This window comes from Actinomadura luzonensis, from assembly GCF_022664455.2.
In the GTDB taxonomy this organism is placed as follows: Bacteria; Actinomycetota; Actinomycetes; order Streptosporangiales; family Streptosporangiaceae; genus Nonomuraea; species Nonomuraea luzonensis.
Map to the genome: position 1 here is coordinate 1,242,377 of NZ_JAKRKC020000001.1, position 56,600 is coordinate 1,298,976.

Consider the following 56,600-nt stretch of genomic DNA (forward strand, 5'->3'; position numbering starts at 1 on the left):
CTGACATCGAGGGAGGACAAGCAGCCGGCCTACGTACCATCTGGATCGATCGGGGAACGTGGCCAGGCCACGAGCACCAAGCCGAACACGTAGTCGCCGTCGCCGTCGAGGCAATCGCCATCGTGCGCGAGCTTATGCCACTTCAGTAGGTCGGCACGCGCTGCAGTTGAGCACCCGGTCACGCTTCGGTTCGACCGGTCGGAGGTAGATGCGGTGCGGGCGCCTTGTTCGACCGCCTTGTTGAACTGTGTGACGAGGGCGGTCGCGAGAGCGACACCCAAGAGCACGCCCATAACCTTTGCGGTGTCGACGAGTGTGGCACGCACCCATCGTTTCTCCTCGTCAGGACTCTTCCAGACCCCGAAGCGGATCGCTTCCCAGGCCAGCACGAAAGCGGCTGCGGCGGCGTATTGAAAGCCTGCTCTCCAGTTGCCGCCAGCGATGACTGAGGCTGCGACCAGGATCAACCCGAGGGCAAACGAAGTCAGCGTGAGTCTGGTGGCGCGAACGACCCGCGGCATGCGGTCGGCGACACCCCTCGGGGTTTGATCGGCGGACATCCGCCTCGGAATGAGATCCCTTGGGCGTATCGACCGAAATCGTCGCAGGCCCTCCCTCCAGCTCGTCAGCAGTTCGCGCCTGCGTCTTAATATCATCCTGGGCCGTTTGGCGATGCCTCTATAAAAGAGGAAGGTCTCTCGATTGGAAAGCAGAGAGACGAAACCCACCCCTCTAATGTCGTCCCGATCCGCGAGTTGATCATTGCGCAGCTTTTTTTGCCAGCGGGGAATGTCGACGATGACGTGACCGTCCGACATTTTACGACCGGGCTTCTTGTGATGCCTGCAATACTTCCACTCGCCGGGCACGGGAGTCCTACAAGGCTTATCGGCGCGCGATTGCTGCGTATGGTAATACTTGCAGGTCACCGGCCATACTCGACCTCTCAGCACCCAGAGCCCTACTCGAAGAACCACTACAAAAGGCAGGAAAAGGAGCGCCAAAACAAGAGGCCACGGTATTGGACTGACCGAATCCAACCCTTTGGCGGCGATAGCGAACAGTTGACCCATGAGGTTCAGGAAGTCGCCCACCACATCATGAAGCCACCTCGTTTCGCGCACATGGAGGCAAGAGTGACGTAGATTAGCAGTTAGGATTTACTGTACGTATCGTCACGAGCCCGATCTGACCTGTACGCCTTCGGACGACGGAGGTCTCAACGTGGATCGATCCCACTCGGAGCACTTCACCTTGGGATGATCGATCCTGCTGGTTAACTCGCGACACGCGACTGTAGGTTCGTGACCTGAGTCTTTGGCGTCCGGGATCATGCAGTGCGGCCGGGTTTCCCCTCTTCCGGGTCGTGGATGGAGTGGCTGGTGTCGATGCAACCCCGGTCCTGGCCGGAGCCGGACCCGGTGATCGCGGCGGCGATCCGGTCGATGTATCGCGGCAAGCGGCAGCCGCCGCTCCCCGTCCGGGTCCGGGATGAGCTGGGCGAATTGTTCGCGGACGCGGAATTCGCCGCGGCGTTCGGGAGCGAGGGCAGACCGGGCTGGTCACCGGGCCGGCTGGCGTTGATCACGGTGTTGCAGCGGGTGGACAACCTCACCGACCGGCAGGCCGCCGACACCGTGCGAGCGGACCTGAGCTGGAAGTACGCGCTCGGGCTGGCGTTGGACGATCCCGGCTTCGACGCCAGTGTGCTGAGTGAGTTCCGGACTCGGGTCATCGCTCACGGCCTGGAGGAGAGGGCGCTGGACCTGCTGCTGGCCAGGCTCGTTGAGAAAGGCCTGATCGGAGCGGGTGGCAAGCAGCGTACCGACTCCACCCACGTGATCAGCGCGGTCCGGGACCTGAACCGGCTGGAACTGGCCGGGGAGTGTGTCCGCGCAGCGTTGGAGGCGATCTCGGCCGCCGACCCCGGCTGGACGAGCAGGGTTCTTGAGTTGCCCGGCTGGGCCGGACGCTACCGTGCCCGGGTCGACTCCTGGCGGCTGCCGGCCTCGGAGACGAAACGTGCCGAGCTTGCGCGCGCCTACGGCGCGGACGGCTATGCGCTGGTGGAAGCGGTGTATGCGCCGTTCTCGCCGGCCTGGCTGCGTGATCTGCCCGCGGTGCAGGCGCTGCGGGTCATGTTGATCCAGAACTATGTGCGCGTCACCGATCGTAAGGGGCGGGAGGTGGTCTGTCGGCGGCGGCCCCTCGAAGACGGTGGAGAGGGACTGCCGCCGGGCAGATCGCGGCTGACCTCCCCCTACGATGTCGATGCCCGCTGGGCGGCCAAGGGTGACGACTTGTTCTGGAACGGCTACAAGCTGCACATCAGCGAGACCTGCAACACCACGACCGGCACGACCGGCACGACCGGCACGACCGGCACGAACATCGTGCCGCCCAACTTGATCACGAACGTCGCCACCACGGACGCGACCGTGCCCGACAACCAGATGACCGACAAGATCCACCAGATGCTCGCGGCGCGTGAGTTGCTGCCGGATGAGCACTACCTCGATTCCGGCTACCCGTCCGCGGAACTCCTCGTGAGTGCGCGCAAGAGGTTCGGGATCGCGCTTATCACCCCGGTTCTGCTGGATTATTCATCGCAAGCCCGCGCCGCAGCCGGGTACGACCGTGCGGCGTTCACCATCGACTGGGACGCCGAACAGGCGAGGTGCCCACAAGGGCAGGCGAGTTCCTCCTGGAGCCGGTGCACCCAGCGCGACACCGAGGCGATCGTGGTCAAGTTCAGCGGCGAGGTCTGCCGGCCGTGCCCGGTGCGCTCCTTGTGCACCTCGGCCAGAAGAGGCGGACGCCAGCTCACCATCCGTGCCCGCCCCCTTCAAGAGGCTCTTGACCAAGCCCGTGTCGATCAGGCCAGCAAGGACTGGCGGGACAAGTACAAGCTCCGCGCCGGAGTCGAGGGCACCATGCGCCAGGCGGTCGCGGTCACCGGGGTCCGCCGGGCCCGCTACCGGGGCCTGGCCAAGGTCCACCTCGAACACGTCTTCTCCGCCGTGGCGCTCAACCTCATCCGCCTGGACGCCTGGTGGAACGGACACCCGCTCGACCGGACCCGCACCGGCCACCTCGCCCGCCTCGAACTGGCAGAACTCGCTCTCGCGGCCTGAGACGAATTAACCAGCAGGGTCATGATCGGCAACAAACGCTCACAGATCGGCGATGTGTCAAGCACACGGGCGTCGCCGACCCAGCACATGGCTGTCGCGATAGAAAGTTAGCTAGGGCTGGTGGAGCATGTCGAATCCTGTGCAGCGAATCATCGTCCGACCTGAGGCGCTCTTCATGAACATATTCAGTGCCCGGCAGGCATACGAGGTGTACGCGGCGGTTGGGGTTAGGTAGTGTCCGGGACGTGCGCCCAGTTACCCGCCCACTGTCTGTGGTTGCCTCGGTGCTCGTCTCTCTCGCCGCGCTCGCAGGCTGTTCAGGAGACCCCAACCGCCCCACCTTGGACGAGGCGTCGAAGCAACTCATCGCAGACGGTGACAAGCTTCTGGCCTCTCAAGATCTGGCCACAATGGGCTCCGCCAACGCAACCGAACGAGCCGATCGCGACAGCGAAGTCGGGTGCTTGAAAGGCCAAATACAGCGCCTATTTCGCGCTCAGGGCGATCTCAAGGGGCCGCCAGGTCAGCACTCGCCGACTAACGCGGTAGGCCTGATGGCGAGCGGGTTACGGCTGCAGGGCTATGACACCATCGTGGATCGCTCGGATCTTTCTGACGAGAATCTCGGCACAGCTGTGCTGCGGCATCCAACCTCCGGGATCACGTTCCTGATCACGGTGCGCAACGGACAGAGGCCCAACATCCTGATTGTCGGCAAGACCAGTTGTCACGAACGAAGCAAGTGAGTACACACCTAGCTGGGCATCTGAGCTGCTTCGGACCGTACAAGCTGTGCCTGCTTGCGGAGACGATCGGCCGTGGCCAGGCAACTGTCCCGGAGTATGCCGATCTCGTTGCGCAACTTTCCGGCCTGAGAGGTGAAGCGTCCCGCGGCCGGCCCCTTCCAGAACGCATCGACTACCTGGGGTTGGGCGAGCGTGCCGGCGAAAACCTTGTCCAGCTCTTCGGCGTATCGAGTGAGTGCCGTGGCGAGCAGTTCCTTCTCTGCGGCCTGCTGAAGCATCTGGCCCTGGCTCGGGATGGTCATGCTCAACCTCCCCGCTCTTTCAGCGCCTTGACCAAGGCGTCATAAAGCCGTCCGCGGAACGCCATACGAACCTCGTTCTGCTGAGCATCGGTCAACGGCTTCTGCCCGTGCTGGTCCAGGGACGAGTTCACCCACTCGGCCTGTCGCTGCACAATGCTGTCCGCGACGTCCTCAGCCGTGGCCGGGGTCTTCTTGTCGAAGTAATCCGTAATCACACCCTTAAGGCCGTCCTTGGCTTCGTCCAGCCCGGCGTCTCGGGCGGTGGCCACGTTCGCGTCCTGGATGGGCCAGTACTTGTTGGAGAGCCACGAGACGGGCAGCAGCGCGACTCCCGCGAGCCAGTCGGCGTATTCGTCATCGGTCCACTCGGCGTGCGTCGAGCCGCTCAGCATCAGGTTCGCCGCACCGCCGGCGAGCGCCGCGCGGGATGTGTACTGATCCTGAGTGGCCTCATCTCCGAAGGGTCGGAACCGGCCGATGTCCAAGCCAAGCGTGTAGTCCTGGGACGCTTTCATCAGAGTGTTCGCCGCGTCCTTGTCCTGCATCAAGCCACCCATGAACCGGGAAGCGTCATCGGGGGCAAGGGTGTCCCATGGCGATGTCGGGTAAGCCGACTTCAGCTCGGGAGAGTCCCGCATGGATTGTCCACGGGCGAGTTGGTCGAGGTAGGGCGCCACGTTCTTGGCCAGGGTCTCACTGATCGGCGAGTCCTTGAGCGTGCCCCACTCACCACCGATCCACGGGGTATTTTCGGCGCCCATCCCTCGAATGATGTTGAACCATGCTCGATCACGAACAGCGGCTGTTCCCGCGCCTGGATTCAACGCCTTGTCCAGCACACCGGCAAGTTTCCCTTCGAGGCCGGCGACTCCACTCATCCGGTCGCGCTGAGGATGCAGGAGCCAGCCTGCGGCGTCCTTGTTGTCAGCCAGAAGTGTCTGCAGCGCCTGCGGATCGGCGTCGTACGCCTCCACCAGCGTATTCAGACTCCAGTTGGGACTTGTCGGGAGGTCAGCCGCCAGTGGACGGCCCAGCACGCGCAGCGCCACCTGATTGAGGAGCCTGCTCGACGGCTTGGACATCTCGAGCATCGCGGTCAGCACGCCGGGCTGAGTGGATTCCATGAACTTCCCGCGCCACTCCTCCCCCAGCCGTCCGGCACGTTCGGCATTGGCGTACGCCTCGGCCAGTGGTCCAAGAGTCTCCCGGCCCTGCTGGAGCACACCCGGCGGCAGCCCTTTGTCCATGGCCGGGCCCTTGTCCTTCATCCAGTGCATGAACAGCGCGCGGAACTTGTCCGGCCCCAGGGCTTTCAGCAAGGCGGCGGCGTACGCGGGATCCTTCAACTTCTCCTTCGTCGCCGCCGTGGCCTCGGTCAGCTTCCGCCAGGTCTCTACCGAGTTCTCGATCTCGTGCTGCTTGAGCGCCCCCGCGATGGGCCCCGCGTCCGCCTTGCCCTGTCGAGCAGCCTCAGTTTCGCTGTTGAACGGTAAGAACACGCTCAACAAGCCATTTCCGGAACTCGGGACCAGCTGTTTGAGCGTGTCCATCCGCCATTTGAGATCGCGCTGCGTCTCGTCGAAGAATGCCCACGACCGGTGCATGGCAGCCACGCCCGGGGGGCCGGTCCACGCCGGGCCCGCCTCGGCGATGGCCGCCTCCAACCCGTGCCGCGTGCGGCCCAGGACGTTCTTGCCGCCCTCCATCTCGCGTATGAGCTGTTCCGCCCGGCTGGGGTCGATCCCGACGAACTCCCCCATGGACCCTCCCAGAGGGTGTGGCTACAAGGGAGGAGTCAAGCACAACAGCTAATCCCGGTAAATGCCTCACACATCCCCATAAGCAACCGGAATTACACGCACTATGGCAGAACTTGCCGTATTTCAGGGCGGACGTCGCAGAAGGCTCGTTGCACTCGCCCTTGCCGGTGCTGGCTATCCGAGGAGCGAGCGACAGGCCAAGTTGCGGATTCGGAACTCAGGTTGGGAAGGCGGGAAGAGTTCGTCGCACGCCGCGATATCTTCCAGCACCTCCGGATTCCTGTCTCTGATGCGTGGTTCGTTGTTCGAGCTCCTTTTCGGACGCTCAGCAGGAACCACGGTCTTCATGGACGGGGCCGGCGGTCCAGTTCGATAACGCTGGCGAGGCACGGCCGGCGGCGCTGGTCGGCGGTGGGGCCTCGGCGATTGCGCCTTGCGCTTGGACGTCTTGGGGGTGAGCCTGGGCGTCGTTGAGGACAGGGCTCGGGACGATGGAGACACAGACGGAGTGGACGCGACCGAGCGCCCGGCGACGCTCGGTGTGGGCGTCGGTGTCGAAGCGGCGCTCGATCGTGACGCGGCGCCATGCGTCACCCACGAACCCGCCCAGAAGCTGAAGGCCAGGCAACCCAGGAGACCCGCGACAAGCGCTGGCCGAGCCAGCCGACGCCGATCACGCAGCGGTGGTCGATCTGGCGGGGTCGGGGTCGAGTACCTCCGCCAGCCGAAAGTATCGGGCTCGGCACCACGCCGCGGGCGGTCCCGGAGGGGCAGGCCGTACGGCGGGCGCCGGCGCGGGCGGGGCTCGTTCGGCGACGGGGTGAGGCGGTTCTGGTCTTCTCGCATGATCCTCCCTACGTGCCGTCCATGCCTGCCAGGGTGCCGCAGCGTACCTACATCCAGCGGGAATGACTCGGCAAAGACAGCGGTGAAGGCGAACCGGCCCCGCGATGAGCAGGACCGGAAGCAGGTGAAATGTGGCTACGTGTCCAGGGCGTCGTTGATCTTGCCGTTGATGTGCTCCTGCTGACCGTCCACGCACTTGGCATAGACCCGCAGCAGGACGTCAACGCTGTGTCCGGCCCTCTTGGCAACCTCCGGGGCCGGGACACCGGCGTTCAGCCAGAGCGACACGGCCGCATGGCGAAGGTCGTACGGCCGAGCAGCCAGCGACGAGGCGACCTGCGACGGAGTGAGGGCGAGCTTGCGGGTCTCCTGCCAGACGTAGGAATGCGCCGAGCTGGAGTAGGTGCCGCCGGTGCCGGTGCTGAAGATCCGGCCGTCCTTCGCGGTGCCGTACTCGCCGATGTGCTCGCGGAGCATGGCGACCAGGACGGGCGGGATCGGGATCTCTCTGGTCTCCTTGTTCGCCCGGTGCTTGAGGCTGCGTGACTCGTGGGTCTGGCCGGAGTCGGTCCAGCGCTTGACCCCCTGGGGTCGTGCGTTCTCCAGGACGATCAGGCCCCAGCCCGTCTCAGGCAGCATGCAGTTCCTCAGCCGCAAGTCCGCCGCCTCCTCCGGTCGGAGGGCGGCGTAGTAGATGCAGGCGAACAGGGCTTTGAGCCGGGGACCGCGCTTGCGGCCCACCTTGGGCACGGCATCGAGGAGTGCGCGTGCTTGGGCGGGATTGACGACCGTGCGGGGGTCGATCACCGTGACGGCCTTGGGCGCAATCCACTTGATCTCATCCAGGGGGTTGCTGCCGAACAGCTTCTGCTCGACCGCGTGCTCCAGAAGGTGATGCAGGATGGCCCGCTTACGCCGTACCGTGTTCGCGCCCGCCGGCGAACCGGCGAAAGTGACCGAGATGGCGTCGAGAGCCACCCGAAGGACATGCGGCTCCTTCAGCTCGGACAGCGGAAGGGACGCCCGTTCCAACCAGCCGAGAGCCACCGTTTGTGCCGCGGTCAGGTCCGCCCGCCTCTTCTCCGGGAGAAGCGCATGGATGCGGAGTACCTCCCGCAGGTTCTCATCTGCAGGACGGTGCGGCGCCTTGGCCACCAATGCCGGAATCAGCGAAAGGAGTGCGTAGGCGTCGGTCTCCCGGGTTCGGGCCGCCGAGGAGGTCCAGCGGCGAAGTACGTACGCCTGAGCGAACTCGAAGAACGTCGGTCCGGAGGACGCACGGGCCAGCATCGACACCGGCAGCCCGGTGGCGACGTCGAACTCCTCCCCTGTCTTGGCGGCCTGCCGAAGGTCGGACATGAACGCGTTGGCCAGGCCCCTGGTTCGGAAGCTCTTCGACTTCTGCTTGCCTGCGACACGCCAGCGGGCGATGAACGTGGGCGTGTCCCGGTCGGTGCGGTGCTGGATCTCGCCGAGCTTCACGTCGTACGTGGTGTTCACGCAGCCTCCCGTCGAGAGTCGAGCCAAGCCGTGAGGTCGCTCCGCCAGACGCGGAGTTCGAGGTTGGGCAGCTGAACGCAGACCGGCGCCCGGCCGAGCTCGCGCCAGCGGTAGAAGGTGCGGCGGGAGACCCCGCCCAGCTCGGCGAGAACCTCTGGGACGGTCAGCAGGTCGTCACGACGGCTCATCGAGCACCAGCCCGAGTGTCCGGGACGCCATGTCCGGTTATCGCTGCGGCGATGAGCTGGTCGCCGATGCTGTAGCCCTTGCCCGCGTAGGTCCACTCGCTGATCACGAGGACGGCGTCCTCGTCGAACAGGGGCAGCCGGCCGGTGGTGATCTCGTCGTTCCGGGCGTGCTGTTCACGGTCGGCCCGCAGTTCGCCGAGGGTGGTGGAGTAGCGGCGGGAGCGGGTGGAGAAGTGGCCCCGGAAGCCGAGCATGTGGGCCCAGTTGACGAGGCGGAGGTCAGCCAGTTCGGCGATGGCGCTGAGGCGCAGGCATTCGGCGATCAGGCGTTTTGGGTGGTCGCGGAGGTTGTAGGCGTCGAGGTCGTCCAGCGGGTTGACACGGCGGTCGAGGGTGCCGACGCATTCGGCGGCCTTGGTGGCGTACTTGGCGATGTAGCCGGCGACGGCCTGGTCCGTCAGGTCACCGTCGAGGGTGATGGGCCGGACGTCGAGCTGTTCGCCCCATCGCAGGACTCGTTCCGGCTCGTCGTCGTAGGCCGGGGCTTTGGCGGTGACGGCTGTGGCGGCCTGGCGGACGACGTGTGCGAGGGCGTCGGCGGTCGCCCAGGCCGGCGGCGGTGCGGCCGGACCGTCGGGGCCGTCGAGGCGGATGACGGCGTGGAAGTGGACGACGCCGCGGCGCTGGTATTCGGCGACCTTGGCGAAGGAGAGGGTGAGGTGCTCGCGGAGCTCCTTGAGCGTCAGGCCGCCGAGCTTGGCGAGGCGGCGGCGCAGAGCGTCCCCGAAGCGCTTCCACAGCAGCGGCGCCAGGGCGTTGAACAGGACGGAGCCGGTGTAGTCGTAGCAGTCGGGGCAGAGCGGTTCGCCGAGACGCGGGTCGTCCGGGCCGTGCTTGACCGTGCAGGACATGACGTGGCCGTGCGGGCAGGTCTCCGCGTCGCGGCGGGCGTGGCAGGGCAGGACCTTGCCGTTCTTCTCCCGTCGAGCGTGGACCGTTCCGAAGCTGGGTGCGGTGAGGGTGACGAAGAGCGTGGGGTGCGCGGTCACTGTCTCGGGAACGCCCTTGCCGCCGACCAGGCCGGCGCGGATGAGGTGGTAGGTGTCGGCGCGGTAGACCTCGGCGCAGGCGGGGCAGCGGGAGGCGCGGCGGGTCTTGCAGGGCAGGCGCAGGATGCCGTCGGGCTCCTGTCGCGTCGTGTAGCGGTGGAGCAGCCGGCCGGTGGCGCGGTCGTAGTGCTCGACCTTGGCCGCGGAGGTGGATGGGCTGGCGGCAGCCGCCGGTGGCGCGGATCTGGGCCGCCCAGCGGTCGTAGTCCGGGGCGTTGAGTCGGGCGATCACGCCCGTGAGTACGTGCGGACTGCTGGTGCATGCGGGCAAGATGGAAGCCTCCTTTCGCTCGTTCGGGTGAGGGGATGGCTCCCGACCTGGCAGTCGTCTTGGCGGATGTGCGGCCAGGCCGGGAGCGCTGCGCTCTCAGGCGCCGTGGTTGTCGATGCCGGTGCCGTCGCAGTGGGGACAGCGGTCGCGGTCGTCGTTCAGGCCGGTGCCGTTGCAGGTGCAGCAGCGGTAGTGCAGCAAGGTGATCATGGGCGGCTCACCTCCTTTCGCGGGGTGTCGTGGTGAGGTAGATGCGCCAGTGGGAGGGCCTGCCGCGGTCGGGATAGAGGCGTGAGACGTCGGTGACGATGAAGTGCAGGCGGAGCCGGAACAGGGCGTCGATGACTTCGGCGCGGGTGCCGTCGAGGCGGATGCGCATGGCGGGTCTCTCCTGATCAGAGGTCGGGTGTCGGGTCGGGGTCGATGCAGCCGGTGTAACTCCTCTCGGCGGCGTGCCGGGCGCGGGCGGCGGCCAGCACGGCGACGGCGCGGTATTCCACAGGGCCGAAGCAGACCGAGGTGGCGTAGTGGCCGTACGGGGAGTCGTCGAAGTCGATGCGCGAGCCGACGTAGGTGGCGATCTCGTCGATCTCGGCGCACATGACGTCGTCGCGGTCGTCGTCCGGGAAGTGATGGGCGACCACGTGGGAGGAGACGGGCACCTCGGGGTGAGCCTCCAGGAAGGCGGCCAGGTCGAGCAGTCCCTTGATGAGGTCGGTACGGCGGTCGCGGATCATCAGGTGATCTCCCTTCTGTGTCAGGCGGTGCGCAGGGTGTTGAGCAGGTCTGAGGCGAGTTGGCTGGACACGCCGAGATGGACGCGTAGGGCGTCGAGGGTGATGGGACGGCCGTGCTTGGCCTGGTGTTGGTCGGCGATGCGGCGGGCGTAGTCGAGGAGCGCCGGTGCCGGGCCGTCCTCCTGGTCGTCCCGCTCGTCAGCGAGAACGGGTTCCGGGACGGGCGCAGGTGCGGCTTCCGGAATCTCCGCCCCGGGGTGGGCGGCGCGGCGTTCGAGCATGGAGACGGCGAGCAGGAACGCGCCGGCCGGAGTGGCGGCGGTGATCCAGCCCCAGACGGTCGGAGCGGCTTGGGCGAGGTTGGCCGCCAGGGACAGGGTGATGCCGCCGATCAGAACCAGGACGGGCCAGGAGACCGCTCCGCGCCGGGTCCGGCCGGTCTTGGTGTCGCGCTGTCGTTCGCGGGCGGCCATGACGCAGGTCAGGTCGATGCAGATGGCGACCGCCCAGGACATCCAGCCGGTCTGGCCGTGCTCGGCGGCGGTGTCACGGATGTGGGTGAAGGAGCCAGCTCCGGCGATGAGGGCCAGAACGAGGACCGGACCGGTGTCGAGCAGCCAGCGGGCCAGGCGTCGCATCGGTGCCCTCCCTTCGGAACTCAGGCGTTGACGGTGTCAGGCAGGTGACTGGTGATCTCGTCCCAGGACGGGGTGAGATGGGCGTGGGCGCGGGCCGCGTGTTCGGCGGTCTGCTCGGTGACGTAGAAGGAACGGGCGCGGTACCACTGACCGTCCTGTCCGGCGACGATGGCGACGCCGGGAGTCTCGGCCGGGATGGCGCGGGCGGAGACGAGAGCGGCAGGATCGAGGTCGCCGAGGGTCATGGTGGCGGTCTCGGGATCGTTGACGCGGTGACAGATCCGCCCGGAGCACTGGGCCCGCAGAGCCGTGACACCGGGACCGAGGTCCGAGCCGATGCGCTGGCCGCAGCAGAACAGGTAGATGCCAAACGCGCGCCCGAGCTGCGCGACCCTGAGCAGCGCGGTCGAGGTCTTGGCGATCTCGTCCTTCTCGCTCTTGTCCGCCATCAGGTACAGCTCGGCCAGCTCGTCGACCAGGACCACGATCGGAATGGGGCGGATGCCGGGCGGGAGCTGCCAGATGTTGCGGGCGCCGGCCTGACGGCACAAGCCCATCCGGTCGATCATCAGGCAAACGAGGTCCTCCAGGAGCGTGACCGACTCGGCGCGCGAGGTGGCCAGCGCGGACAGCCGGGACGCATACGGAGTGAACTCGACGCCGCCTTTGAGGTCGAAGCCGACCAGCGCCACGGGTTGCGGCGCGAGGCCGACGATCAGGGCGTTGGCGAGGTTCGATTTGCCGGACTGGGTCGCGCCCGCGTTGAGCCAGTGCGGCACGACGCGGAAGTCGATGGTCCAGGGCCTGCCGTCCTCCAGCCGTCCTACGGTGACCGTGAGCAGGTCGGCAGAGGCAGGCAGGTGTTCGACCTTGACGAGGGGGTCGTAAACGGTGGCCATCAGCACCACCCGCCCCGGACGAGGCGAGGAGGCGCGGATGGCGTGAACGCCCCAGGAATGAGCCAGGGCTTCGGCGGCGTCGGCATAGTCGCCGGGTGTCTGGCCTTCCAGAGTGTGCAGGGTGACGCGCCAGCCGTGGCGGGTCGGCATGGGAAGCCACATGAACGGCTTGGTGTCCACCGCGATGCGCTGGAAGCGGCGCCTCACCCGGACGACTCCGGTGGAGGCGACCAGTCCGGGGACGGTGGTGAACCAGAAGCGTTGCCGCTTCTTGGTCAGCCCGCAGCCGAGCGCGACCCGTCGCCACGAGGCGCGGACGGACACGGCGGCGGCCGGATAGCGGAGCGCCAGCCAGAAGGAGCCGGGATGCCAGCGGCGCCAGGCCCACAGCCCGGCCGCGAGCGCGGCCAGGACTGCGAGCACGACGAGCGCGTCACGCATCGGCGGTCTCCCGGACCGGGAGCAGGGCCGAGGCACGGTAGCTGATCCCCCACCGGCCAGCGATCTCCCAGACGTAGCCGAGCAGGCCGACCGGGTTGATCTGATCGCCGACGCTGATGGGCGGCTCTCCGGTGGTGGCGATCTTGACGAGTTCGATCCGGCCGAACTCGTCCTCCACCGAGACGGTGACCTCGAAGACGGTGTTGCCGTTCTTGTCGGTCTTGATCTCGCCGGTGTCCCTGTTGAGCACCCGCGGGCGCGGGGCCTTGACGCAGGTGATGGCGAGCTTGGTGACGTCCACGGGAATCGGAACGGAACGCATGGGCAGTGACCTCCTTATTCGTCCTGGTCAACATAGTTGGCCTAGTTGGCTCGGTTGTCAACGTCCTCTCGGTTGGCTTGGTTGTCGTTTCGTGGTGTGATGGACTGCGATGGTCAAGAACACCGGGCGCCCCGGCTACCTGCAGATCGCCGACGATCTCCGAGCGCAGATCCGCGGCGGCTCCCTCGCGCCCGGCAGTCCACTGCCGTCCACCGCCCAGCTCTCCGAGCAGTACGACGCTTCGCTGTCGGTCGTGAAGATGGCCGTCGGCATCCTGCGCAACGAAGGGCTCGTGATCGGCCAGCAGGGCAAGGGCGTCTTCGTCCGCGATCTCGACGAGAACCCGGCCGCGGGCGACCTGGCCGGCGAGGTGGCCGAACTGCGGTCCACAGTCCAGGACCTGTCGGCGCGACTGGCCAAGGTCGAGGAGCAGTTGACTACGTCCACGACACGCCGCTCCGGACGTAGCAGCCGGTGACCTTCCGCGCCAGCGACGCCGACGCCCCGTCCGGACGCTGACGCAGGGTCAGCGCCTTGTCCTCGCGGCGGATGCCGACCAGGACCATGGTGTAGCCCACCAGCAGCGCGGTGCCGAGAACCCCGGCGACGATCAGCGGGATCGCGGTCATGACCAGATCACCCCCGACGCGGCCAGGCCGCGAGGAGCGCGCGGCGGACGGCGCGTCCCGCCGTGTCGCTTGTCGCCCTTGCGCTTGGCGGTCTGCTTCCTGAGCCAGCTCCCCCGCGCCCGGCACTTGCAGCAGCGCGTCTCTCCCTTGCCGAGCAACGCACCGCACTCGCAAGCGGGCTCCGGGTGGATGTCGTGGTTCATGGTGATCACCTCTCCTTTCGGTCGTTCCGGTGTTTCCTTGTGACACCAAGATTGCGACGGAGAGTGAGGACGAGATCACTACACGACGGGACATGTTCAAGACGTCCGGCCTACGATGGTCCAGATCCCCGGACGTCCCCCGGAGCAGGTGAAATGGCGAACGAACGGCTGCGTGCCGCCCTTCTGCAGAAGGGCGTGAGCATCACTGACCTGGCCGACGCGATCCAGGTCGATCCCAAAACGGTCGAACGATGGATCACCAAGGGACGCGCGCCGTACCGAAAGCACCGATTCGCGGTGGCTTCTTACCTCGGCGCCGAGGAGACGTACCTCTGGCCGGAGGCCCTGACCCGCGAGCAGGTCGCCTCAGCGTCCGAGTCGGAGATCGTCACGGTCTATCCGCATCGCTGGGCCGTGCCCCGGGACGTGTGGGGACGTCTGTTCGCGAGCGCGTCCGAGGAGATCGGCGTGCTGGTCTACAGCGGCTTGTTCCTCGCGGACGACGCCGGCATGGTGCGCATGTTCGCCGAGAAGGCCGCCGCCGGCGTCCGCGTCCGCATCCTGCTCGGCGACCCGGACTGCGACGAGGTGGCCCAGCGCGGCGAGGACGAGGGCATCGGCGACGGCATGGCCTCCAAGATCCGCAACGTCATGGTCCTCTACCGGCCTCTACTGGGACGCCCGAACGTCGAGTTCCGGCTGCACGCCACCGTCCTGTACAACTCGATCTACCGCGCGGACGACCAGTTCCTCGTCAACACGCACGTCTACGGCGTCCCGGCCGGCAACGCCCCGGTCCTCCACCTCCGCAGGGTCATCGGCGGGGACATGGTCGCCACCTACGCCGAGAGCTTCGAACGCGTCTGGGACGGCGCCCGACCGATAGGTTCCTGAGCCATGGCCAAGCGGATCGACTACTACGACGACCCCGACGCGCCGCCGCCCAACAGTCTGGTCCCGTCCGTGAACGTCATCGTCACCAACGCCGCCGGCGAGATCCTGATGATCCGCCGCACCGACAACGGCAACTGGGCCGTCCCCGGCGGCGCGATCGATCTCGGCGAGTCGATCCCGGCGGCAGCCGTACGGGAGACTGAGGAGGAGACAGGCGTCCTCTGCGAGATCACCGGCCTGGTCGGCACCTACAGCGACCCGAAGCACGTCATCCTCTACACGTCGGACGGCGAGGTTCGCCAGGAGTTCTCTCTCGTCCTCACCGCCCGCCCGGTGAGCGGCGAGCCGAGGCCGAGCAGCGAGTCCCGCGAAGTCCGCTGGATCTCCCGCGACCGGGTCGCCGCGTTGCGGATGGACCGGTCGATGAGGATGCGGATCGAACACTTCCTAGCCGGGACCGGCCTGCCCTACATCGGCTGAGTCGAGGAACCGCCGCCTCTTCGGCAGCCATTGATCGAGGCCGCCGCTCATACAGCTGTCGGCGAATCCGCAGATCAGCCGCAGGTACTCCTTCCGCCCTATCGGGTCCGCGCTGGCCACGGCCGAACGCTCCCAGAGACCGCCGGGTCCGAGGAAACGAGCCGCGCGTTCGGTCGAGTGCAGTTCATCCAGGTACAGGAGTGCCCCCATCGCATCGTCCTGGTCGTACAGGCACGACGTCTCCGGCAGCCACCGATCCAGGTACGCGGCGAGGATCTCCGCGTCACGCTCGTTCCCGAAGCGGGCAAGCGCGAAGCAGTACCCCTGGCCGGCGTAAACGAGTTCGCTCTCCAGCAGCAACGCGCCGAGCCGCTCGCGGAACTGGGCGCGCCGGTCCATGCCGATCAGCCACGCCGCTGTGAGCCGAGCCCGCCACTCGCTGTCCAACAGGACCCGTAGATCGTCATCCGTGATCTTCCGTGCGTCCCTGACCAGCGAGCCGGCGAACGAGCGGAACACCCGCTCCGGCAGCGCCAGGAAGTTCCCGCCCAGCAGCTCGAGATAGCGGCGAACGTCGCTCTTGCCGGGATGCACATAGCGCCGAGCCAGCGCCATCATCTGTGGATCCGACGGACCCGGGAGACGCATCCCACCATCATGCCCGAGCGCGCAATGCCGCCTCTACAGAGCGAACCGCAGCCAGGATGCACGGCGTTGACGCGGTGATCGAACGGGAGACGAGGTGCTCCGGCCCGTAGCGCGAGTGAATCTCGGCCAGGCGCTCCGTGACGTCGAGATGCCGCCCGTCCGGCCCGGTGGTCATGTCGCAGTAGGTGAGCGCCTGGATCAGTTCCGGCCCTTCCTCGCCGAACTCGTGCGTCAGTTCAATGTGCAGGGACCGTTCAAGGGCCTCGTTCACCGCGCAGGAGTGGTGCGCGACGAGGCGGCAGACCCTGTCGTCGGCCTGGTGAACGTCGCGCAGGTAGCGCGCGCCGTCGAGCGGGTGGAAGCCGGTCGCCACCAGATCAGGGGCGTATCCGATGTCGTGCAGGTAGGCGGCGGCGGTCAGGGTGTCGGCCTCGTCGCCAAGGATCGGCGCCAGTGACGCGGCGCGGGCGGCTACCCCTTGGGTGTGCGCCCAGCGCCGCGGCAACGTCGTGTCCAGCAGGTCTTTGGCGAGGTCATGAGCCCACTCAGCTTGTCCCACACTGCCCACGATAGGCACAGGCTGCCGGATTCGATCCAGGTGAACCGCCGGGACGTCCCAGGACGTCTCACCGGCGAACGTACCGCCCCCGCCCATGCTCCGACACAATCAGACCTTCCTGCTCCAGCACGTCGAGCGCCTGCCGGACCGTGCTGCGCGAAACACCGTGCCGCCGCCGCAAGCACGACTCGCTGGGCAGCGCGGCGCCCGGCTCCAGCTCTCTGCGCTCGATCTGACCGCGCAGCTCGTGCGCGATCGCCTGGTACAGATACGGTTCGTCCTTCGCCTTGTCACCGCCGACGACCAGCCGGCCCTTGGACGGGATCGTCAGAATCAGCCCTTCGGCCTCCAGCACGGCCAGCGCCCGCCGCACCGTGTTGCGCGCGACCCCGAACTCCGCGCACAGCGCCGCCTCTGACGGCAGCATCGAACCCACCGGGTACATGTCGACCTCGATTCGCTCTCGGAGCCGGTCAACGATCTGCGTGAAGACCCGCCAACCGGTCAGCCACCTGTTCACCGTCGATGTGCCTCAGAGCCGGTAAGCCTCGGCGATCTGGTGCAGGTTGAAGCACAGCTCGCCCTGCTCCCCGTCGTGCCAGCCGTCCTGCGCGGCCTGCGCGATCCGCTCGACGGCCGCGGCGAGCCGCAGGCAGGTGACCCGCTCGTCGCCCTGGTCACCCCAGTAGAACCAGCAGAACCCCGCGTGAACGAAGACGCGGCGAACCCGGGAATTGACGTCGGCCACCTCCAGGCACGGCCGACCGTCCTCGGCCACGACGAAGGCCACAGGAACATCCCGGTTCTTGAGCTCGTCCCCGAGCGCGATGAGCGCGCGCTGCGCGTAGGCGTACTGTCGTTCCTCGACGCTGCTCGCCATACTCGAGCCATCCTTCCCTCGTCACGGACTGTGTATGACGAGGTTCGTCCGCGGACTGGAACCTCTACACCGCAACTCAGGGACGTCTAGGGACGTCTCATGTTAGCTTCCAGGTAGAACCCCTGGTCACGCGAGAGGTGCGCATGAACGACAACCTTCGCCACGCCCTCATCAACGCCCGTCTCCAGCCCGTGGACGTCGCCGCGCATCTCGCCGTTGACCCCAAGACCGTCCACCGCTGGCTGAAGGGCCGCATCCCCTACCCCCGCCACCGCTGGGCCATCGCCGGCCTTCTCGAAGTCGAGGAATCCGAGCTCTGGCCCGACCTCACCCACCAGCAACACGCCCTCAGCGACGAGGTCCAGGCCATCTACCCGCACCGCTGGGCAGTTCCCCGAGCCACATGGCGCCACCTCTTCCAGTCAGCCACCCACGAGATCGACATCCTGACGTACAGCGGCCTCTTCCTCGCCGAAGACACCGGCCTCATCCGCCTCCTGATCAGCAAGGCAGAGGCCGGCGTGCGTGTGCGTCTCCTGCTCGGCGATCCCAAGGCACCCGCCGTAGCCGCACGCGGAGTCGACGAGGAAATCGGCCCAGATGTCATGGCGACCCGCATCCGAAGCGCGCTCGCTCTCTTCCAGCCGCTAGCCAGTACCGAGAACGCAGAGCTCCGTCTGCACCAGACAGTGCTCTACAACTCGATCTATCGCTCGGACGCCGAACTACTCGTCAACAGCCACGCGTACGGCACACCCGCTGCTCAAGCCCCTGTGATCCGCCTGCGAGCGATCGAGCAGGAGGCCGCAGCATCTACGTACATGAGTAGCTTCCAGCGTGTATGGGCGAGCGCCATGCCGTACAAGGCAGAGAGATGACCAGCTGCTGAAGCGTCGACTCAGCAGCATCATGATTGCAGCATCATGATTGTCGGGTCATCAGAAAGCTACTTATCTGCACGTCATCAAGGGCGGTCCGCCCTTGGCGGCCCGCCACGCGTGGGGCGGTCGCTGGCCGCGCTGCGGCTCTCCGGCCGGTCACGGCCAGCACCGCCCACGCGCCAGCACTACAGGCAACAGCCAGAAACGCACGAATCTGGCAACCCTCGTTCGTCGAGGCGTGAGTGATGGAGTCCTGAGTTGCAGGAAGGCCACCGGGTCGGTGGCGTTAGCGACGATCAGACCAAGGGAGGTGCTCCTGGCGCTGCTGCGGGAGGAGTCACTGGGGGCTGCGCCGACGAATGCGCCATTCTCAACTGCTTGATGTCATCCGAGGCCGCGTGCCGCAGCACGAAGATCTTCACCAGAGCGAACACGCTCGGCCCTGTGAGCGCGAGCGCTAGCCATGTGTGGCCGTTCACTCCGAGAACCACCGCGGCGGCGAGCATCGCGACGGCGATGACCAACCCTGCACCAACCCCAACAAGATGCAGAACGTACCCTCGGCGGTCCTGAACCTCCCGGGTTCGCGCCGCGAGCACCGCCATCCGGTACTCATGCTCTCGCCTCAGCACAGGTTCGAGAGCCTTGAGGGCGGGAGTGAGATGCTCTGCAGGGAGTTGCGCCCATTGCGTGGCTATTTCCAGCCCGGTGGGTCCCCGATCGAGTGGATCAGCCGTCACCTGTTAGCTCCCCCATCTCCGTGTAGTAGAGGTTCGCGCTCGTCCAGGAGGTGGGGTGGAGGCGGGCCGAGTCGTCTGAAAAGGTAGTCGAGCCCATTGACCAGGCTCAGTGCAGCTTCGGGCGTATGCTCATCGGCACCCACAGACAAGAGGTCGAAAGCATGCGGCTGGCCCTTCCGTTCTGCTTGGTTGGAAAGGAGCGTCTCCACAGTTGAGACGAAGGTCTCAGCCTCGGCATGCAGCTCATCAGCTTCCGCGGCGGCCAAGTCACGGACCATGCCAGCCTCAGCTCCTGCCCGCTTCGCGGCGGTCACCGAGAAATAAGCTGCCCAATCAGCTAGGCCGGGCTCTACAAGAGGGAGCAGTTCCCAAGCGCTGCGCAGTCTGGCGCGATTCTTGGGAGGGCGAGGGCGAGCGGCGAGGATCGCCGCGGCGGCACGCAGGGCAGCCAGGTGAGCGGCGACATAACGGCTGGCCGGAGTGCGGGCCGCGGAGGCCTCAGCCAGTAGGGCACGCGCATCGGAGAGGTGCGCTTGGGCATTGCGGGATGCTGGCAATTTCGGGAGGTCGTCGGGGACCGAGTCAGCCGTATGACTAGCCTCACGGCTATGTGTATCAAGCATTCGATCGCGCCATCGTCTCAGCATGTCCTTGAGCCACAGGCCCATTCGATAAGCTCCTCACGAGCGGACGGCTTATGCGACTTATGCGATGAGAATAGCTGCACAGTAGCGGATAGGCCAGTAGATCGATGACTATGTCACAGATAGTCATACTTGCGGCCAATCCGCACCCATGCGATACGGTGCCTATCGGGCCGACGAATATGCTTCCCACGAGTAGCATCTACGCCTCTGAGGAGGCGCCCGGGCGGAGACCGTGACGATCGCCGACTTCGGTACTCACCGTTCGGGGTCAGGGCGATCGGCTGCCGCGGCCCTCCTCCGTCGGGCCTTGCCACCGACCATCCAGGCTGAGGCTCCGCTACAGTAGCGCTCGGAATAACCAGAGCTCGCGTCTCTACATCCGAGCAGTCGGCTTCTCTGACCAGCGTAGCAAGTACGGCCACTCATGAGACCAAGTCTCCACGGAATGCCTTGGCTAGGGCCGCTTGACTTATGCGATCAAGGAATGATGAGACGGCGTCTATATTCGTAAGAATTTCCTCACTCACCTTGAAGAGCGCTTCCACTCGACGGACAATTTCACGTTGCTCTTCGAGAGGGGGAAGAGCCACCGCCACTTGTGAGAGTATAGCTAGATTGATATTCGCCTGGGCGGTAGCAGGGGCGAAAGCCGCCAAATCACGACGAGCAGTACGCATGAATAGCTCGACGTACTCGGGTAGCGCAATCTTTTCGTCAGCGATCAAACCGACGACACTGTCAGGAAAACATGCAGGATAGGTCAGAAGGGCACTATCTGCAATGTTGGCAGCAATTGTAATACAGACGGTTCGAGCTGGCCAAATTCGGCTTTGAGCTAGGCCTAGGTCATTATAAGTTTGGGAATGCGAAGTAATGCGACCACCGGAACGCGCAACTTCGCCAGTTTGGATGAATGGATAGTCGCCGCCGAACAGACTAGGGTGATTTCTCGGTCGATGCTTTGATTTGCCACGGCCCAGTTCTCCCAGCTCGGGCAGCGCCGCCCAACACCACTCATCCGGGATCGGCGGCAGAGTGTCAGCAGACGGAAGAGTGGGTTCCCGGTACCTACGTCCCAAGCGGTGCTGGTCGGAACTGCGTTTCGCTTGCAGCATGGATATGCAGGGAGCAGGGCGATGGTCGCCGCGCCAGCGCGACGTTAGAGCACCAGAGCAGGCCGCAGCAAGAACTGCTCGGCGGGCGGTCATAATGATGCTGCGCGCGCTGGCGAGACCGGCAGCGACAGCATCGCGCATTTGGTCAATCTGGTCGAGCAGGTCAACGATCCGACGCTGCTCCGCAACAGGAGGCAGTGGAATGCGTTGCGAGCGAACCACTCGGTCGTATGTGGCAGGGTATTGCGTTCCAGTTTGCTTTGGCGTGACCAGATGGATGAATTCGTCCGTTGTCACCCAACGAAATAGGAAGTCCTGCAACACTCTGTTGTTCGGACGCAGTACTGTGAATCCCGTTGATGCCACTGCCGGTTGTTCTACATTGGATACTCGTGCAATGTTGCGGAGATATGTTCTCACGTTTGAAAACAGCACGTCTCCATCTCTCACGGCCCGCCTAGCCCTCGATGGGGCCTCAGCGCCTGCAATCTTTCGTGACTCAGTTATCTCGAAGCGCCGATTATCGATACTTGAGATATCGATATAATTTATAATCGTCTGAGGATGTTTTGTGGGGTCGACACTCGGCACTACATCCGTAACCTCAGAGATATTGACAACTTCCCAGCCCTGCGGCAAATCCCGAAAAGAAATGCTCATTCCGAGCCCTCCCCATTTCCTAGCAGTTGCTGTAGTGCTTCAAGGTGAAGAAGTGCTTGCTGGAGTTCATAAGAAGCCTCAGTGATCAGGTCGGCCGGATCTCCAAGCTCATCGACGTCATCAAGCTCGTCGTCACGCAGCCACCTGAAGTTGTCGATCTTGTAGTCTCGCGCCTTAACCTCATTGATGCCGAATACCCGCCACCGACCCTCATCGGAATCACTCTCCTGCCGAAGAGCTTGGCCATTAGGATCGACTCCATAGCAGGCTTCGAATTCTCTGAAATGAGACGCCGTAAGGGGACGCGACTTCTTAGTCACTGCCGGCACGTTAGCGCGAGCATCGTATATCCACACCTTCGAGGTGGACCGACCCTTTGTCAGGAAGATAACGTTGGTCTTCGTGCCGGGCGTGTAGGGGTTGAAGGTACCGCGCGGGCATCGCAGCACCGTATGGACGTCGGCGTCCTCCATGAGAATCTTGAAAACCTCGCCCGCCTTGTCAGCGAAGAGCACGTTATCCGGAACCACGATAGCCGCTCGGCCTCCCGGCTTCAGGATTGTGAGCACGTGCTGAAGGAAGTTCAACTGCTTGTTGGAGGTTTCAATCGTGAAGTCGTCCCGCACCGGAGCCTGATTTGCTCCACGAGTGCCAAATGGCGGATTGGTCAACACCACGTCGAAGCGCTGACGACCGGGTGCTTCGTATATGGAGTCCCCCAGCAGGATATGCGGCTCGACCTGGTGTAGGTACATGTTCATGAGGGCCAGGCGTCTCGGGCGAGCTACCAGTTCCTGCCCGTAGTACGTCGCGGTCTTGATACGCCTAGCAGTATCGCGGTCGAGCGCGCCGCCCGTGTGCTCCTTGAGCCATTCGTATGCGGCAACTAGGAAGCCGCCTGTACCGCAGGCTGGGTCGCAGATGCTGAACTGGTTGTGGGCACGTGGGTCGGGCTTGATGACCCGAACCATAGACCGGATCAGCGGTCTTGGCGTGAAATACTGGCCAGCACCCTTTTTGCCCTCAGCAGCCGACTTTTCCAGCAATCCCTCGAATGCTGCGGCCTTAACGTCGACGTCGAGGCTGGTCCACTCGGTTTCGTCAATAGCCTTGATCAGGCGGGCAAGCGTTGTTGGGTTGGCGAGCCGGTTTTGTGATCCAGCGAAGATATCCCCGAGCATGCCGTCCTGCTTCCCAAGCTTTCGCAGAGCGACCTCGTACGCCTCGATGAGATCAGTGCCGGACTGCTTGCGCAGGTACGGCCAGTCGGTTTCTTCTGGCAGCTCGATGCCCTGCTCGTCTGCCATCTTAAGGAACAGCAGGTACGTCAGCTGTTCGATGTAGTCTCCGTAGTCGACCCCGTCGTGGCGCAGAGTGTGGGCATAGCCCCAAAGCTTTCCTACAACGTCGGTCATGCGGCAACGAGCTCCTCGTTCAAGCGTTCAATCAGTTCAGGCAGCTGATGATCGAAGACGCGGTTCGCCCGGCCCCATCCGCCACGAGCGGACAGGATTGGGATGAGGTTAAAGTCCTCACGGTCGATGGACAGGTTCTCGATCAAGTGCTGTTCAATGTAGTTCATCCACCGCTGCTGCTCATCGGTAAGCTGACGGCCGGCAGTGACGTTGGCGATGGCGGCCGACACACGCTCGTGAGCCGTCAACAACGGCGCAGTGTCCAGTGCGGCGTGCTTCACCATGGAGATGATGTCCACCAGAGCTTTGCCGTACTTCGCCCGGAAGGCGCGCTCCAAGTTGGCCTCGGTGAAGTGCTCGGGGGCCCGGCTGAGAGCGTCTCGTAGGTTGGTCAGGGTCTCTGGGTTCCAGCTCTTCGGGCGCTTGAGGAGTACTGAGATCGCGTCGAGCTTCTCACCCTCGTCGCGTACGAACTCAGTGAAGGCCATCAGGTAGTCCTCGGGTCTGTACTCGCGTCCTGTGGCACCGCGAATCAGCCAACCCGAGCTGACTTCATCGACGGCGCTGCTCGCCACAACGAACGTTCTGCCGCCACGAGGGTAGTGCTCCAGCAGGTCTTGGAAAACCGGATCACGCAGGATCTTCATGACGGGCATGAAGGAGGTGCGCAGCAGAGTCTGCAGCTTCGAAGCCCAATCGCCTAGATCACCATCCGGGATGAAGGCCGCGAAGAGCTGGTATGCCTCTCCGTTCATCGACTTAGCAATGCGCTGCAGGCGCTTGACTAGGCGGCGGACATTGTAATCGCGGTCCTTATTTTGCCAAATCTCCTCGATGATCTGAGCGTTCGACTTGTTGTCGCTCTCGGCAGGCTCGGCAGTGATGCCCGTCGTGTTCTTGAAGTAGGCCATCAAGCTGCCGTCGAAGCAGTCGAAGACCACGAACCGGTCTTTGTCACGTGCCTGGTCGCCGCCAAGGCGCGTGCCGCGGCCCAGCATCTGCTCGAACAGGATCCGTGACTTCACCGGGCGGAGGAAGACTAGGAACTCCAGGTCGGGGATGTCTACACCGGTGGTCAGCAGGTCGACGGTCACCACAATCCGAGGCTTTGGCCGGTTACGGAACTCACGGATGTGCTGGAGCGGTCGGTCGACTCGGCCTGTGATCTTGGCGACAAAGTCCTCACCGCGCCCGAAGATCTCTCGAGCCATGGCCACAAGCTGGTCGGCGTGCGAGATGTGCGGTAGGTCGTTCACCGCGAAGATTAGGGTCTTGGGGAAACGACCGTGTTGGGTCTCGAACTCGTCGGCGTAGCGCTTGAGCTCGTGCAAGATCTTCCGGTTGGAGTCGGGTGCAGTGACCTTGCGCTCGACCTCGCTGGCATCAAAGCTCCGTTCGTCCTCAAGCAGATCAAGTTGCTTAGTGCCAGTCTCGGGGTCAACCTGATCGACCTGCTCCCCCTCCCGGAGAAAGACACCGTTGATGCGAATGTCGGAGCTAATCTTCACCACGTCGTAGTCGACGAGATAGCCCTCACGCACGGCCCTCTCGTACTCGTAGCGGTAGACCAGATTCTCGAAGTAGGCCACGGTGTGTGCCGCAGGAGTGGCCGTGAGGCCTACCTTGATGGCGTCGAAATGGTCGAGGGTGTCACGCCAGATGGCACGGTCCTTGGCCGAGTACCCACGATGGCACTCGTCGGCGACGATGAGGTCGAATGCATGGATGGGGATATCGAGCTGCTCGACGGCGGCGTCGATCTCCTCATCGGCGATCTTGAGTGCCCGCTCGCCGCCGAAGAGGTTCATCGACATGCGCTGGATCGTGGTGACGTATACAAAGGCATCGCCGAGCTGGGGGCTTGTTAGCAGAGAGGCTGGCATCACATTGGCGTCGAACGGAGCGTCATCTCCGAGATCCTCACGCCTGAAGGCTTGCGAGTAGACGGGGTAGATCTTGTCGAATTTCAGGCCCGGCTCCGCCTCAAACGACGCAAACTCCCGCACGGTCTGGGCAGCCAGGACCCGCCGATCGACGAGGAACAGTACCCGGCGGGCGACACCCGACTTCATCAGCCGGTGCACCTGGTTGACCGTGGTCAGCGTCTTGCCAGTTCCCGTGGCCATCGTGACAAGCATCTTCCGCTTACCCTCAGCGATAGCCCGCTCGACTGCTTGGTTCGCCTCTATCTGGTAGTCACGGAGGCGCTGGTTCACGCGGGCGTTGGCAAGCGCCGCCAGCTCGGCATCGGAGTCTCTGCTGAGCATCTCGGTAAGCGCTGCGGGCGTGTGGAAGGCGGAAACGAGCCGGGAACGGTTCTGCTCCCGTCTTACGTCGTGGAAGTAGATCTGCTCGCCGTTCGTCGAGTACAGGAACGGCACCCCGAACTCTCCTCTGATTAGCGAGCCGCTCGTGATGCCGCGCGCATAGCGCTCTGCCTGCGTTAATACCCCTTGCGGACCGATCGTGACCTTCTTGGCCTCTACAACGCCCCGTAGTCCGCCCTGATCCGCCAGGGCGTAGTCGGCAGGCCCTGCGGCCGTCGGCCACTCTTCTACGGCTGTCGCTGTCGGAGGCGAGGACGATTGCGCGGGCTGGTACGGCGCCACGGTCCAGCCAGCCGCTACCAGCTTCGGGTCGATCCGACGCTTGCGAGTTATAGCTTCAGCCTCCATGCCATCCTCCCTGAGTCGCCTTCCAGTCCCCGACCTGCGGCATCGCCAGCTCCGCACCTACTGCGATCAACTCTAGCGGTGACGACTGACAAACCCTCCAGAGAACGCAATCCGGATGTCACAACAAGACAGGAGTTCTTGGCGCCGTTCGGGCTGGACTTGCCGGCTGAGACAGCGCCTTGTGGCCTGCGAGGTAAATGGTTCTGTAGCGGACCGGATACCGCGTTCCGCGTAATTCGATGGATCTAGGGGGCGGACAGGGATGAACACGCAGGTCAAGAGGTTAGAACATGAGTGACGACGAAGAAGCGCCTAGAGACGCGATTTTGAGGATTTGTGGCCTCCACAGCGGCCACGGACCTGGAGTTCACCTCCTCAGCCACGTTCGGCGGCGCCCACGTGCTCGACCGTCTGTGGCGCAGACTGCGGATCGATCAGATCGTCGCCCGGGTAGGACAGCCCAAGCGAGGCCGCCGGCGAGACATGACCGCCACAGAGCGCGTGCTGTTCGCCCTGGTCACCAACCGGCGCTGGCCCCGTCCTCCAAACTCGCCGCGGCCGAGTGGATCAGCCAGGACGTCCATCCGTCGAGATAGAGCGACATCGGCGGCGTCCGCTTCCTCGGCCTATTCCGATTCTCCAAGAGGCGGCGGTTGGTGGGTGATCGACGCCGCAGAGGCCTGCAGCAGGCCACGTCCAAGATCGTGGTGTATGAGATTCGACCACTCTGCGATCTGGGTCCTATTTAAGCAGCAATAGCATTGTTCGTCACATTTACTTCAGCGGCGTCTTCTTGTGTCTTTCTCTCGGTGGCCTTACGGCAATCGGCCAGGATCTCCAGGCCGAGGTAGCGGCGGCCTTCGGTCCATTCGTCGTGCTGCTCGGCCAGGACGGCGCCGACGAGCCGGATGATCGCGTCACGGTTGGGGAAGATGCCGACCACGTCGGTGCGGCGGCGGATCTCCTTGTTCAGCCGCTCTTGCGGGTTGTTGGACCAGATCTGCCGCCACACGGTCTTGGGGTAGGCGGCGAAGGCGAGGATGTCCTCGCGCGCCTCATCCAGATGCTCGGCGGCCTTGGGATACTTGTCCTCCAGCGCCTGGACGACCTGGCGGTGCTGAGCCCGCACCGAGCCGGCGTCAGGCTGCTCAAAGACGGTGCGCAACATCGTCGAGACCCACGGCTGGGCGCTCTTCGGCACGCAGGTGGCCAAATTTCGGGCGTAGTGCGCGCGACACCGCTGCCAGGACGCGCCGGGCAGCGTGGAGCCGATCGCGTCGCGCAGCCCGGCGTGACAGTCGGAGATCACCAGGCTGACGCCGGACAGGCCGCGGGCGACCAGGCCGCGCAGGAACGCCAGCCAGCCCGCCCCGTCCTCAGAAGAGACCACGTCAATGCCGAGGATCTCCCGGTGCCCGTCGGCGTTGACGCCGGTCGCCACCAGGGCGTGCACGTTGACCGTGCGGCCGCCCTCGCGCACCTTCTGCGTCAGCGCGTCGATCCAGACGAAGGTGTAGGGGCCGGCGTCCAGCGGCCGGTTGCGAAAGTCGGCCACCATCTCATCCAGCTCCCGTGCCATCACGCTGACCTGGGACTTCGACAGTCTGGTGACGCCGAGCTGCTCGGCCAGCTTCTCCACCCGCCGGGTCGACACCCCCAGCAGGTAGGAGGTGGCCACCACCGAGGCCAGCGCCCGCTCGGCCCGCCGCTGCCGTTCCAGCAGCCACTCGGGGTAATACGTCCCGGTCCGCAGCTTCGGAATCGCCAGCTCGACCGTCCCCGCCCGGGTGTCCCACTCGCGGTGCCGGTAACCATTGCGTGAGTTCGTCCGCGCGTCCGACACCTCGCCGTAGCCGGCGCCGCAGCGCTGCTCGACCTCGGCATCCATCATCATCTGCGCCATCCGCACGACCATCTCGCGCAGCACATCGGGCGACGCCGCGGCGAGGGTCTCGTCGAACCACTCACCCTGAGCAGGCAGAATGTCTTTAGCGGCCACTTCTCGTCCTCCTTCGTATGCCTTCGACAGCTGTGAAGGATCGCGGAGTGGCCGCCCTCATGTCACATCGATCTTCCTGAACAGGCACCAAGGTGACGAACGGGTTCAAACCCGTACACCACTCCCGTGGACGCTAACCTGCAGAGCAGGCGCGTGATGACCGACCCAGCGAGCGCGAGACATACGCGGGATGATCAGCCCATCAGCGGAATCATGACGGAGCGTTTGCGCAGGTCAGACCATAGAAGAAGGCGGCTTCGCCAACGCTCTCCTAAAGCGGGTGCCGCAGGTTCGAATCCTGCCGGGGGCACTAGGTTTGACCAGCAGCAAAGCGCCCTTGACCAGCGGAAACGTTGGTTGGGGGCTTCTTCATGTGTCCGGTGCTGTACGGCTGTCACTGATCGTTTGCGACTGATCGTTCCCAATGCCTTCCCAGGCATCTTGCAACCCGCTCGAACCGTAGATGCTCTGGGGCGCCACCTGCTCCTTCTGCCCTCGCCGTCTGTCCAGCCCAATAGTTCGCCTGGCTGCCTGTGAGCGCCGCGCTCCTGCACGACGCTCACGAGGCAGTCTCCTCAGCGCCGCCATGGCTCCAGTGGCTCCAGATCAGGGACGCACCCTTGATGCCCGGGCCGGATCACTGCTGATCTTCGCAACTCTGTGGACAAGCATGCGCGCAACAAGGCTGATCCCGTACTCCACGTCCTCCGCAGCCGGCAGATCGCTTCTTCGCCCGTGAACGACATCATTCCGTAATTGCCTAAGCTTCCACAGCAAATCCAACTCCTCGCTGGTGATCGGAACGCTGTCATCATCCATCACACGCGCTAAGCGCAAGCGTAGTGGCGGGCTGTTTAGATCGCCCATGAGCTGTTCAATTCGCTTCCTTTGCATATTTGACAGAGAGTCGGGAAGCACTCTTCTCAACTTCCGTCTGTCTGCCTTCGAGAACAGCTCAGGCACAGTAGCGCCAGAAGCGTAGAACTCTATGGACTCAAAGATCGCCTGCACCTGAGCAAGAGGATGCCGCGGGACTGTAAAACTAACGGCGGATCTGATGATCAAGGAAGAGACGCTTGATGTCCGAGACCGCCGTGGAGTCGCCGTCCATGAACGAACTGCCTGTCGAGCCGGACCGCTCGATGACCGACGAGCAGCTGATTTCGATGCTCGTGACCCGGGCCCGTAGCGAGGGGCTGCAGCTGACCGGTGAGGGCGGCCTGCTGCAGCAGCTGACCAAGCGGGTGCTGGAGTCGGCCCTGGAAGGCGAGATCACCGATCACCTGGGCTATGACAGGCACGATCCGGCCGGGAAGAACAGCGGCAACAGCCGCAACGGCAGCCGCACCAAGACCGTGGTGACCGACGTCGGCCCGGTCCAGGTGCGGGTGCCGCGCGATGTGGCGGGCACCTTCGAGCCCCAGCTGGTGCGCAAGCGGCAGCGCCGGCTGTCCGGCGTGGACGAGATGGTCTTGTCCCTGTCGGCCAAGGGGTTGACCCATGGGGAGATCTCCGCCCACCTGGCCGAGGTCTACGGGGCGAACGTGTCCAAGCAGACCATCTCCACCATCACCGACAAGGTCATGGACGGCATGGCCGAATGGCAGAACCGGCCGCTCGATCGCGTGTACCCGGTCCTGTTCGTGGACGCGATCAACGTCAAGATCCGGGACGGTCACGTCGCCAACCGGCCGATCTACCTGGTCATGGCCGTCACGGTCGAGGGGCACCGCGACATCCTGGGTATCTGGGCCGGCGACGGCGGTGAGGGCGCCAAGCACTGGCTGGCGGTGCTGACCGAGCTGAAGAATCGCGGCGTTGACGATGTGCTCATGCTGGTCTGCGACGGGCTCAAGGGCCTGCCGCAGGCGGTGGAGACGGTCTGGCCCCGCACGATCGTGCAGACCTGCGTGATTCACCTGCTGCGCAACTCGTTCCGCTACGCATCCCGGCAGGACTGGGACAAGATCGCACGTGCGCTCAAGCCCGTCTATACCGCCCCGACCGAAGAGGCGGCGCTGGAGCGGTTCTATGAGTTCTGTGAGACCTGGGGGAAGAAGTACCCGGCGATCGTGCGGCTGTGGGAGACCAGCTGGGCCGAGTTCGTGCCCTTCCTGGCCTACGACGTCGAGATCCGCAAGGTGATCTGCTCCACCAACGCCATCGAAAGCGTCAACGCCCGCATCCGCAAGGCCGTTCGGGCCCGCGGCCACTTCCCCAACGAGACCGCCGCCCTGAAATGCGTGTTCATGGCCCTGATGAGCCTCGATCCCACCGGGCAGGGCCGCAAGAGATGGACCATGCGCTGGAAAGCACCGTTGAACGCCTTCCAGATCGCCTTCGAAGGCCGCCTTACCCCTGCCAACCTCTGACCACTTCAACAACCAAGATCAGCCGTTAAGTTGACACTCCCTTCGAAGCTGCCAGGTGACGCTGTAGCGCTCGGCTGTACTGACGGCCGAGGGGATGGGGTGAGTCTTTTGATCGACTTCTGCTCAAGATCATCCCCTGCATATCCCCACAATGCTGTCCTACGGCGGCATACGGCTGCTCCCGGCTGCCTTGAAAGCTTCGGGAAAGCAAAAGACCTGCGGCTAAGAAACCGCAGGTCAGAGGCTAAATTACCTGGTCGAGATGAGTGCCCTTGGAGTTGCCCCGGTTCGATAGACACATCAGGGCTTGCGACTACGCGGCAGCATAGTCGAGGTCTTGGGCGTTATTGAGCGCGTGTCGGCGTTCGTATTCGGCGGGGCTGAGCTGGCCGTTGGCGGAGTGGCGGCGGCGCGGGTTATAGAAGCCCTCGATGTAGCTGAACAGGGCTCGTTGGGCTTGTGACCTGGTGTGGAAGGTACGCCGGTCGATCAGTTCGCACTCCAGCGAGGCGAAGAAGCTCTCGGTGATCGCATTGTCGAAGCAGGTTCCGGTGCGGCCTGTCGATGGGCGGACGCCGGCCTGCTCACAGCGCCGGCCGAAGGCGATCGAGGTGTACTGGCTGCCCTTGTCGCTGTGGTGAATCACCCCGGCCGCAGGGCGGCGCTGGTGCAGGGCCATCGCCAGCGCGTCGGTCACCAGCTCGGTGCGCATGTGTTCGGCCATCGCCCAGCCGACGATCCGGCGGGAGAACACGTCCAGCACCACCGCCAGATAGACGAAGCCCTGCCAGGTCGGCACGTACGTGATGTCGGCCGTCCAGACCCGGTTCGGCTCGGCCGTGGTGAACTTCCGCTTCACCAGGTCGGACGCGGCGATCGCTTGCCGGTCGGTGATGGTGGTGCGACAGCCCCTGCGCCGGCTCACCCCGGCCAGCCCGGCGGTGCGCATCAGCCGGGCCACTGGCTTGCGACCGACCCGGATCCCGTCGAGCTCGCGCAGGTCGGCGTGGATGCGCGGCGCCCCGTAGATCTCATCGGATGCCCGGTGGTGCCGGCGGATCTGTTCGGTCAGCTCGGCGTCGCGGCGGGCTCGTGCGGACGGGCCGCGCTGCTGCCGGGCGGCCCAGGCGTAGTAGCCCTGGCGCGACACACCCAGCACCCGGGCCAGCAGGGAGACCTCGTGGTGGTCCTTCTCCGCATGGATCAGCCGGAACTTCATCTCGGCAGATCCGTCTCCCGCGCGAAGAAAGCCGCGGCCTTGCGCAAGATCTCCTTCTCCTCGCGGAGGATCTTGTTCTCCCGGCGCAGCCGGGCCAGCTCGTCCTTCTCGGCGCTGGTCAGGCCGTCTTGGCGGCGGCCGTCATCCAGATCGGCCTGGCGCACCCAGGTACGGATCGACTGCGCGGAGGGCTGGAACTCCTTGGCCAGCTCTTCCGGTGTCCGTCCCGCGCGCACCAGCTCCACCATCTGCCGGCGAAACTCCGGCGGATGGTGTTCGGCACAGCAGACTCCTTCTTCCGGAAACCAGGGTTCCCCAGAGATCAGGTGTCCACCAAACCGGGCCAACTCCCAAGGCCAGGTAGTTAAGGGGATTCGGTTCTTGTCAACCGGCTGAGACGTGCAACGGGACTCCTGTAGATCAGATTGAATCGCCCCGGGTTCGGTGGAGACTTGATCTCTTGAGAGGATCAAGTCCATGCCTGGTAAGTCTCCCTATCCCGCCGAGCTGCGCCGCCGGGCGGTGCGGATGGTCGCCGAGGTGCGGCCGGATTACCCGACCGAGTGGGCCACGATCAACGCGGTGGCGACCAAGCTCGGCATCGGCACCGCGGAGACACTGCGTACCTGGGTCCGCCAGGCGCAGATCGATGAGGGCAGCCGGCCCGGCCGCACGACGGACGAGTCGGCCGAGCTGAAGCGGTTGCGCCGGGAGAACGCCGAACTGCGGCGGGCGAACGAGATCCTGAAGGCCGCATCGGCTTTCTTCGCGGCCGAGCTCGACCGGCCGCACACGCACTCGTGACCTTCATCGACCAGCACGCCGGCGTGTTCGGTGTCGAGCCGATCTGCCGTGTCCTGACCGAGCACGGCTGCCCCATCTCCACCAGCACCTACTACGCCGCCAAGAGGCGCCCGCCCTCGACGCGGGCGGTGCGCGACGCCGAACTGGACGCCCACATCCAGCGCATCCACACCGCCAACTACGGCGTCTACGGCGCCCGCAAAGTCTGGCAGCAACTGCTGCGCGAGGGGCATCGGGTGGCCCGCTGCACCGTCGAGCGCCGGATGCGCGCACTCGGCCTGCACGGCGCCCGGCGGGGCAAGAAGATCCGCACCACCACGCCCGATCCCGGGCACGAGCGGGCGGCCGACCGGCTGCAGCGCGACTTCACCGCCCAGCAGCCGAACGCCACCTGGGTGGCCGACTTCACCCACGTGACGGCCTGGTGCGGGGTGGTCTACGTCGCGTTCGTCGTCGACATCTACTCCCGGGCGATCGTCGGCTGGGCCGCCTCGCTGACCAAGCACACCACGCTCGTGCTGGACGCCCTGGACATGGCCCTGTGGCGGCGTGAGCGCACCGGCCACCCGGCCGGGCCGGGACTGGTTCATCACTCGGACGCGGGCAGTCAATACACCTCTTTCCGGTTCACCACCCATCTGCTGGCGGCCGGCATCGACGCCTCCATCGGCACGGTCGGCGACGCGCTCGACAACGCCCTGATGGAATCGCATATCGGCCTCTACAAGACCGAGCTGATCAAGCCCCGGGGCCCGTGGCGCAGCCTGGCTGAGGTGGAACTGGCCACCGCTGAATGGGTGGCCTGGTTCAACACGACCCGCCTGCACTCAGCCATCGGACACCTCCCGCCCGAGGAGTTCGAGGCGATCTACTACGCTCAGCACCACCCCAACGAAGCCCTAGCAATCAACCGCTGAGGTCTCCATCAAAGCCGGGGCGGTTCAGATGTCGGCGAAGATCATCTGAAGAGTGGAGTCCCGTTGCGGGATCAGTTTGTCATCTCCCGGGTGGTGCGGGTGGCCGCGGGAGTGTTCGCGCCGGGCCACCTGGGAGAGCTCACCCAGGTGGTGCCGTTTGAGCTGGTGGATGCGGTGCTGGCGGAGACGGGCCGGGTGCAGCACCGGCTCCGGGAGCTTCCCTCACGGGTCGGGGTGTATTTCCTGCTGGCGATGTGCCTGTTTCCGGAGGTCGGCTACCGGCTGGTGTGGGACAAAATGACCAGTGCGCTGGCCGGGCTGCCCGCGGTCGCTTCGCCGACCGCCAAGGCGTTACGCGACCTGCGCCGCCGGGTGGGCGCTGCGCCGATGCGAGCGCTGTTCGAGGTGGTGTGCGGCCCGCTGGCCCAGCCGGTGACGCCCGGGGTGCGGTTCGGCCGCTATCGGACGGTCTCCTTCGACGGCTGCAGCTCACTGAAGGTGCCCGATACCGGCCGGAACCGGGCCTGGCTCGATCGGCTCGCCCACGGCGGCTACACAGGTTGAATGCGTAGTGTCTTAGCCTCGTGACGGATCGCTTCGGGCGAGGTACGACCGGAGCATGCGGTACGGGCAAAGGGGTGGGTACACGCCCGCAGAGCAGGAACGGCGGGAGCGTGTACGGCTGCAGGCGGCCGAGTGGTTCAAGGCCGGGGAGTCGACCAGGGCGATCGCGGTGCGGTTACGGGTGCACGAGCGGTCGGTGACACGCTGGCGCAAGGCCTGGCGCGAAGGCGGTGGTGCGGAGGCGCTGCTGTCGAAGGGGCCGGTCTCGAGGGAGAAGCTGTCGGCCGCTCAGTGGGCACGGCTGGATGCCGAGCTCAAGCGCGGGCCCCTGGCCTGGGGCCATGTCGAGGATCAGTGCTGGACCTTGGGCCGGGTCAAGACGCTGATCGGGCGGTTGTTCCACATCGGCTACACCATCGAGGGGGTGGGCAAGCTGCTGCATCGGCACGGCTGGTCGGTGCAGGTGCCGGCCCGGCGCGCCATGGAGCGGGACGAGGAAGCCGTTGCGCTGTGGAAAGCCGAGGTGTGGCCGGCGGCAAAACCACCGCGGCGGACCTGGGTGCCTACCTCTGCTTCGAAGACGAGGCCGGGCAGGGACTGAGGCCGCCGAAGGGACGTACCTGGGCACCGGTCGGCGCCCGTCCGGTGGTGACAGTACGCGGCAGAGGCTCCGGCCGCATCAACATGGCCGGCGTCGTGGCCTTCCGCGACGGCGAACGGCCGCACCTGTTCTACAAGCTGCACGTCTACCACGGCCGCAAGGGCGAGCCGAAGACGTTCTCCTGGAGCGATTACCGGGACCTGATCGTGGCCACCCACCAGCAGCTCGGCGCACCGCTGGTCTGGTGCTGGGACAATCTCAACGTGCACCTGGACGGCCGGCTCGCCGCGTTCGCGGCCGAGCACGCCGACTGGCTGCGCCTCGTCCAGCTGCCCGCCTACGCGCCCGAGCTGAACCCGGCCGAGGGCGTGTGGTCGCTGTTGCGCCGTTGCCTGGCCAACTTCGCCGTCACCGACCCAGGGCCGAAGCGTTCTCGTCTGACGAGACATGCACGGGCTCGATGAAGCCGGGCGGTTGAGGGCACCCCGGCAGGCAGACGGCAAACGCGACCCCTGAAGATCGTTGGGTGTCTACGCCAGTCGATCAAGAACAGGGGCCGCGTTCGCGTGCCATCATCCCCGATCGACGTGCTCACCCGCCACCTGGAGCACGTCACCATCACCGACCCACCGGCTGACCTGCCCACACTCGCCGAGCTCCTGGACGCCATCCCGGACCCGCGCAGCCGACGAGGCCGCCGCTACCGGCTCGGCCCGCTGCTGGCGATATCCCTGCTCGCCGTGCTCGGCGGCGCAACCTCCCTGACCAAGATCGCCCGATTCATCACCGGATACGACCCCGACCTGCGCGCCCGGGCCGGCCTGCCCGGCACCGTGCGCCTGGCCGCCAGCACCCTAGGACGGCTGCTCGCCCGGCTGGACGGCGACGCCTTCGACACGGCGACCTGCACCTACCTGGCCACACTCGCCGACTGCGGCCCGCCCACCACCGATATCCAACTCCCGGCCCGGACGGCGCTGTCCGGCCTGGCCGTGGACGGCAAGACCCTGCGTGGCAGCCGTACCCCGGACGGTGTCATCCATCTACTGGCCGCCACCCGCCACGACACCCAGACCGTCGTCGCCCAACGGCAGGTCGAGGCCAAGAGCAACGAGATCCCCGCCTTCACACCCCTGCTGTCCCACCTGGACCTGACCGGCGTGGTGGTCACCGCCGACGCCCTGCACACCCAGCACGACCACGCCCACCACGTCATCGCCGCCGGCGGCCACTACTTGTTCATCGTCAAGGGCAACCAGCCCACGCTCCTGCACCGGCTCAAGGCCCTGCCCTGGCGCGAAGCCATCCTCAACGACCGCACCGACCAGACCGCGCACGGCCGCCGCGAGATTCGCCGCATGAAGATCTGCACCACCCGCCCCCACCTGCCCTTCCCGCACGCCGCCCAGGCGATCCAGATCAAACGCCGCCGCACCGACCACCGCACCGGCAAAACCACCATCGTCACCATCTACGCCATCACCGACCTGCCACCAGGCCGGATCACCCACGCCCAACTCGCCGCACTCATCCGCGGCCACTGGAGCATCGAAGCCCTGCACCACATCCGCGACGTCACCTACCGCGAAGACGCCTCCCGCATCCGCACCGGCACCGCATCGGCCGAGTAGGCTCCTGTGGCGTGAGCCGGCGGATCGACTACTACGACGACCCCAGCGCGCCAGCCGCGAACAGTTTGGTTCCCTCGGTGAACGTCGTGGTCGCCAACGAGGCCGACGAGGTGCTGCTGATCCGCCGCTCCGACAACGGCAACTGGGCACTACCGGGCGGCGCCGTCGATCTCGGCGAGTCCATCCCTCAGGCCGCCATCCGGGAGACTCTCGAGGAGACCGGAATCACCTGCGAGATCACCGGGCTCGTCGGCACTTACAGCGACCCTCGCCACGTCATCCACTACACGAGCAACGGCGAAGTCCGTCAGGAGTTCTCCCTCGTCCTCACAGCCCGAGCCACAGGCGGCCAACCCACACCCAGCACAGAGTCTCGGGAGGTTCGTTGGGTGCCTCGGCAGGAGCTCGCCGCCTACGGGATGTACCCCTCCATGCGGCTGAGAATCGGACACTATCTCCGCGGGAACGGCCCGTACATCGGCTGACATCGAAGCCATAGCGTCAACCGTGACAGCAGGCACGATCACTGCACGAAAAAGGCCAGGTCACAGGTATGATCGTTAACTGATGAGACTTTTCTCTACGTCTATCAAGGCGTGCGCCGCCCGCGGCGGCCCACGCACGTGCTGGGCTCCTCCTGGCCGCGCTGCGGCTCTCCGGCCGGTCGCGGCCAGGGACACCCTGCACGGCTAAAGAACACCTCCGACCATCCCTCACTCTTGCCTAGACCGTCCGGAAGGCACCAGGGGCTCACAGGTAACACATACGCCTCCAGCAAGATAACCCATATCGACGCCAACAAGTTGTATGGTCTGGTCCATGAAAGGTGACCCAGGATGCACCGGGCTCGGACGCACTTCTCCCGCAATACGTCGCGCCCTTCCACCCGGAGCCAGCTAGGGGCCTCCATACCAGGACTGCAGTGAGCCACGAACCAACTGGCAGCATTCCGAAAAGCAGTACCAAACTACGCATGCGGGCATGACAGGGTGCATAATGACCGAGAACAGTAGGCGGCTCCACATATCACAAGCTCTCAAGCAGTATTGGGATAGCCAAGGGCCAAAAGAGACCTACCGTGTCCCCCTCCGAGGTCACATGACTCTCGAGGTCATCGACGTGCCTCTCTCCATTCCCGTACTCAACGCGGACAGCTTCCGGATTGCGCCTCAGCTCGATGAGCATCCCCAGCGAGACCTGGTACGTTCTGACCCATACTCTCCAGCTGCCCAACAGCTCGTAAGTGACCTGGTTAAGAGCGTGCACAGACATTCCCAGGATCTCAAAGAGAACCTTGGCGAGGAGGGCCAGAGCCAGCCAGGCGTCATAACTCGCCAAGGCAAGTTGATCAACGCTAACACCCGGTGCGTACTCCTTCGTGAGCTTGCCCGTGAGGGCAGAACAAAAATAACGACTCTACGTGTAGCAGTTCTCCCTGCCGATGTAACCGATCAAGAGCTTCTGGAACTTGAGATGCTGCTTCAGCAGCAGGTAGAACTCAAGGATGAGTATCGCCTCGTAAATCAGCTCACGATGATCAAGAAGCTCCATGACGCCGGTGTGAGCGACGACGCGATTGCAAGGAAGCTCAGAATACGAAGTGCTAGAAGCATGAGCGCCGGAGCACGTGTGCGCGAACTCCGGGAAGTCCTTTTCCTGATGGAGAGAACGAGACGACTAACAGAGCCAAGACTGTCTATCACTACCTTTGCTTCAGACCGTGACAAGGAACAGAATTGGCGAGAGCTGTTGCGGGAAGTGAAGCGCCTCGATAGCACCCAAGGTCGCGAAGCAGCAGATGCACACATTCTCGGCTGGCTCATCGCATATCTCACCGGGATCGATTCCGTTCACAAGCTCCGGCTTGCCAACGGCGACTGGGTCGAACGTGGCGTCATCGACCAGCTCGCGCAACACCACCACGCCCTACATGACGCCATTGCCGGCAAGCAACAAGGAGAGACAACACCTTCAGGCCGTCCCGATAAGGTCGATCAAATCCCCGGTCTCGACTTGCTGGGTTCTCTCGAAGAGACATTGCCGGCCGAATCAGTCAAGCCTCAAGTGCAAACCCTCGCCAACATTGTGGCACAAGCCCATCAGGCGGGAACCGATCACCATGTTACATTGCCCAACGGAACATCAGTATCCGCGCCTGAAGTCCTTGAAAAAGTCGGCAATACTGTCAATAAAGCGATAGCAGCAGAAAAGCGACGCAATAGGGCAGGTACAAGACTAACACGACCCCAGGGCTATCTCGACAGCGCACGCTCATCTCTCAACGACGCAATTAGAGCAATATATGAAGCAAAGCCGGACCCGGCATTCCATGCCCACCAAAGAGCAACCCTCAACGCCATGCTGACCGAGATCGAGGATTTGGTCGATCAAGCCCGTACAGCGCTTGAACAGGACTTGATTGACACAGAAGAGGGCTAGGGACTCAGCAAATGACATACCCAGAATCCGCGCCTGACATTAGAGTAAGCGCCGATGACAATAACCCCTGCATTCGTATCGAGCAAAACGGCATTGATAACGATGCTTGGGATGAGATCGCATTAGCTATAGGCAACGAACTACCAGCGCCCGGCCTCCCGTTGCTTATACTCCCAGAAATACTAATAAGAAATCGCAAGACACTACAAAGCATTTTGGCACGTTACACGATCGGCCTACGTCCTGACGCTAGGGTTCGCGATCTGCTTATACGTTCCATCGAAGATGACCGTGCCATTCGCGCGTCCTTGAATCTATCACAAGCTACAACTAGTCCACCAATCACCAATGATCCTGATCTTAATAATACGGGCCCGAAACTAACACGAGATCTCCGTCCTTTCCAACTACGCGACCTCAACCGCCTTACTCAACTTCGGCACGGGGCTAATTTCTCTGTTCCTGGCGCGGGCAAGACAACCGTAACCTACGCCCTGCATGATCAGGAGCGTCGGCGTGGCCGGGTCAATCGGTTGCTCGTAGTCGCCCCCCTGTCGGCCTTCGATGCATGGGAAGAGGAGGCCCATTCGATCTTCGAACCGAATCTGACCATCGCTCGTTGGAGAGGCGGCGCGGCCCCAGACGCAGATGTGGTCCTCATCAACTATCAGAAACTCACTGGAGCCGTTAACCCACTTTCGGCATGGATGTCCCGCCGTTCCGTTCACTTGGTCGTCGACGAGGCCCACCGGGCCAAGCGCGGCGCGACAGGACAGTGGGGCCGCGCCCTTCTCGCGCTTGCACCCCTTGCCGCACGCCGTGACATTCTCACTGGAACACCAGCACCAAATCACCCAAAAGATCTGGCAGCTCTTCTTCAAATCTTGTGGCCCAATGGCGAGAGAGCAATTGAGCTCCCACGACGGGCGTTACTTACGGACCCTCCCGCTGAAGCTATCGCAGCGGTTAATGACGTGATCCGACCACTCTATGTGCGTACCACTAAGGAAGAGCTCGGCCTGCCCGATGTCTCTTTTAAGGTCGAGCCAGTTGCCCTTCGTCCTATACAGCAGGGCATTTATGATGCGATGCTAGATCTGTACTCAGGCAAGTTCTCTCTGGACCGGCGTGACAGCGCAATGTTCGCTCAGATGGGCGAAGTCACTATGTATCTCCTCCAAGGCGCATCTAGTCCTCGCCTCTTGTCGAATACCGCTGACCCTGCCCGGGCTTACAGGTATCCTTCGCTGGCTATTCCCCCCGGCAGTAGGCTAGCCAAGCTTCTTGAGGATTATCCCGACCACGAAATTCCTGCCAAGTTTCAACGGGCGATTCAGATAATTTCCCAAAACGCGGAGGCCGGCAAGAAGACCCTAGTCTGGTCTAACTTTCCGCACAACCTGATTCATCTTGAGATGCATCTCGGAAGACTACAACCAGCATTGGTTTATGGAGCAATACCGAGCGCTGAAGATGCGCCAGATGGTTTGCGCACCCGTGAACGGGAAATACGGCGCTTCAGGTATGACCCAGACTGCATGGTTCTCTTGGCAAATCCACAGGCGATGTCTGAAGGCGTAAGCTTGCATTACGTTTGCCATGATGCCATATATATAGACCGCACCTTCAATGCGGGCCAATATCTCCAATCTCTAGATCGCATCCACCGTCTCGGACTGGAGGACGGCATCACAACAAACATTACAATTCTGGTGTCGGCAGGCACAATCGACGTCAGTGTAGACAATCGCGTGGCGGAAAAGACCCGACGGCTTGCTCGGATGCTGGCAGATCCCGCGCTGGTGCAAATGGCACTACCGGATGATGAAGAATACGGAGAGCCCCTTGAGGATCTAGGCGACATTGAAGCCATACTCGCACATCTCGGCAGCGCCCCTACATCACCTGCCAATGGCTAAGCTGAGGTTCACCCGGCATGAACTCCGTGCTGCTCTCGTAGTCGCTAACCTTATCGACCAAGACGGAACAGCTCTCGACGATGCCAGACGTGCTTATACTGACGCTATCACTCAAGGTATTTACTCAATAGACGATCTACAGAGCGGGGAATGCCTACTCGTCAAGACTGGCCTGCTCAAGCGCGACAGAGACATGCTTGTCCCTACAGCAGCGCTGCTAGTCCTCAACGCTGTTGACGAACAAGTAGCTTCGCTGATCCTCGTTTCGCTCCTAAAATCGACGCCAGAATATTATGCTGATCCAGCGCTCTTTGATGCACTTAGCGTCAACTTGCCATTCGATCTGCAGTCTCGTCATTTACTGGGAGAAAAGGGTGAGTTGCTCGTATTCAACGAATGCGTTCAGGAGTTGGTGAGTCTTGGCCGAGAAGACCTCGCACCGAGAGTCCAGCGTGTCAGTCTTATCTCACCATCACTCGGATTCGATGTAGTAGCCCCATCCAGGCATGGCAACACTAGGCTACTTGAGGTAAAGACACAATCTGGGCCAGCCACATCATCCTTCCGCCTCTTTCTTACGAGAAATGAGTTTGAGGTAGGAAGGAGGAACAGTAACTGGGCATTGATGGCATGTGTCGCGCCAGAAGGCCCTGGCGGTAGCGCTCAAGTCCTTGGATGGTGCCGAGCTGCCGCATTATTACCGTACTTGCCAGCCGATGCAGCTGGACGTTGGACTGAGGCGCTCGTGCATCTACCTATCGCTAACCTAAACGCAGGTCTGCCTGGTTTCCTTTAGCGCAAAGGCTAGAAAGTGAGAGCTTGCTGCTCAACAACCTGAGCCTGCTCAATGGTGGGGTGGGCTTCGATCCGAAGCACGGACATGGGCATTTGGATACTGAGGAGGGCCCGCGGCTCCAATTTCAGGAGGCGATCTCCATGCCGACGCGCGACGGCCTTCAGTGCTGACTGTCCTTGCACGCCCCTCAACCATTCCGCGAGCCGGCGTCTATTTTCGGGACTATCAAACGCCTCTTCCAGATACAATCCGTACAGCGTGTTAGTCGGCGTAACCCCGAAGGTATTGATTATGACCCTGAAAACGCTCTTGCTCATAGGGCTTATCATTATGTGGGGAGTAGGAATGCGCTCAAGCTCATACCAAACAGGTCGCCGCGTACGACACAGATATGCTTTCTGAATGCCTTCGCTCTCTGCCTGGGTTAGTAGCTCGTTAATGACCGCTTGCTCCCTGTCCTTTTCGGTCAGGTTTAGGATCCAGCAACGCTCGCCTTTCTTGCGCATCTCATTGTGCAATTCCTCAGTAAGATCGTCCTCTTCTACCTCACGAAGTCGGGCTAGTGCAGGACGATAGGTCTCTGGCGGTAGGTCCTGTACTTCTTTGTCCGTCCGCAAGAAAAACGTATTACTGCCGGTAGCGACACCCCTCCTGACCTTTAGGATATCGCCCAACAAAATTGAATCTTGAAAACCTTCGCCCACGACCTCTGACACCTCAAGCCCGCTGGGCATAAAGGTCCTGGGCACTGATCCCTCACGAGCCCTCGATACGAGGAGAGATCCATCAAATCCGCTCTCACCATTTCGCTTCACCTCAAATAGGTGAAGCGGAGACGGGTTAGCGGCTTGTGGCCCTACAAAAAGGACCATAGCCGAGACCTGGGCTGTCGGGAATACCTCTTCGTCGTCAGGAAAAAGATGAATCTCAGTAGGCCTTGTTGAATCCAACCACAAATATCGGCGGACGGAGCGCGCGTAATCTGCCTCGAGCCAATTTATTGGGAGAAGTAGGCAAAGGCTATCCTCCGCCCTGAGCGCGCGAAGCGAAGCTGCCAAAAAATAGGTTGACAACCCCGCTCTTCCAGCCGGAGCAAGAACCCCCGACGCTTTTGCAGCTGCCCGCTTCTCATCCATGCTGAGTAGTTGGTGCCTTGTATAAGGAGGATTGCCGTAGATCAATCGGCGCCCTCCTAATTCCTTCCATTCCTTCGTCAGCCAACTGAGAAAGTCCTGACGCCACAGCGTCAGTCTTTCCGTTAGACCTGCGCCAGCCAAAGCTGGAGAAGCTGCCAGAAGTCCCAGGGTTACAAGGTTGATGTCGACTGCATGAACGTTTGCCTCAGGCCATAGCTTCAGTGCGGATGCGCTAAAAGCGCCGACTCCAGCTCCCGGGTCTGCAATAGCAGCCGGCTCTTCTTCGTGTCTTTTCACGATGTCCTCTATGTAGGACATCACGTCTTTCGGCGTGAAGAATGTTCCCAGTCGTCGACGTTGCGCCCCTGCCACGAGACGTTCATATACTGTACCAAGCACGTCTTCGCCGGCTAGGCTTTGCTCCATAATCAAATCTATTATGGAGCTCTTCACATCTGGCGACGTGCGAATCCAGCTCACTACATCGTCTGGCCAGGATTCTGTCCGTATTTTGGTCTCAGCGGCGAGGGCTTTCGCAACGCCCCCCAAGGCCCTGAGAAGCCTTCGCTCATTTTCCTTGGCCCCGAGTACGGCCTCTTCCGGCAACGGCTCCAAGAAGGAAGAATGTTCTTCACACCAAGTGACTGTCTGTGCAACTGCATCGTCGAACTTGGACTTGGTTGGCCTCTGAGGCTTCTGCGGCAAGGGGGGCCTTATCTTGAGAGCCTGCACCAAACACGGTGAGGCCAAACGTGCGCGGAATCTCATCATTATAGCATGCGTTACACAGCATTAGGTACTCTGCCGGGCGCAAGTAGGAGGCAACTCAACCAGGAGTTGAGACCTGGATCACACGAATACTGAGGTTCCGCTGTGGCCCTGAATATATTTTTTGGCGCTCAATCAGCACTTTGAGGCAATAGTTCTTGGTGAACATGCTCATTGATTCATTATGACGTAACTCCCCCTCCCAAGGGTCATTCGCCGGGAAGTCTCGGTTTGGCTGAGATTGCAACCTTTACCGTCTTTTCGGTTACCCATAGCGTATGTACAATCATCGCTCCTCCGTAGAATACTGCATCGAAGCAGAGGATAGCCAGCAGGCGATTCTGTGCGGTTTCATAGTCTACGAGGAGAGCGAGAAGGGAGAAGAGAGTTGTACAGGCCACCCAGCGCATGCTTCTGGTATAGGATCCAAATAGGTGAGGCCAATGCTTGGTCTGACGCAATATCTCAAACCGTGGTGAGCTCACGTAGGTCATCGCTATCGTGATTGCTGCGATTATAAATCCGAGTAGCGTGCCATGTAAACCTAAGATTGCCGCATACAATTCCTTGCGGCGGCCTGCCAGCATTTCCTGAATAAAGCTATCGAAGACCGGAATGAACGACAGCTTGTATGTGGCAGTGGACGCGACAATAAATACCAGAAACTCTTTGAGGAACAGTGGAACTCGCCCTCGTCGCACTGTCTTTGCCTTTCAGGAGATGAGCTCAGCCCTCAGAGGACAGACTAGCCGACGACGCCGACAAGAGATCTTCATAAATGTCGCGGTAGGCCTCCACGATCGTCCGGTACGCATCCCTACTATCGAGAACCCTTGATCTTGCGGTCAATCGCAGTATTGATCTTTTACTGATCAAGTGATCCGCGAGGAGGTTGATTTCATCAACTTTCCCAGTAGCATCATCGACGATTGCAGCTCTTAATTCTTCTGTTTGTTCATGCAGGTCTTCCCGACCTATGATCTTACGCAGGAACTCGGTCAGCTCTGGCTTGAGGTTTGTTCTTTTGTAAGGCTCGGGTTGCAACACTATGCCCACAGTCGCTGCGCCACTGCCCATGGCTGCAGCTTCGAGGGCCTTTCCTAGGGATTCATTTGCCTCGGATATGGCAGCGATGTAGGACCGACGCACTCGCATCGTGAGTTTGCGAATGGACTTCCTTCCTTGCAGCTGACTGGCCACATTATGGCGAAGAAGCGCTTCCAACGTGAAGGGCGTTACAGATCCAGATAGGGCATACTGGACGTACGATGGCAGCCGTGTTGCCCGGGGTCCGTAGTAGTTGTGTTCTACACCTACGATGCCGCTTGAAAAAAAGCATATATGCGACATCTCGCATATACCTTCATTGTCTTCGAGCGAAAGATTGCGCAGCCTGCCACCGAATTCAGATTGAGGTAACCCATTCTTTCGAATGGACCCCAGGCGTATCCTCGTGACTTCCGACACGTCATCTACCCATACGCAAAGGGTGTTTCCGTCCGCCTGTGTCATGTACCGGGCGCTGTCAGACTCAAATGGCAGGTCCTCGATTGCTTTAAATGCGGCAGCTAGTTCCATGTCGACGTTTCTTGGGACTCCAGACTCATCAGCTCCCGCATCGATCCGGTAGAAGTAGATATTGCGCTCGACGGTCGCAGGGCGCTGGCTTCGTGCGGTAGTCCGCCGAGACTGAGAGCTCATAGGTCTAGAATGCCACCAGAAGAGGCATGCCGACATGCCTCAACCCATTTTGGTGCGAAATGTCCAAGTTGAGTATGGAAGCCATTCTCTGAGATGTCTGAATTGAGGCAATAGCGGCAGGTTTGGTCCTTGGTAGCTACACCGGTTGAATTCGTAGAGTCGGTCATGGTTTTGTCGGGGTGTCGAGGGTGAGGCCGGTCTGGGTCAGACAGCCGGTGAGCAGGTGGGGCCGGTACTGGATCCTTTTCAGCTTGCGTTTGATGATCCGCGCGAGACCGGACAGGTCGGTGACGGCGAAGTTGGCCAGGCAACGGCGCAACAGCGACCACACGCCCTCGGCCGGGTTCAGCTCGGGCGCGTAGGCGGGCAGCTGGACGAGGCGCAGCCAGTCGGCGTGCTCGGCCGCGAACGCGGCGAGCCGGCCGTCCAGGTGCACGTTGAGATTGTCCCAGCACCAGACCAGCGGTGCGCCGAGCTGCTGGTGGGTGGCCACGATCAGGTCCCGGTAATCGCTCCAGGAGAACGTCTTCGGCTCGCCCTTGCGGCCGTGGTAGACGTGCAGCTTGTAGAACAGGTGCGGCCGTTCGCCGTCGCGGAAGGCCACGACGCCGGCCATGTTGATGCGGCCGGAGCCTCTGCCGCGTACTGTCACCACCGGACGGGCGCCGACCGGTGCCCAGGTACGTCCCTTCGGCGGCCTCAGTCCCTGCCCGGCCTCGTCTTCGAAGCAGAGGTAGGCACCCAGGTCCGCCGCGGTGGTTTTGCCGCCGGCCACACCTCGGCTTTCCACAGCGCAACGGCTTCCTCGTCCCGCTCCATGGCGCGCCGGGCCGGCACCTGCACCGACCAGCCGTGCCGATGCAGCAGCTTGCCCACCCCCTCGATGGTGTAGCCGATGTGGAACAACCGCCCGATCAGCGTCTTGACCCGGCCCAAGGTCCAGCACTGATCCTCGACATGGCCCCAGGCCAGGGGCCCGCGCTTGAGCTCGGCATCCAGCCGTGCCCACTGAGCGGCCGACAGCTTCTCCCTCGAGACCGGCCCCTTCGACAGCAGCGCCTCCGCACCACCGCCTTCGCGCCAGGCCTTGCGCCAGCGTGTCACCGACCGCTCGTGCACCCGTAACCGCACCGCGATCGCCCTGGTCGACTCCCCGGCCTTGAACCACTCGGCCGCCTGCAGCCGTACACGCTCCCGCCGTTCCTGCTCTGCGGGCGTGTACCCACCCCTTTGCCCGTACCGCATGCTCCGGTCGTACCTCGCCCGAAGCGATCCGTCACGAGGCTAAGACACTACGCATTCAACCTGTGTATGAACATCCTACTTATCCTGGTGGTCAAGCCTGTCGCAGTCGTCGACGGAACGCGCCTGGCCACGCCGGAGACCAGAGCTCGTTCTCGCCAGGGGAGCAATGACTGGGACGAACTGCCCAGCACGCCACCCGCCGACCCGCGTGATTGCTGGAGCCCCCGGTGGGAGGCCGCGGTCGCGGTGACACTGGCGCACCTGCTGGTGGCCTCGAACGGTAAGCGGGTATCCGTCCCTGACGGGCCCGTCGCAAAGGCGTTCCGTCGGGCGATCGACGGCCTGCTCCCACCGGGACCACCGCAACGGCACCTCACCTTGGCCGGCCCCGGCCTGCCTACCGACGACACCGACATCGCCCTGGTACCACGGCATCCACAAACCGGCCAGGCATGGCCGTGCGAGGCGGGAACGGTGGTGCCGCTGGCCTCTGACGTGTGGACGTATCTGGCCTACCACGATGAGCCTTTTTCATCCTGAGTATCGGCCGTCTTCGACGAGTTGGAGGACGAGGATGGCCTGCATGAGCGCGGTCGCACGATGCGGGCAGCAGCGCAGCTTGGTGAGCACCTTCCATGCGTTCAAGGTCGTGACGGCGTACTCGCCTATGGCGCGGATGCGGGCATGTGAGCGGTTGACGTCCCGCTGTCTGCGTGACAGCCATGGACGGTGGCGATGGCGCTTGGGCGGCGTCCGGATCGTGCCGCCCGCGCCTCGACAGCCCCTGTCCGCAATGGTCTTCACGCCGGCACCGGTCAAGGGGTCGATCAGGCCGATCTTCCGAGCGGCGGTCACGTCATGAACGGCGTCCGGCAGTGCGGGCGGGGCCCACACCAGCCGGCCCACCGGATCGGCCGGCAACTGCACGTTCACCCCGTACTGCTTGTGCTTCCCGCTGTAGTAGGGCCGTTCGTCGGCCAGACGATCCAACGGGATGAGGCTGCCGTCCGCGATGGCATGGGCCGGCCGCGACGATCGCGCCGCGGTGGCGCGCACGTCGTCGGCCAGTGCAGCCAGAGGTCGACGCCTTCCCGGACGTAGCGCCAGGCCGTGGTGGTGCCGAGAACCGGTGTGTCTGCCCCGACCAGATCCCAGCTCAACGGCAGCGTGAATGGATACCCGTCAGGCTGCTGGGAGCTATTACGGCGAGGGTGAGAATTGAGCATGTGAGCCGGCCAGCATACTGAAGGTCCGTCCCGTCATCTCCGTAAAGCTTACGCGGGGAAAGGTTTCTCTGCCGATCACCCGGTAGCTCCGGCGGTTTTCTGTTTCGTACGCTTTTCGACTGTACGGAAGCACACAGCTACCTTATGGCAACCGGTCACTTCCGTACGTCCTCAGAACCTGCTCACTTACCGGGATACCTCATCGGATTCGCCCCATCCCAGACAACCCGCTTTTCCGGCCCGATGTGCCCCCAAAAAAGCCTGAACCACTTAACATCTCCTAGTGCTGAACTGTCAGTCTTGCGGCCGCCCTGCGGAGCCCTGACCTCCCAATACCTGAAGTCGGCGAAGTTGTCGTTCATCCAGTGAACCTTGTAGGCCCGGTTGTCGCTGCGACTGTCACACGCCTTCACCCACAATCGGTCGGCCGCGACTTGGACAGAGCCATCTTCATGGCGGTCCTGGTAGTTGGAGGCGTGCGCCACTGCGGGTAGAGCGGTGATGAACACCAGGCCGAGGGCAGCGCCACGAACGATCGGGAACTCCACGTAGCCATGCGATCTCCGTTTCTCTATGGAACGAGGATGCTAACTTTAAGTTGGATACCGAACACGTCAAGCGAATAGACGCAACCGGTCAGTATCGCCATTGTTGACTGCCGTGCAGTTGCAACATTCGTCTCAGTAATGGCGCACAGAGAGGTTTCGAATGAAACATCCATGGATCGTATACATTCAGGCACAACTAGGCATACATATTCAACTGGCCCGTAACGCCCCCAATCGAGGGGCATCTGCAGTGGAATGGGTCATCATCACCGCCATCGTTGCAGGAGTCGCCCTTGGCCTTGCCCTGCTCATCAAAAGCCTTGTAGGAGAGTGGCAACACCAAATTCAGGAGATGGGGCCGAAATGAGGTGAAAATCGTCCCGCGCACGGAAAGCATACTGGTTCTTCGAAGCCAGGCGTGGCGAGCGGTCTCAATGAGGTGATCTCAGAGAAATATTCGGACGATCAGGGAGCTTGAGACACCTGTGGTGATGTTTCGGGACTTCCAGAGAAGTTGACGAAGGCCGGAAACAGACGTGGAAGCCGCCTGGCTGGAGCGGCCAGCCGTCCATAGACGCTGACCTCGGGTGGAAGGAGCCCCTCGATGACTGACACCCCGAACCCCCGCTTCTACGACTACGTCACCCCCATCACCGTCTCGCGGGACGACTCCTACGACTTCAAGGCAGCAGGACCGGTGCGACGGGCAGCCCTGCATGACCGCGACGGACGACTGCTCGGACATGTGTGGACCGACGACCGCCAAGCCGCGGGCTTCACCCGCGTCGAGGACCCGGAGCCGGACATGGCCTATGCGCGGGGCCGGGTCAACCAGATCCTCACAGACGCCCACAAAGCAGGACTCCCGCCAGTCAGCTCCTGGACCCCGACCTGTACGCACCAGACTTCGAGCTGCGCCTGACACCGTGAGGCGTGCAGGTGGCCCATGAGCGCTTGACATGGATCACCACAACGGCACCCGCCCTCCTCCCGAACTCAGATCATCAGGCATCGCGGGCTCCAGGTCCCAGGTACCACCGCCCCCGGTGACTCCGTCGCCTCGTTCGCGGTGGCGCTGGCGCTGCTCGCCCTGGGCCGTGACCTCGGCCTGAACTGGAGCCTCGGCCCCGTCCCCAGCACCGCGATCATCACCGATGACCGTCCCGCTGGCCGTCCGCACCGAGAGGCAGGGCCTGGCCGGCCTCTCCATCGCCGTCGCGGGCGACGTGGGCGGGCTGGCGTCCGGTCTCCTGGCCCTGGCCATCGTGCCGGTGGTGGTCGTCGCCACGGCGCGCGGCCCGGCCCCCCGTCGTAACGGCGACCCTCCCCATCCGGTCCCGTATGTCCGGCTTATGACGAGGTCATGCCGAGCCGGTGATCACGTCCATGGGCGCCGGACCTGGTGACGAGCAGAGTTGCACGCAGACGACGCGAGGGAGTCATCATGAGTGAGGCTTTTCCAACCTGATCGCGCTGGTCAGCAGGGGCGACGCCGGGACGGGTTGGCATGAGAAGAGGCTCCCGGTAAGACAGCAGTCGACCAAGATCCGATGCCTCTACCGGAGAGCCTCGTTGCTGTCTTACCCTGCCGCGATCCCGCTGTCCAATCACACCCTGATCCGCCTGGCCGAGCTGATCCGCGCCCGGCGTGCCGAGCGCCGTTGCCGATGGCGGCGGCTGGATGCATCCCGGCAAGCCCTGCTGGTCCTGGCCCACCTGCGCGGCGGCGACACCTACGCTCGTCTGGCCGCGGGCTTCGCCATCGGCACCAGCACCGCCTGGCGCTACGTCCGGGAAGCGATCGACCTGCTCGCCAGGCTCGCCGACGACGTCCACGCCGCCGTCTTACGCGCCGGCCGGCTGGCCTACGCGATCCTGGACGGCACCCTCATCCCGATCGACCGGCTGGCCAACGAACGCCCGTACTACTCCGGTAAACACCGCCGCCACGGCATGAACGTGCAGGTCCTGGCCGGTCCGGCCGGCCGGCTGGTCTGGGCCTCCCCCGCGCTGCCCGGTGCCACGCACGATCTGACCGCGGCCCGTGCCACCGGCCTGATCGACGCGCTGAGGGCCGCAGGCGTGAAGACCTTCGCCGACAAGGGCTATCAAGGCGCGGGCGGCAGCATCCGCACCCCGTTCAAAGGCCACCGGCTGCGGCCGCCGCTGTCGCACCACCAGCGCTCGGTCAACCGCGCCCACGCCCGCATCCGCGCCTGCGGGGAACGCGCCGTTGCCACGCTGAAGACCTGGAAGGTCCTGACCCGGCTGCGCTGCTGCCCGCACCGCGCCACCACGATCGTGCAGGCCATCCTCGTCCTGCAGCTCATCGAAGAGGGCCGCTACTCAGGATGAAAAGGGCTCAGTACGCGGCTACTGCAACGAGAAGGTCACCACAAGGCCACCACCAGCCGGCACGGCCCCCTGGCCTACTGCGCGGCGGCGATGGCGGTGCTGGCCACTGTCAGCGCGCTGGGGCTGGTGATCGACGGGCGGACGTTGCTGGGCCAGAGCGTGTGGCTCAAACCGTTCAAGTTCGCGGTCTCCTTCGGCCTGTACGCCGGAACCCTGGCCTGGATGATCAGCCAGGCCAGGCGCTGGCGGCGGACGTTGTGGTGGCTGGGCACCGTGACCGTGGCCGGGTTCCTGGTGCCGGAGATCTCGGCGATCACGTTCCAGGCGGCCCGCGGGGTCCCGAGCCACTTCAACTTCTCCACCGGCCTGGACGAGACCGTGTTCATGGTCATGGGCGGCGCCGCCTACCTGGGCTGGCTGATGACCTTCGCGCTGGGTGTCTTCCTGGTGGCGCAGCGGCGTGTGGACCGGGCGATGGCGTGGGCGATCCCGCTGGGGATGGTCATCTCGCTGGCCGGCATGTCGGTCGGTTACCTGATGACCGCCCCCACCCCGGGCCAGGCCCAGGACCTGGCGAACGGGCTGGAGCTGGCCACGATCGGCGCGCACAGCGTGGGCGCTCCGGACGGCGGCGCCGTCATGCCGGTCACCGGCTGGGAGACCGGCGCCGGCGACCTGCGGGTGGCGCACTTCGTCGGGCTGCACGCCATGCAGGTGATTCCGCTGGTCGCGATCGGGCTGAGGCTGCTGTGCCGCCGCTACCCGGTTCTGGCGGGCGTCCGCACCGCTCTGGTGGTCATCGCCGCGTTCGGCTACGCGGGGATCACGGGGCTGGTGTTGTGGCAGGCGCAACGCGGTCAGGCCCTGGTCCAGCCGGACGCGCTGACCTTCGCAGCGGCGGCGGCCCTGGTCACGCTGGTGTTCGCCGCCGCGACCGCGGTGATCATGTCCTCGCCGGCCTGGCGGGTCCGCTGACGCTACGCCCGGTTGCTCCGCTTCGCTGCGCCGAACACCACGACATCCGTAAGCTATGCCCCTTAAGTATTGGACGTTACTTAAGGGGCATTAGTGACCGGTCTTTCCCGCAGGGCTCTTCTTGCGACAGCGCCGGCCGCGGCGGCGCTGCTCGCCGGACGACCGGCGCAGGCGGCGCCGCCCACCCCCGTCGTACGAACGTCGGGAACCGCGCCCACGCAACTGGCCGGGTACGACAACGTGCTCAAGAAGTTCGTGCTGGACCGCCAGATCAGGGCCGCGCAGCTGGCCATCATGAAGAGCGGCAAGATCCTGCTCGCGCGCGGCTACTGCTACGACGACTACTCCAGGATGCCGGTCACCCCGTCGCCGACGTCGTTGTTCCGGATCGCCAGCCTGAGCAAGAACATCACCTCGGCCGCCGTCATGCGCCTGGTCGAGGACGGCAGGCTGAGCCTGTCGGCCAAGGTCACCCAGCTGCTCGGCCTCACCCCGGCCGACCCGAGGATGGAGCAGGTCACCGTGCTCCGCCTCATGCAGCACCTCGGCGGCTGGGACCGCGACGTCTCCAAGGACCAGCTCTGGATCGACCACACCATCGCAGCCGCGCTCGGCGTCCCGCTGCCGATCGGGCACGACGACATCATCCGGTACGCCACCGCCCGCCCCCTCGACCACGCCCCCGGCACCAAGATGGTCTACAGCAACTACGGCTACCTGCTGCTCGGCCGCATCATCGAGAAGGTCTCAGGACAGCCCTACGAGACGTACGTCCAGACCAGGCTGCTGCAGCCGCTCGGCATCACCCGCATGATGCTCGGCAAGAGTCTCAGGAGCGAGGCCGCGGCCGGCGAGGTCCGCTACGAGTCGCAGTACACGAACAAGACCGTGCTGGACACCTCCGGCACCGTCGTCCCGTACCCCTACGGCGGCTTCAACATGCCCAACCACGACGCCAACGGCGGCTGGCTCGCCTCCGCCGTGGACCTGGTCCGCTGGACCCTCGCCTTCGACCGGCCGGGCACCGTCCTGAGCTCCGCCTCGATCGCCAAGCTGGTGGCCAAGCCGGAGACCGGCGTCAACGAGTACGGCTCCTGGTACGGCGGCGGCTGGTGGTGCCGCCAGGTCACCGGCCACCTCAACACCTGGCACGACGGCTCGATGCCGGGCACGTTCGCCTACCTCGCCCGGCTGCAGAACGGGTTCAGCTACGCGCTGCTGTTCAACCGGCGCGAGGAGAGCGGCTCGCTGGACTACGACGGCATCGACGACGACATGAACAAGGTGAGCGTGTCCTCCTGGCCCACCACCGACCTGACCTCCAAGTACTTCTGACCGGTGCGGGCGTTCTGTCGTTCTCCGCTGCTATAGATAGCGCCATCACTTGATCACGACAACACGAGGATGGCCGATGGCATCGGTGACGTTTCGCGACGAGTCCGCGACCGGCCGCGCGTTGGAGGAGTTCTCCCTGCCCGGCCTGCCCGACCGGATCTCGGCCCGGGAGCTGGTACGGCTGCGCGTACGCGAGGAGGTGGCCCGCCACAACGCCGCCCCGAAATCGCACTTCCGGGGCCTGGTCAAGCCGACCGACGCCGAGGCGGAGCTGAACGGCTACCGCTTACGCACGGCGCGCAGGCTGGACTGGGAGAAGCAGGCCGACGCCGCCGAGGCCGCGTTCGCCCGCAACGGCTTCCTGCTGCTGGTCGGCGACCGGCAGATCGAGGACCTCGACGTTCAGATCGACCTGGCCGCCGACCCCGTCGTGTCGTTCGTCAAGCTCGTTCCGCTGGTCGGTGGCTGACGTGAGCGTTCTCGACGGCGTCCTGTCCCCTCTCGCGCAGCGCCTGCTCCACCTGATCACCGGCACCTCGAACGATCCCACCCACTGGCCCGCGGCCTCCCGCCTGAGCGTCGGCCTCGTGGGCGTGGGCTTCGAAGCGCCCGTCGCCACGCCCGGAGCCCGGTACGCGCTCGACGAGCGCACCAGGCGGCGGCTGGTCGAGCCGGCCCGTGAGCTGGTCGGATTCCTGCTGGAGGAGAACAGGCGGCACGCGTACGGCCGGCTCCCCGTGCTGGTGGCGGCGGGGCTGGCGGGCATGGACGCCGACGTGCGCGCGACGCTCGCGGAAAGCCACGGCCCGATCGCGCTCGCCGAGATGGACGTGCTGCTCGGCTGGGACGTGGAGCTCCGGGCGCTGTTCCTTGAGGCGGAACGATTTCCCGAGCTGGTGCCCGGCCTGCCCGAATGGCTCGGCGGGCTGCCCGGTTACCCGGGCTTCGCGCGTACGGCGCTGGAGATGGCGCGGGCCCGCGTCGCGGCGATCCACGCGGGCGAGATCCCGTACAAGGCGGAGAAAGCGTTCGACGACGGCGAGAAGCGCGCACTCGGCCGGGCCGTGCGGCTGGCGCTCCACCGCGACGAGCCCTGGCTGCCCGAGCTGCTCGACGAGCTGGTACGCGGCATCGCGGTCGCCCCCACCCAGGCCAGGACGCTGCCCTCGCAGGCGCTGCTGTTCGAGATCGCCCGCGCGGTCGAGCAGTGTCCGACGCCTGAGGCGATCTCCGCGCTGCGCACCGCCCGCCGCATCACCCGGCACGGCGGGGTGCCCATGCAGCTCGACCGCAAGTTCAAGCGCATGGAGCCGGCTCTGGCCGAGCGGCTGGAGGTGGCGTTCAGGATCCCGGACGGGCGGGTACGGCAGACGTTCGGCGAGCACACGGCGGTGATCTCGACCGACGGCGGGGTGGAGCTGTCGTGGTGGCACGGGGACAAGAAGCTCAGATCGGTCCCGGCGGCGGTCAAGCGGGAGCACCCCGACGAGGTCAAGCGGCTGCGCGAGCTCGCCAAGCTGACCCAGCAACAGCAGCTGACGTTGGGCAGGGCGCTGGAGGCCGGCTACACCGGCGAGACGTCCCCGCCGTACCGGCAGCTCGAAGGCCATCCGATCGCCGGGCGGCTGATCTGGGAGTTCGAGGTCTCCCCCGGCGTGTGGCGCGCCGAGCTGGGGCTGACCGCGCCGGATCTGCCGGTGCGGCTGTGGCATCCGGCCCGCGCGTCCGTGGAGGAGGTACGCGGCTGGCGGGAGGAGGTGCAGGGCAAGGAGCTGCGCCAGCCGTTCAAGCAGGCGTTCCGCGAGATCTACCTGCTCACCCCGGCGGAGGAGGCGGCCGGTCACTGGTCCAGCAGGTTCGAGGGGCACGTGGTGCACTATCGCCGGCTGCGCGCGCTGTTCAAGGACCGCGGCTGGCAGTCCCGCTTCCAGGGGCACTGGGAGGAGGACGGCGACGCGCACCGCGTCATGTCGGGCGGCGGCTGGCGGGCGACGCTGCAGCACTACCTCTGCGACGACGCCCACGCCGAGCTCGGCCGCACCCGCTTCCAGCGGATGACCGGCGGCGTGTGGCAGGACGTGCCGCTGACGGAGGTGCCGGCGCTGGTGTTCAGCGAGGCCATGCGGGACATCGACCTGTTCGTCGGCGTCGCCTCCATCACCACCGACCCCCAGTGGACCGGACAGGGGCCCGACCGGCTGCGCGACCACTGGCAGAACGGCTCGTTCGCTCCGCTGCACCCCTCCGCCGAGGTGCGGCGGGACGCGCTGTCCCGCCTGATCGGCCGCACGGCCATCGCCGGCAGGTGCACCCTCACCGACCGGTACCTGGTGGTGCGGGGCGACCTGCGCACCTACAAGATCCATCTCGGCTCGGCGAACATCCTCATGGAGCCCAACGACGCCTACCTGTGCATCGTCTCCGCCCGCGGCCCTCAGCCCGGCCTGTTCCTGCCGTTCGAGGAGGACGGCCGGTTGGCGCTGATCATCAGCAAGGCGTTCCTGCTGGCGAACGACACCGCGATCACCGACCCCTCGATCACCCGCCAGCTCCAGGGGTGAGCGCTGGATCCGTTCGCGACCGGGGCGACGGCCTCACTCGCGGGCGTCCGGGCACGATGCCGGTTCTCGGCCCCGCCGCAGCAGGCCGCGTTCCATGGCGGCCACCACCGCGTGGGCGCGGTCACGGGCGGGCGCGCGGAACACCGGGCCGCGGTGTCAGCCGATGTGGTCCTGCTCGACCGCGTCCAGACCTGGCCGAGATGGAGATGGCGTGCTCCGCGGTCAGCCCGAGAACGCCCTTGTCGAGCAGCTTGTGGTGGATCGCGCACAAGCACAGCCCGTTCGCCAGATCTCCGCAAGGGTCTCGAGCGTCTCCAGCTTCTCCAGGTCGAGGCCGGCCGCAGTCCGCGGATGACCGCGACCGATCTGGTGGCTTCGATGCTCACCGCGTCGCCGGGCTCGGCCGATGCGGCGCGCCTGGCGAAGATCGGCTCCGACGGCGGGGAACCGGCCATCATCAAGGTGGGCCGGCCTGGCCCAGGCTAACCCCGCCGGATCCTGCGACATTGAGTGACGTCTCCAGCAACAACGGCACACTCACACAGGCAGGTTCGGCCATGAAGGCAGTACGTTTCCACCAGTTCGGCGGTCCCGAGGTCCTGCGCTACGAGGACGTGGCCCAGCCCACCCCCGGAGCCGGCCAGGTCCGGATCCGCGTCGCCGCGACGTCGTTCAACGGCGTCGACGCCAACATCCGCGCCGGCTACATGCAGGGCCCGATCCCGGTCGAGCTGCCGCACACCCCCGGCATCGACGTCGCCGGCACGGTGGACGCGCTCGGCGCGGACGTGGACGAGGTCGCGGTCGGCGACCGGGTGGTCGGCTTCCTGCCGATGGCCGGACCCGGCGCCGCCGCCGAGTACGTGATCGCCCCGGCGCAGAGCTTGACGGGGGCGCCCAAGAACATCCCGCTGGCCGACGCGGCGGTGTTGCCGCTGGTGGGCCTGACCGCGTGGCAGGCGCTGTTCGACCACGGCAAGCTGACCGCCGGCCGGCGGGTGCTGATCAACGGCGCCGGCGGAGCGGTCGGCGGCTACGCGGTGCAGCTGGCCAAGGAGGTCGGTGCCCACGTGATCGCCACGGCGAGCCCGCGCAGCGCCGAGCGGGTCAAGGCCGCCGGCGCCGACGAGGTGATCGACCACACCAGCACCGACGTGACGGCGGCGGTCAGCGAGCCGGTCGACCTCGTGCTCAACCTCGCGCCGGTCGCCCCGGAACAGCTGGCCGCGCTGGTCACGCTGGTCCGCGACGGCGGCACTCTCGTCAACACCACCGTCTGGATGCCCGCCCCCTCCGACGAGGAACGCGGGGTGCGCGGCATCGACCTGTTCGTCCGCAGCGACGCCGACCAGCTCGCCGACCTCGTCGCCCGGGTCAACACCGGCGAGCTGCGCGTCGAGGTCGCCCAGCGGGTGGCGCTGGCCGACCTGCCCGCACTCCACGCCCGAGCCGGCGCGGGCGAGCTGCCGGGCAAGACCGCCGTCCTCGCGCCCACCGCCTGACCCACCCCGCTCGAAGGAGAAACCGCCATGACGTTGTCCCTGGATCCCGAGATCGCCGCGGCGCTGGCCCCGATGGCCGAGGCGATGGCCGCGGCCACCCCACCGGCCGTGGGCGACATCGAAGGGCGTCGCGCCCTGTGGGAGCCGATCATCGGTGCCGCGAGCGACGCCCAGCCCCTGCCGGCCGAGGTCACGATGACCGACCACACCGTCACCGCCGCCGACGGCGCGCGGATCACGGTGCGCTGGTACGTCAAGGACGGCGCGACGCCTGGCTCGGCCGTGCTCTTCTTCCACGGCGGCGGCTACATCTTCGGCCACATCGACCTGTTCGACGGCCCGGTCGCCCGTTACGTGGCGGCCTCCGGTGTGCCGATGTTGTCGGTGGAGTACCGCCGTGCGCCCGAGTTCCCGTTCCCGACGCCGCTCGAGGACGCCTATGCCGCGCTGCGCTGGCTGTACGAGCGTGCTCCCGAGCTGGGCGTCGACCGCGACCGGATCGCGGTGATGGGCGACAGCGCCGGCGGCGGCCTGGCAGCGGCGCTGGCGATCCTGGCCCGCGAGCGCGGCGGCCCGCAGATCGCCCACCAGATCCTGATCATGCCGATGCTCGACGACCGTCCCGCCACCCCCGACCCCCACATCGAGCCGTACGCGCTGTGGTCCTA

At 64.5% G+C, this 56,600-nt stretch carries 56 protein-coding genes and 4 pseudogenes (2 of these 60 running past the window's edge); 28 read left to right on the forward strand and 32 right to left on the reverse strand.

The genetic code is table 11. The features are described from left to right. Window positions 1-149 carry the 3' portion of an HAD hydrolase-like protein gene (locus MF672_RS51765; protein WP_308210527.1) on the forward strand. The gene continues 115 nt to the left of window position 1, outside the view, so the window shows 149 of its 264 coding nt (coding positions 116-264); its start codon lies beyond the left edge, outside the window; it ends in the stop codon at window positions 147-149. Here the strand turns inward: MF672_RS51765 and MF672_RS51770 are convergent. Continuing rightward, window positions 30-1,094, reverse strand: a complete 1,065-nt coding sequence (locus MF672_RS51770; RefSeq protein WP_308210538.1) for a hypothetical protein — start codon at window positions 1,092-1,094, stop codon at window positions 30-32. The two genes, MF672_RS51765 and MF672_RS51770, sit on opposite strands and share 120 nt — an antisense overlap. A gap of 276 nt (window positions 1,095-1,370) precedes the next feature. On the opposite strand from MF672_RS51770, the gene MF672_RS05885 reads away from it, so the two are divergent. Both MF672_RS05885 and MF672_RS05890 read left to right on the forward strand, forming a co-directional pair. Then, the gene (locus MF672_RS05885; protein WP_242378873.1) at window positions 1,371-3,134 is read left to right on the forward strand and encodes an IS1182 family transposase; all 1,764 of its coding nucleotides are present in this window, start codon (window positions 1,371-1,373) and stop codon (window positions 3,132-3,134) included. 284 nt (window positions 3,135-3,418) lie between these two features. Beyond that, window positions 3,419-3,880: a hypothetical protein gene (locus MF672_RS05890; RefSeq protein WP_242378875.1), complete on the forward strand. Its 462-nt coding sequence runs from the start codon at window positions 3,419-3,421 to the stop codon at window positions 3,878-3,880. A gap of 8 nt (window positions 3,881-3,888) precedes the next feature. Here the strand turns inward: MF672_RS05890 and MF672_RS05895 are convergent, their stop codons facing one another. The 10 genes from MF672_RS05895 to MF672_RS05940 form a co-directional block, all read right to left on the reverse strand. Beyond that, entirely contained in the window at window positions 3,889-4,182 is a 294-nt protein-coding gene (locus MF672_RS05895) for a hypothetical protein (RefSeq protein WP_242378878.1), read from the reverse strand. Between the two features lie 2 nt (window positions 4,183-4,184). Next, on the reverse strand, window positions 4,185-5,942 hold the full coding sequence (locus MF672_RS05900; protein WP_242378882.1) for a hypothetical protein: 1,758 nt from the start codon (window positions 5,940-5,942) through the stop codon (window positions 4,185-4,187). A gap of 981 nt (window positions 5,943-6,923) precedes the next feature. Then, entirely contained in the window at window positions 6,924-8,288 is a 1,365-nt protein-coding gene (locus MF672_RS05905) for a tyrosine-type recombinase/integrase (RefSeq protein WP_242378884.1), read from the reverse strand. Further along, a complete protein-coding gene (locus tag MF672_RS05910; protein WP_242378887.1) occupies window positions 8,285-8,476 on the reverse strand; it encodes a helix-turn-helix transcriptional regulator in 192 nt (63 codons plus the stop codon). The genes MF672_RS05905 and MF672_RS05910 overlap by 4 nt, the downstream gene beginning before the upstream one ends. Beyond that, on the reverse strand, window positions 8,473-9,690 hold the full coding sequence (locus MF672_RS05915; protein WP_308210528.1) for a replication initiator: 1,218 nt from the start codon (window positions 9,688-9,690) through the stop codon (window positions 8,473-8,475). The genes MF672_RS05910 and MF672_RS05915 overlap by 4 nt, the downstream gene beginning before the upstream one ends. A 383-nt stretch (window positions 9,691-10,073) precedes the next feature. Next, a complete protein-coding gene (locus MF672_RS05920) occupies window positions 10,074-10,235 on the reverse strand; it encodes a hypothetical protein (protein WP_242378889.1) in 162 nt (53 codons plus the stop codon). A 16-nt stretch (window positions 10,236-10,251) separates the two neighbouring features. Further along, window positions 10,252-10,593, reverse strand: a complete 342-nt coding sequence (locus tag MF672_RS05925) for a hypothetical protein (RefSeq protein WP_242378891.1) — start codon at window positions 10,591-10,593, stop codon at window positions 10,252-10,254. A gap of 20 nt (window positions 10,594-10,613) precedes the next feature. Continuing rightward, window positions 10,614-11,231 carry a DUF2637 domain-containing protein gene (locus MF672_RS05930; protein ID WP_242378894.1) on the reverse strand — a complete coding sequence of 206 codons (618 nt, stop codon included), beginning with the start codon at window positions 11,229-11,231 and terminating at the stop codon, window positions 10,614-10,616. Window positions 11,232-11,251: 20 nt separating this feature from the next. Then, on the reverse strand, window positions 11,252-12,571 hold the full coding sequence (locus MF672_RS05935; RefSeq protein WP_242378896.1) for an FtsK/SpoIIIE domain-containing protein: 1,320 nt from the start codon (window positions 12,569-12,571) through the stop codon (window positions 11,252-11,254). Then, window positions 12,564-12,893, reverse strand: a complete 330-nt coding sequence (locus MF672_RS05940; protein ID WP_242378899.1) for an SCO3933 family regulatory protein — start codon at window positions 12,891-12,893, stop codon at window positions 12,564-12,566. The genes MF672_RS05935 and MF672_RS05940 overlap by 8 nt, the downstream gene beginning before the upstream one ends. 109 nt (window positions 12,894-13,002) lie before the next feature. Here MF672_RS05940 and MF672_RS05945 point away from each other — a divergent pair, with 109 nt between their 5' ends. After that, entirely contained in the window at window positions 13,003-13,371 is a 369-nt protein-coding gene (locus tag MF672_RS05945) for a GntR family transcriptional regulator (protein ID WP_242378901.1), read from the forward strand. Here MF672_RS05945 and MF672_RS05950 read toward each other — a convergent pair. After that, window positions 13,331-13,522 carry a hypothetical protein gene (locus MF672_RS05950; RefSeq protein ID WP_242378903.1) on the reverse strand — a complete coding sequence of 64 codons (192 nt, stop codon included), beginning with the start codon at window positions 13,520-13,522 and terminating at the stop codon, window positions 13,331-13,333. The two genes, MF672_RS05945 and MF672_RS05950, sit on opposite strands and share 41 nt — an antisense overlap. A 356-nt stretch (window positions 13,523-13,878) precedes the next feature. Between MF672_RS05950 and MF672_RS05955 the strand changes: the two genes are divergently transcribed. Further along, entirely contained in the window at window positions 13,879-14,619 is a 741-nt protein-coding gene (locus MF672_RS05955) for a helix-turn-helix domain-containing protein (protein WP_242378906.1), read from the forward strand. A gap of 3 nt (window positions 14,620-14,622) precedes the next feature. Further along, the gene (locus MF672_RS05960) at window positions 14,623-15,099 is read left to right on the forward strand and encodes an NUDIX hydrolase (protein WP_242378909.1); all 477 of its coding nucleotides are present in this window, start codon (window positions 14,623-14,625) and stop codon (window positions 15,097-15,099) included. Here MF672_RS05960 and MF672_RS05965 read toward each other — a convergent pair. The 4 genes from MF672_RS05965 to MF672_RS05980 form a co-directional block, all read right to left on the reverse strand. Next, window positions 15,067-15,717: a DUF6000 family protein gene (locus MF672_RS05965; protein ID WP_242378911.1), complete on the reverse strand. Its 651-nt coding sequence runs from the start codon at window positions 15,715-15,717 to the stop codon at window positions 15,067-15,069. The two genes, MF672_RS05960 and MF672_RS05965, sit on opposite strands and share 33 nt — an antisense overlap. Window positions 15,718-15,754: 37 nt before the next feature. Then, window positions 15,755-16,306: an HD domain-containing protein gene (locus MF672_RS05970; protein ID WP_242378913.1), complete on the reverse strand. Its 552-nt coding sequence runs from the start codon at window positions 16,304-16,306 to the stop codon at window positions 15,755-15,757. A 67-nt stretch (window positions 16,307-16,373) separates the two neighbouring features. After that, on the reverse strand, window positions 16,374-16,826 hold the full coding sequence (locus MF672_RS05975; RefSeq protein WP_242378915.1) for a GntR family transcriptional regulator: 453 nt from the start codon (window positions 16,824-16,826) through the stop codon (window positions 16,374-16,376). Window positions 16,827-16,838: 12 nt separating this feature from the next. Continuing rightward, a complete protein-coding gene (locus MF672_RS05980; protein WP_242378918.1) occupies window positions 16,839-17,186 on the reverse strand; it encodes a hypothetical protein in 348 nt (115 codons plus the stop codon). 143 nt (window positions 17,187-17,329) lie between these two features. Between MF672_RS05980 and MF672_RS05985 the strand changes: the two genes are divergently transcribed. Beyond that, entirely contained in the window at window positions 17,330-18,064 is a 735-nt protein-coding gene (locus MF672_RS05985) for a phospholipase D-like domain-containing protein (RefSeq protein WP_242378921.1), read from the forward strand. A 299-nt stretch (window positions 18,065-18,363) separates the two neighbouring features. On the opposite strand, the gene MF672_RS05990 is transcribed toward MF672_RS05985, so the two are convergent. From MF672_RS05990 to MF672_RS06010, 5 genes are all read right to left on the reverse strand, one after another. Next, window positions 18,364-18,672 carry a hypothetical protein gene (locus MF672_RS05990; RefSeq protein WP_242378923.1) on the reverse strand — a complete coding sequence of 103 codons (309 nt, stop codon included), beginning with the start codon at window positions 18,670-18,672 and terminating at the stop codon, window positions 18,364-18,366. Window positions 18,673-18,803: 131 nt separating this feature from the next. Beyond that, complete coding sequence (locus MF672_RS05995; protein WP_308210463.1) at window positions 18,804-19,475, reverse strand: SAV_6107 family HEPN domain-containing protein; 672 nt, start codon at window positions 19,473-19,475, stop codon at window positions 18,804-18,806. A gap of 401 nt (window positions 19,476-19,876) precedes the next feature. After that, complete coding sequence (locus tag MF672_RS06000; protein ID WP_242378927.1) at window positions 19,877-21,229, reverse strand: restriction endonuclease subunit S; 1,353 nt, start codon at window positions 21,227-21,229, stop codon at window positions 19,877-19,879. Next, entirely contained in the window at window positions 21,226-22,644 is a 1,419-nt protein-coding gene (locus tag MF672_RS06005) for a type I restriction-modification system subunit M (protein WP_242378930.1), read from the reverse strand. Before MF672_RS06005 ends, MF672_RS06000 begins: the two co-directional genes overlap by 4 nt. Beyond that, window positions 22,641-25,319 (reverse strand): type I restriction endonuclease subunit R, encoded by a 2,679-nt coding sequence (locus MF672_RS06010; RefSeq protein WP_242378935.1) that lies wholly within the window; start codon window positions 25,317-25,319, stop codon window positions 22,641-22,643. Before MF672_RS06010 ends, MF672_RS06005 begins: the two co-directional genes overlap by 4 nt. A 336-nt stretch (window positions 25,320-25,655) precedes the next feature. On the opposite strand from MF672_RS06010, the pseudogene MF672_RS52445 reads away from it, so the two are divergent. Next, window positions 25,656-25,903, forward strand: a pseudogene (locus MF672_RS52445) (IS1634 family transposase); the annotation flags it as partial. A gap of 161 nt (window positions 25,904-26,064) precedes the next feature. On the opposite strand, the gene MF672_RS06015 reads toward MF672_RS52445, so the two are convergent. Beyond that, window positions 26,065-27,303, reverse strand: coding sequence for an IS256 family transposase (locus tag MF672_RS06015; RefSeq protein ID WP_247815482.1), 1,239 nt, complete (start codon window positions 27,301-27,303; stop codon window positions 26,065-26,067). 621 nt (window positions 27,304-27,924) lie between these two features. Next, on the reverse strand, window positions 27,925-28,383 hold the full coding sequence (locus tag MF672_RS06020; RefSeq protein WP_242384197.1) for a HEPN domain-containing protein: 459 nt from the start codon (window positions 28,381-28,383) through the stop codon (window positions 27,925-27,927). 44 nt (window positions 28,384-28,427) lie between these two features. Here MF672_RS06020 and MF672_RS06025 point away from each other — a divergent pair, with 44 nt between their 5' ends. Continuing rightward, window positions 28,428-29,690, forward strand: a complete 1,263-nt coding sequence (locus MF672_RS06025) for an IS256 family transposase (RefSeq protein ID WP_407654758.1) — start codon at window positions 28,428-28,430, stop codon at window positions 29,688-29,690. Between the two features lie 313 nt (window positions 29,691-30,003). On the opposite strand, the gene MF672_RS06030 is transcribed toward MF672_RS06025, so the two are convergent. Beyond that, window positions 30,004-31,157, reverse strand: a protein-coding gene (locus MF672_RS06030) for an IS3 family transposase (protein WP_247815176.1) whose coding sequence is annotated in 2 segments (ribosomal slippage) — window positions 30,004-30,944 and window positions 30,944-31,157 — 1,155 coding nt in all. Because the reading frame shifts where the segments join, the coding sequence is not laid out codon by codon here. A 229-nt stretch (window positions 31,158-31,386) separates the two neighbouring features. On the opposite strand from MF672_RS06030, the gene MF672_RS06035 reads away from it, so the two are divergent. From MF672_RS06035 to MF672_RS52040, 9 genes and pseudogenes are all read left to right on the forward strand, one after another. After that, window positions 31,387-32,630, forward strand: a protein-coding gene (locus MF672_RS06035) for an IS3 family transposase (RefSeq protein WP_247815177.1) whose coding sequence is annotated in 2 segments (ribosomal slippage) — window positions 31,387-31,669 and window positions 31,669-32,630 — 1,245 coding nt in all. Because the reading frame shifts where the segments join, the coding sequence is not laid out codon by codon here. Between the two features lie 63 nt (window positions 32,631-32,693). Further along, window positions 32,694-33,176: pseudogene (locus tag MF672_RS06040) on the forward strand (transposase domain-containing protein); the annotation flags it as partial. A 73-nt stretch (window positions 33,177-33,249) separates the two neighbouring features. Next, window positions 33,250-33,795: a winged helix-turn-helix domain-containing protein gene (locus MF672_RS06045; RefSeq protein WP_247815179.1), complete on the forward strand. Its 546-nt coding sequence runs from the start codon at window positions 33,250-33,252 to the stop codon at window positions 33,793-33,795. Next, window positions 33,720-34,259 carry a transposase gene (locus MF672_RS06050; RefSeq protein WP_247815487.1) on the forward strand — a complete coding sequence of 180 codons (540 nt, stop codon included), beginning with the start codon at window positions 33,720-33,722 and terminating at the stop codon, window positions 34,257-34,259. Before MF672_RS06045 ends, MF672_RS06050 begins: the two co-directional genes overlap by 76 nt. Before the next feature lie 102 nt (window positions 34,260-34,361). Then, window positions 34,362-35,426 carry an ISAs1 family transposase gene (locus MF672_RS06055; protein WP_247815180.1) on the forward strand — a complete coding sequence of 355 codons (1,065 nt, stop codon included), beginning with the start codon at window positions 34,362-34,364 and terminating at the stop codon, window positions 35,424-35,426. 11 nt (window positions 35,427-35,437) lie between these two features. Beyond that, window positions 35,438-35,911, forward strand: coding sequence for an NUDIX hydrolase (locus tag MF672_RS06060; RefSeq protein WP_242383481.1), 474 nt, complete (start codon window positions 35,438-35,440; stop codon window positions 35,909-35,911). A gap of 613 nt (window positions 35,912-36,524) precedes the next feature. Further along, window positions 36,525-37,865 carry a hypothetical protein gene (locus tag MF672_RS06065; protein WP_242383480.1) on the forward strand — a complete coding sequence of 447 codons (1,341 nt, stop codon included), beginning with the start codon at window positions 36,525-36,527 and terminating at the stop codon, window positions 37,863-37,865. 11 nt (window positions 37,866-37,876) lie between these two features. Beyond that, complete coding sequence (locus tag MF672_RS06070) at window positions 37,877-39,784, forward strand: DEAD/DEAH box helicase (protein ID WP_242383479.1); 1,908 nt, start codon at window positions 37,877-37,879, stop codon at window positions 39,782-39,784. A 193-nt stretch (window positions 39,785-39,977) separates the two neighbouring features. Beyond that, window positions 39,978-40,580: a protein NO VEIN domain-containing protein gene (locus MF672_RS52040; protein ID WP_407654759.1), complete on the forward strand. Its 603-nt coding sequence runs from the start codon at window positions 39,978-39,980 to the stop codon at window positions 40,578-40,580. Between the two features lie 8 nt (window positions 40,581-40,588). On the opposite strand, the gene MF672_RS06075 is transcribed toward MF672_RS52040, so the two are convergent. From MF672_RS06075 to MF672_RS06095, 5 genes are all read right to left on the reverse strand, one after another. After that, window positions 40,589-42,448 carry an Eco57I restriction-modification methylase domain-containing protein gene (locus MF672_RS06075; RefSeq protein WP_247815181.1) on the reverse strand — a complete coding sequence of 620 codons (1,860 nt, stop codon included), beginning with the start codon at window positions 42,446-42,448 and terminating at the stop codon, window positions 40,589-40,591. A gap of 245 nt (window positions 42,449-42,693) precedes the next feature. After that, window positions 42,694-43,185 (reverse strand): hypothetical protein, encoded by a 492-nt coding sequence (locus tag MF672_RS06080; RefSeq protein WP_242383476.1) that lies wholly within the window; start codon window positions 43,183-43,185, stop codon window positions 42,694-42,696. Between the two features lie 25 nt (window positions 43,186-43,210). Beyond that, a complete protein-coding gene (locus tag MF672_RS06085; protein ID WP_242383475.1) occupies window positions 43,211-44,185 on the reverse strand; it encodes a hypothetical protein in 975 nt (324 codons plus the stop codon). A gap of 163 nt (window positions 44,186-44,348) precedes the next feature. Beyond that, on the reverse strand, window positions 44,349-44,975 hold the full coding sequence (locus tag MF672_RS06090) for a transposase (protein WP_308210464.1): 627 nt from the start codon (window positions 44,973-44,975) through the stop codon (window positions 44,349-44,351). After that, on the reverse strand, window positions 44,885-45,430 hold the full coding sequence (locus MF672_RS06095; protein ID WP_247815179.1) for a winged helix-turn-helix domain-containing protein: 546 nt from the start codon (window positions 45,428-45,430) through the stop codon (window positions 44,885-44,887). The genes MF672_RS06090 and MF672_RS06095 overlap by 91 nt, the downstream gene beginning before the upstream one ends. 66 nt (window positions 45,431-45,496) lie before the next feature. On the opposite strand from MF672_RS06095, the gene MF672_RS06100 reads away from it, so the two are divergent. Continuing rightward, window positions 45,497-45,970 carry a hypothetical protein gene (locus MF672_RS06100; RefSeq protein WP_247815183.1) on the forward strand — a complete coding sequence of 158 codons (474 nt, stop codon included), beginning with the start codon at window positions 45,497-45,499 and terminating at the stop codon, window positions 45,968-45,970. On the opposite strand, the pseudogene MF672_RS06105 reads toward MF672_RS06100, so the two are convergent. Together MF672_RS06105 and MF672_RS06110 are read right to left on the reverse strand one after the other, a co-directional pair. After that, a pseudogene (locus tag MF672_RS06105) lies at window positions 45,962-46,554 on the reverse strand (transposase family protein); the annotation flags it as partial. The gene MF672_RS06100 and the pseudogene MF672_RS06105 overlap by 9 nt on opposite strands. Window positions 46,555-46,838: 284 nt before the next feature. After that, window positions 46,839-47,204, reverse strand: coding sequence for a hypothetical protein (locus MF672_RS06110; protein ID WP_242381332.1), 366 nt, complete (start codon window positions 47,202-47,204; stop codon window positions 46,839-46,841). A 604-nt stretch (window positions 47,205-47,808) separates the two neighbouring features. Between MF672_RS06110 and MF672_RS06115 the strand changes: the two genes are divergently transcribed. The 6 genes from MF672_RS06115 to MF672_RS06140 all read left to right on the forward strand — a co-directional run bounded on the left by MF672_RS06115 (window position 47,809) and on the right by MF672_RS06140 (window position 54,430). Continuing rightward, window positions 47,809-48,126 carry a hypothetical protein gene (locus tag MF672_RS06115; protein ID WP_242381333.1) on the forward strand — a complete coding sequence of 106 codons (318 nt, stop codon included), beginning with the start codon at window positions 47,809-47,811 and terminating at the stop codon, window positions 48,124-48,126. Window positions 48,127-48,776: 650 nt separating this feature from the next. Further along, window positions 48,777-49,559, forward strand: coding sequence for a transposase family protein (locus MF672_RS06120; RefSeq protein ID WP_242381334.1), 783 nt, complete (start codon window positions 48,777-48,779; stop codon window positions 49,557-49,559). A 96-nt stretch (window positions 49,560-49,655) separates the two neighbouring features. Continuing rightward, on the forward strand, window positions 49,656-50,534 hold the full coding sequence (locus tag MF672_RS06125; protein ID WP_242381335.1) for a hypothetical protein: 879 nt from the start codon (window positions 49,656-49,658) through the stop codon (window positions 50,532-50,534). Between the two features lie 93 nt (window positions 50,535-50,627). Continuing rightward, window positions 50,628-51,869, forward strand: a complete 1,242-nt coding sequence (locus MF672_RS06130; protein WP_242381336.1) for a serine hydrolase domain-containing protein — start codon at window positions 50,628-50,630, stop codon at window positions 51,867-51,869. A 76-nt stretch (window positions 51,870-51,945) separates the two neighbouring features. After that, window positions 51,946-52,338, forward strand: coding sequence for a hypothetical protein (locus MF672_RS06135; RefSeq protein WP_242381337.1), 393 nt, complete (start codon window positions 51,946-51,948; stop codon window positions 52,336-52,338). Between the two features lies 1 nt (window position 52,339). Next, entirely contained in the window at window positions 52,340-54,430 is a 2,091-nt protein-coding gene (locus MF672_RS06140) for a DUF4132 domain-containing protein (protein ID WP_242381338.1), read from the forward strand. 190 nt (window positions 54,431-54,620) lie between these two features. On the opposite strand, the pseudogene MF672_RS52045 reads toward MF672_RS06140, so the two are convergent. Continuing rightward, window positions 54,621-54,740 (reverse strand): annotated as a pseudogene (locus MF672_RS52045) (HNH endonuclease); the annotation flags it as partial. 41 nt (window positions 54,741-54,781) lie between these two features. Here MF672_RS52045 and MF672_RS51245 point away from each other — a divergent pair. The 3 genes from MF672_RS51245 to MF672_RS06150 form a co-directional block, all read left to right on the forward strand. Continuing rightward, complete coding sequence (locus MF672_RS51245; RefSeq protein WP_302893167.1) at window positions 54,782-54,916, forward strand: hypothetical protein; 135 nt, start codon at window positions 54,782-54,784, stop codon at window positions 54,914-54,916. Between the two features lie 71 nt (window positions 54,917-54,987). Next, window positions 54,988-55,932: an NADP-dependent oxidoreductase gene (locus MF672_RS06145; protein ID WP_242381339.1), complete on the forward strand. Its 945-nt coding sequence runs from the start codon at window positions 54,988-54,990 to the stop codon at window positions 55,930-55,932. Window positions 55,933-55,959: 27 nt separating this feature from the next. Further along, window positions 55,960-56,600 carry the 5' portion of an alpha/beta hydrolase gene (locus MF672_RS06150; RefSeq protein ID WP_242381340.1) on the forward strand. The gene runs 310 nt beyond the window's last position, so the window shows 641 of its 951 coding nt (coding positions 1-641); it begins with the start codon at window positions 55,960-55,962; its stop codon lies beyond the right edge, outside the window.

Coding starts and splice junctions, on each gene's coding strand:
- MF672_RS05885 (WP_242378873.1), top strand. CDS start 1,371: ATGGAGTGGCTGGTGTCGATGCAACCCCGGTCCTGGCCGGAGCCGGAC.
- MF672_RS06085 (WP_242383475.1), bottom strand. CDS start 44,185: ATGAGCTCTCAGTCTCGGCGGACTACCGCACGAAGCCAGCGCCCTGCG.
- MF672_RS06145 (WP_242381339.1), top strand. CDS start 54,988: ATGAAGGCAGTACGTTTCCACCAGTTCGGCGGTCCCGAGGTCCTGCGC.
- MF672_RS05950 (WP_242378903.1), bottom strand. CDS start 13,522: ATGACCGCGATCCCGCTGATCGTCGCCGGGGTTCTCGGCACCGCGCTG.
- MF672_RS06095 (WP_247815179.1), bottom strand. CDS start 45,430: ATGCGGTACGGGCAAAGGGGTGGGTACACGCCCGCAGAGCAGGAACGG.
- MF672_RS05955 (WP_242378906.1), top strand. CDS start 13,879: ATGGCGAACGAACGGCTGCGTGCCGCCCTTCTGCAGAAGGGCGTGAGC.
- MF672_RS06025 (WP_407654758.1), top strand. CDS start 28,428: ATGAACGAACTGCCTGTCGAGCCGGACCGCTCGATGACCGACGAGCAG.
- MF672_RS05985 (WP_242378921.1), top strand. CDS start 17,330: ATGAACGACAACCTTCGCCACGCCCTCATCAACGCCCGTCTCCAGCCC.
- MF672_RS51245 (WP_302893167.1), top strand. CDS start 54,782: ATGACCGCGACCGATCTGGTGGCTTCGATGCTCACCGCGTCGCCGGGC.
- MF672_RS06000 (WP_242378927.1), bottom strand. CDS start 21,229: ATGAGCATTTCTTTTCGGGATTTGCCGCAGGGCTGGGAAGTTGTCAAT.
- MF672_RS06135 (WP_242381337.1), top strand. CDS start 51,946: ATGGCATCGGTGACGTTTCGCGACGAGTCCGCGACCGGCCGCGCGTTG.
- MF672_RS52040 (WP_407654759.1), top strand. CDS start 39,978: ATGCTTGTCCCTACAGCAGCGCTGCTAGTCCTCAACGCTGTTGACGAA.
- MF672_RS05990 (WP_242378923.1), bottom strand. CDS start 18,672: ATGGCGGTGCTCGCGGCGCGAACCCGGGAGGTTCAGGACCGCCGAGGG.
- MF672_RS05995 (WP_308210463.1), bottom strand. CDS start 19,475: ATGGGCCTGTGGCTCAAGGACATGCTGAGACGATGGCGCGATCGAATG.
- MF672_RS06010 (WP_242378935.1), bottom strand. CDS start 25,319: ATGGAGGCTGAAGCTATAACTCGCAAGCGTCGGATCGACCCGAAGCTG.
- MF672_RS06065 (WP_242383480.1), top strand. CDS start 36,525: ATGACTCTCGAGGTCATCGACGTGCCTCTCTCCATTCCCGTACTCAAC.
- MF672_RS05920 (WP_242378889.1), bottom strand. CDS start 10,235: ATGCGCATCCGCCTCGACGGCACCCGCGCCGAAGTCATCGACGCCCTG.
- MF672_RS05930 (WP_242378894.1), bottom strand. CDS start 11,231: ATGCGACGCCTGGCCCGCTGGCTGCTCGACACCGGTCCGGTCCTCGTT.
- MF672_RS06115 (WP_242381333.1), top strand. CDS start 47,809: ATGACTGACACCCCGAACCCCCGCTTCTACGACTACGTCACCCCCATC.
- MF672_RS05925 (WP_242378891.1), bottom strand. CDS start 10,593: ATGATCCGCGACCGCCGTACCGACCTCATCAAGGGACTGCTCGACCTG.
- MF672_RS06070 (WP_242383479.1), top strand. CDS start 37,877: ATGACATACCCAGAATCCGCGCCTGACATTAGAGTAAGCGCCGATGAC.
- MF672_RS06045 (WP_247815179.1), top strand. CDS start 33,250: ATGCGGTACGGGCAAAGGGGTGGGTACACGCCCGCAGAGCAGGAACGG.
- MF672_RS05895 (WP_242378878.1), bottom strand. CDS start 4,182: ATGACCATCCCGAGCCAGGGCCAGATGCTTCAGCAGGCCGCAGAGAAG.
- MF672_RS05900 (WP_242378882.1), bottom strand. CDS start 5,942: ATGGGGGAGTTCGTCGGGATCGACCCCAGCCGGGCGGAACAGCTCATA.
- MF672_RS05945 (WP_242378901.1), top strand. CDS start 13,003: ATGGTCAAGAACACCGGGCGCCCCGGCTACCTGCAGATCGCCGACGAT.
- MF672_RS05960 (WP_242378909.1), top strand. CDS start 14,623: ATGGCCAAGCGGATCGACTACTACGACGACCCCGACGCGCCGCCGCCC.
- MF672_RS05965 (WP_242378911.1), bottom strand. CDS start 15,717: ATGATGGCGCTGGCTCGGCGCTATGTGCATCCCGGCAAGAGCGACGTT.
- MF672_RS05910 (WP_242378887.1), bottom strand. CDS start 8,476: ATGAGCCGTCGTGACGACCTGCTGACCGTCCCAGAGGTTCTCGCCGAG.
- MF672_RS05935 (WP_242378896.1), bottom strand. CDS start 12,571: ATGCGTGACGCGCTCGTCGTGCTCGCAGTCCTGGCCGCGCTCGCGGCC.
- MF672_RS05980 (WP_242378918.1), bottom strand. CDS start 17,186: ATGGCGAGCAGCGTCGAGGAACGACAGTACGCCTACGCGCAGCGCGCG.
- MF672_RS05940 (WP_242378899.1), bottom strand. CDS start 12,893: ATGCGTTCCGTTCCGATTCCCGTGGACGTCACCAAGCTCGCCATCACC.
- MF672_RS06100 (WP_247815183.1), top strand. CDS start 45,497: ATGAACATCCTACTTATCCTGGTGGTCAAGCCTGTCGCAGTCGTCGAC.
- MF672_RS06005 (WP_242378930.1), bottom strand. CDS start 22,644: ATGACCGACGTTGTAGGAAAGCTTTGGGGCTATGCCCACACTCTGCGC.